Origin of the sequence: Aliivibrio sp. 1S128 (genome assembly GCF_001691065.1) — a bacterium.
Taxonomy (GTDB): domain Bacteria; phylum Pseudomonadota; class Gammaproteobacteria; order Enterobacterales; family Vibrionaceae; genus Aliivibrio.
On the sequence record NZ_MAJV01000025.1, the window covers coordinates 434,718 to 492,388 of the forward strand.

45 protein-coding genes (2 of these 45 cut by a window edge) are annotated in these 57,671 nt (G+C 38.2%); 32 read left to right on the forward strand and 13 right to left on the reverse strand.

The features are described from left to right. Nucleotides 1–3,034, reverse strand: partial view of a beta-galactosidase gene (locus A6E03_RS06200; RefSeq protein ID WP_065600414.1) — the 5' portion only. 59 nt of this gene lie to the left of the window's left edge; 3,034 of the gene's 3,093 nt are visible here — the first part of the coding sequence; the start codon lies at nucleotides 3,032–3,034; its stop codon lies off the left edge, out of view. 338 nt (nucleotides 3,035–3,372) lie between these two features. Here A6E03_RS06200 and A6E03_RS06205 point away from each other — a divergent pair, with 338 nt between their 5' ends. Together A6E03_RS06205 and melB are read left to right on the forward strand one after the other, a co-directional pair. Further along, entirely contained in the window at nucleotides 3,373–5,487 is a 2,115-nt protein-coding gene (locus tag A6E03_RS06205; protein WP_065593436.1) for an alpha-galactosidase, read from the forward strand. A gap of 272 nt (nucleotides 5,488–5,759) precedes the next feature. Further along, nucleotides 5,760–7,139 (forward strand): melibiose:sodium transporter MelB, encoded by a 1,380-nt coding sequence (gene melB, locus A6E03_RS06210; protein WP_065593437.1) that lies wholly within the window; start codon nucleotides 5,760–5,762, stop codon nucleotides 7,137–7,139. A gap of 54 nt (nucleotides 7,140–7,193) precedes the next feature. Here melB and A6E03_RS06215 read toward each other — a convergent pair whose 3' ends face one another. From A6E03_RS06215 to A6E03_RS06225, 3 genes are read right to left on the reverse strand one after another with little or no spacing between them, the layout of a single operon-like run. After that, a complete protein-coding gene (locus A6E03_RS06215; RefSeq protein ID WP_083190328.1) occupies nucleotides 7,194–7,910 on the reverse strand; it encodes a 3'-5' exonuclease in 717 nt (238 codons plus the stop codon). Further along, nucleotides 7,907–9,757, reverse strand: a complete 1,851-nt coding sequence (locus A6E03_RS06220) for a DUF294 nucleotidyltransferase-like domain-containing protein (RefSeq protein ID WP_065593438.1) — start codon at nucleotides 9,755–9,757, stop codon at nucleotides 7,907–7,909. Before A6E03_RS06220 ends, A6E03_RS06215 begins: the two co-directional genes overlap by 4 nt. A 12-nt stretch (nucleotides 9,758–9,769) precedes the next feature. Next, nucleotides 9,770–10,840 carry a LacI family DNA-binding transcriptional regulator gene (locus A6E03_RS06225; RefSeq protein ID WP_065593439.1) on the reverse strand — a complete coding sequence of 357 codons (1,071 nt, stop codon included), beginning with the start codon at nucleotides 10,838–10,840 and terminating at the stop codon, nucleotides 9,770–9,772. A gap of 247 nt (nucleotides 10,841–11,087) precedes the next feature. On the opposite strand from A6E03_RS06225, the gene A6E03_RS06230 reads away from it, so the two are divergent. From A6E03_RS06230 to A6E03_RS06260, 7 genes are all read left to right on the forward strand, one after another. Beyond that, nucleotides 11,088–13,190 carry an alpha-galactosidase gene (locus A6E03_RS06230; RefSeq protein ID WP_065600415.1) on the forward strand — a complete coding sequence of 701 codons (2,103 nt, stop codon included), beginning with the start codon at nucleotides 11,088–11,090 and terminating at the stop codon, nucleotides 13,188–13,190. A gap of 235 nt (nucleotides 13,191–13,425) precedes the next feature. Next, a complete protein-coding gene (locus A6E03_RS06235) occupies nucleotides 13,426–15,126 on the forward strand; it encodes a solute:sodium symporter family transporter (RefSeq protein ID WP_065593441.1) in 1,701 nt (566 codons plus the stop codon). Nucleotides 15,127–15,371: 245 nt separating this feature from the next. Continuing rightward, complete coding sequence (gene galE / locus A6E03_RS06240; protein ID WP_065600416.1) at nucleotides 15,372–16,382, forward strand: UDP-glucose 4-epimerase GalE; 1,011 nt, start codon at nucleotides 15,372–15,374, stop codon at nucleotides 16,380–16,382. A 101-nt stretch (nucleotides 16,383–16,483) separates the two neighbouring features. Next, nucleotides 16,484–17,536, forward strand: coding sequence for a UDP-glucose--hexose-1-phosphate uridylyltransferase (locus A6E03_RS06245; RefSeq protein WP_065600417.1), 1,053 nt, complete (start codon nucleotides 16,484–16,486; stop codon nucleotides 17,534–17,536). Between the two features lie 178 nt (nucleotides 17,537–17,714). After that, nucleotides 17,715–18,875, forward strand: a complete 1,161-nt coding sequence (galK, locus tag A6E03_RS06250; RefSeq protein ID WP_065600418.1) for a galactokinase — start codon at nucleotides 17,715–17,717, stop codon at nucleotides 18,873–18,875. A gap of 9 nt (nucleotides 18,876–18,884) precedes the next feature. Further along, a complete protein-coding gene (gene galM, locus A6E03_RS06255) occupies nucleotides 18,885–19,946 on the forward strand; it encodes a galactose-1-epimerase (RefSeq protein ID WP_065600419.1) in 1,062 nt (353 codons plus the stop codon). A 167-nt stretch (nucleotides 19,947–20,113) separates the two neighbouring features. Then, nucleotides 20,114–22,705 carry an ATP-binding protein gene (locus A6E03_RS06260; protein ID WP_141677229.1) on the forward strand — a complete coding sequence of 864 codons (2,592 nt, stop codon included), beginning with the start codon at nucleotides 20,114–20,116 and terminating at the stop codon, nucleotides 22,703–22,705. Nucleotides 22,706–22,757: 52 nt separating this feature from the next. Here the strand turns inward: A6E03_RS06260 and A6E03_RS06265 are convergent, their stop codons facing one another. Beyond that, nucleotides 22,758–23,762: a substrate-binding domain-containing protein gene (locus A6E03_RS06265; RefSeq protein WP_065593446.1), complete on the reverse strand. Its 1,005-nt coding sequence runs from the start codon at nucleotides 23,760–23,762 to the stop codon at nucleotides 22,758–22,760. A gap of 130 nt (nucleotides 23,763–23,892) precedes the next feature. Between A6E03_RS06265 and A6E03_RS06270 the strand changes: the two genes are divergently transcribed. The 4 genes from A6E03_RS06270 (at nucleotide 23,893) to A6E03_RS06285 (ending at nucleotide 28,489) form a co-directional block, all read left to right on the forward strand. Further along, nucleotides 23,893–24,225, forward strand: a complete 333-nt coding sequence (locus A6E03_RS06270) for a tRNA-binding protein (RefSeq protein WP_065593447.1) — start codon at nucleotides 23,893–23,895, stop codon at nucleotides 24,223–24,225. A 297-nt stretch (nucleotides 24,226–24,522) separates the two neighbouring features. Continuing rightward, complete coding sequence (locus A6E03_RS06275) at nucleotides 24,523–26,031, forward strand: sodium:alanine symporter family protein (RefSeq protein ID WP_065600420.1); 1,509 nt, start codon at nucleotides 24,523–24,525, stop codon at nucleotides 26,029–26,031. A gap of 401 nt (nucleotides 26,032–26,432) precedes the next feature. Further along, nucleotides 26,433–27,926, forward strand: a complete 1,494-nt coding sequence (locus tag A6E03_RS06280; RefSeq protein ID WP_083201843.1) for a serine hydrolase — start codon at nucleotides 26,433–26,435, stop codon at nucleotides 27,924–27,926. A gap of 59 nt (nucleotides 27,927–27,985) precedes the next feature. After that, on the forward strand, nucleotides 27,986–28,489 hold the full coding sequence (locus A6E03_RS06285) for a hypothetical protein (RefSeq protein WP_141676961.1): 504 nt from the start codon (nucleotides 27,986–27,988) through the stop codon (nucleotides 28,487–28,489). A 43-nt stretch (nucleotides 28,490–28,532) separates the two neighbouring features. Here the strand turns inward: A6E03_RS06285 and A6E03_RS06290 are convergent, their stop codons facing one another. Beyond that, the gene (locus A6E03_RS06290; protein WP_065600422.1) at nucleotides 28,533–28,982 is read right to left on the reverse strand and encodes a hypothetical protein; all 450 of its coding nucleotides are present in this window, start codon (nucleotides 28,980–28,982) and stop codon (nucleotides 28,533–28,535) included. A 12-nt stretch (nucleotides 28,983–28,994) separates the two neighbouring features. Beyond that, nucleotides 28,995–31,106 carry an LruC domain-containing protein gene (locus A6E03_RS06295; RefSeq protein ID WP_065593452.1) on the reverse strand — a complete coding sequence of 704 codons (2,112 nt, stop codon included), beginning with the start codon at nucleotides 31,104–31,106 and terminating at the stop codon, nucleotides 28,995–28,997. Between the two features lie 518 nt (nucleotides 31,107–31,624). On the opposite strand from A6E03_RS06295, the gene A6E03_RS06300 reads away from it, so the two are divergent. From A6E03_RS06300 to A6E03_RS06310, 3 genes are all read left to right on the forward strand, one after another. Next, entirely contained in the window at nucleotides 31,625–31,972 is a 348-nt protein-coding gene (locus A6E03_RS06300) for a RidA family protein (protein WP_065593453.1), read from the forward strand. Between the two features lie 411 nt (nucleotides 31,973–32,383). Further along, nucleotides 32,384–33,700, forward strand: coding sequence for a branched-chain amino acid transport system II carrier protein (brnQ, locus tag A6E03_RS06305; protein WP_083201844.1), 1,317 nt, complete (start codon nucleotides 32,384–32,386; stop codon nucleotides 33,698–33,700). Nucleotides 33,701–33,793: 93 nt separating this feature from the next. Continuing rightward, nucleotides 33,794–34,696, forward strand: a complete 903-nt coding sequence (locus tag A6E03_RS06310) for a histone deacetylase (RefSeq protein ID WP_065600424.1) — start codon at nucleotides 33,794–33,796, stop codon at nucleotides 34,694–34,696. A gap of 94 nt (nucleotides 34,697–34,790) precedes the next feature. Here the strand turns inward: A6E03_RS06310 and A6E03_RS06315 are convergent, their stop codons facing one another. Next, nucleotides 34,791–35,750, reverse strand: a complete 960-nt coding sequence (locus tag A6E03_RS06315) for a LysR family transcriptional regulator (RefSeq protein ID WP_065593456.1) — start codon at nucleotides 35,748–35,750, stop codon at nucleotides 34,791–34,793. Nucleotides 35,751–35,896: 146 nt separating this feature from the next. On the opposite strand from A6E03_RS06315, the gene A6E03_RS06320 reads away from it, so the two are divergent. Then, nucleotides 35,897–36,679, forward strand: coding sequence for a hypothetical protein (locus tag A6E03_RS06320; protein ID WP_065593457.1), 783 nt, complete (start codon nucleotides 35,897–35,899; stop codon nucleotides 36,677–36,679). Nucleotides 36,680–36,747: 68 nt separating this feature from the next. On the opposite strand, the gene A6E03_RS06325 is transcribed toward A6E03_RS06320, so the two are convergent. From A6E03_RS06325 to A6E03_RS06340, 4 genes are all read right to left on the reverse strand, one after another. After that, complete coding sequence (locus A6E03_RS06325) at nucleotides 36,748–37,914, reverse strand: OmpP1/FadL family transporter (RefSeq protein ID WP_065593458.1); 1,167 nt, start codon at nucleotides 37,912–37,914, stop codon at nucleotides 36,748–36,750. 186 nt (nucleotides 37,915–38,100) lie between these two features. Next, nucleotides 38,101–39,324: an HlyD family secretion protein gene (locus tag A6E03_RS06330; protein ID WP_065600425.1), complete on the reverse strand. Its 1,224-nt coding sequence runs from the start codon at nucleotides 39,322–39,324 to the stop codon at nucleotides 38,101–38,103. Between the two features lie 2 nt (nucleotides 39,325–39,326). After that, on the reverse strand, nucleotides 39,327–39,650 hold the full coding sequence (locus tag A6E03_RS06335) for an MFS transporter (protein WP_065593460.1): 324 nt from the start codon (nucleotides 39,648–39,650) through the stop codon (nucleotides 39,327–39,329). A 244-nt stretch (nucleotides 39,651–39,894) separates the two neighbouring features. Beyond that, nucleotides 39,895–40,671: a response regulator transcription factor gene (locus A6E03_RS06340; RefSeq protein WP_065600426.1), complete on the reverse strand. Its 777-nt coding sequence runs from the start codon at nucleotides 40,669–40,671 to the stop codon at nucleotides 39,895–39,897. 296 nt (nucleotides 40,672–40,967) lie between these two features. Between A6E03_RS06340 and A6E03_RS06345 the strand changes: the two genes are divergently transcribed. The 6 genes from A6E03_RS06345 to A6E03_RS06370 all read left to right on the forward strand — a co-directional run bounded on the left by A6E03_RS06345 (nucleotide 40,968) and on the right by A6E03_RS06370 (nucleotide 48,237). After that, nucleotides 40,968–42,485, forward strand: a complete 1,518-nt coding sequence (locus A6E03_RS06345) for an arylsulfatase (protein WP_255310604.1) — start codon at nucleotides 40,968–40,970, stop codon at nucleotides 42,483–42,485. Between the two features lie 335 nt (nucleotides 42,486–42,820). Further along, a complete protein-coding gene (locus A6E03_RS06350) occupies nucleotides 42,821–44,068 on the forward strand; it encodes an anaerobic sulfatase maturase (RefSeq protein WP_369688355.1) in 1,248 nt (415 codons plus the stop codon). Nucleotides 44,069–44,079: 11 nt separating this feature from the next. Continuing rightward, nucleotides 44,080–44,613: a hypothetical protein gene (locus A6E03_RS06355; protein ID WP_065593464.1), complete on the forward strand. Its 534-nt coding sequence runs from the start codon at nucleotides 44,080–44,082 to the stop codon at nucleotides 44,611–44,613. Nucleotides 44,614–44,627: 14 nt separating this feature from the next. Further along, complete coding sequence (locus A6E03_RS06360; RefSeq protein ID WP_065600429.1) at nucleotides 44,628–45,614, forward strand: HEAT repeat domain-containing protein; 987 nt, start codon at nucleotides 44,628–44,630, stop codon at nucleotides 45,612–45,614. Between the two features lie 764 nt (nucleotides 45,615–46,378). Then, complete coding sequence (locus A6E03_RS06365; RefSeq protein WP_065593466.1) at nucleotides 46,379–46,810, forward strand: PTS sugar transporter subunit IIA; 432 nt, start codon at nucleotides 46,379–46,381, stop codon at nucleotides 46,808–46,810. Nucleotides 46,811–46,833: 23 nt separating this feature from the next. Then, nucleotides 46,834–48,237 carry a fructose-specific PTS transporter subunit EIIC gene (locus tag A6E03_RS06370; RefSeq protein ID WP_065600430.1) on the forward strand — a complete coding sequence of 468 codons (1,404 nt, stop codon included), beginning with the start codon at nucleotides 46,834–46,836 and terminating at the stop codon, nucleotides 48,235–48,237. 178 nt (nucleotides 48,238–48,415) lie between these two features. Here A6E03_RS06370 and A6E03_RS06375 read toward each other — a convergent pair whose 3' ends face one another. Continuing rightward, nucleotides 48,416–48,982 (reverse strand): HdeD family acid-resistance protein, encoded by a 567-nt coding sequence (locus A6E03_RS06375; protein ID WP_065600431.1) that lies wholly within the window; start codon nucleotides 48,980–48,982, stop codon nucleotides 48,416–48,418. 316 nt (nucleotides 48,983–49,298) lie between these two features. Between A6E03_RS06375 and A6E03_RS06380 the strand changes: the two genes are divergently transcribed. The 9 genes from A6E03_RS06380 to A6E03_RS06420 form a co-directional block, all read left to right on the forward strand. After that, nucleotides 49,299–50,555: a mechanosensitive ion channel family protein gene (locus tag A6E03_RS06380; protein ID WP_065593472.1), complete on the forward strand. Its 1,257-nt coding sequence runs from the start codon at nucleotides 49,299–49,301 to the stop codon at nucleotides 50,553–50,555. A gap of 210 nt (nucleotides 50,556–50,765) precedes the next feature. After that, nucleotides 50,766–52,802: an EAL domain-containing protein gene (locus tag A6E03_RS06385; RefSeq protein ID WP_369688354.1), complete on the forward strand. Its 2,037-nt coding sequence runs from the start codon at nucleotides 50,766–50,768 to the stop codon at nucleotides 52,800–52,802. Nucleotides 52,803–52,977: 175 nt separating this feature from the next. Continuing rightward, entirely contained in the window at nucleotides 52,978–53,586 is a 609-nt protein-coding gene (locus A6E03_RS06390; RefSeq protein ID WP_065593473.1) for a sigma-70 family RNA polymerase sigma factor, read from the forward strand. Next, nucleotides 53,579–54,238 (forward strand): ChrR family anti-sigma-E factor, encoded by a 660-nt coding sequence (locus tag A6E03_RS06395; RefSeq protein WP_065593474.1) that lies wholly within the window; start codon nucleotides 53,579–53,581, stop codon nucleotides 54,236–54,238. The genes A6E03_RS06390 and A6E03_RS06395 overlap by 8 nt, the downstream gene beginning before the upstream one ends. Before the next feature lie 140 nt (nucleotides 54,239–54,378). Continuing rightward, a complete protein-coding gene (locus A6E03_RS06400; RefSeq protein ID WP_065593475.1) occupies nucleotides 54,379–54,807 on the forward strand; it encodes a nuclear transport factor 2 family protein in 429 nt (142 codons plus the stop codon). After that, nucleotides 54,804–55,541 carry an SDR family NAD(P)-dependent oxidoreductase gene (locus tag A6E03_RS06405; protein WP_065593476.1) on the forward strand — a complete coding sequence of 246 codons (738 nt, stop codon included), beginning with the start codon at nucleotides 54,804–54,806 and terminating at the stop codon, nucleotides 55,539–55,541. Before A6E03_RS06400 ends, A6E03_RS06405 begins: the two co-directional genes overlap by 4 nt. Further along, complete coding sequence (locus A6E03_RS06410) at nucleotides 55,541–56,818, forward strand: NAD(P)/FAD-dependent oxidoreductase (RefSeq protein WP_065593477.1); 1,278 nt, start codon at nucleotides 55,541–55,543, stop codon at nucleotides 56,816–56,818. The genes A6E03_RS06405 and A6E03_RS06410 overlap by 1 nt, the downstream gene beginning before the upstream one ends. Then, entirely contained in the window at nucleotides 56,815–57,546 is a 732-nt protein-coding gene (locus A6E03_RS06415) for a DUF1365 domain-containing protein (RefSeq protein ID WP_065600432.1), read from the forward strand. Before A6E03_RS06410 ends, A6E03_RS06415 begins: the two co-directional genes overlap by 4 nt. A gap of 10 nt (nucleotides 57,547–57,556) precedes the next feature. Further along, nucleotides 57,557–57,671: the 5' portion of a cyclopropane-fatty-acyl-phospholipid synthase family protein gene (locus A6E03_RS06420; RefSeq protein WP_065600433.1), read on the forward strand. Its footprint extends 1,160 nt past the window's final position; the window shows 115 of its 1,275 coding nt (coding positions 1–115); the start codon lies at nucleotides 57,557–57,559; its stop codon lies beyond the right edge, outside the window.

The window sequence follows — 57,671 nt, forward strand, 5'->3', positions numbered from 1 at the left end:
ATTCCTTATGAACGCTTGGACTCCATGAGTCATCACCACCAACGCCCATGTGTTTATGATCGATTCGTAAATAGAGCGTATCTTCTTCATGCAAATCATTGGTGTGTTTGGCATTTGTTAATTGTTCTAAGCTGTATCGGCTGACATTAAATTGATAGTCGCCCATGATTTCAATATCACCAGCTTGCAGCCACTTAGTATGGCAACGCAACCCACTGTCTGTCGGGAAAATATACGGTGTATGCATATTTTCTAGCGATTGAGTGTAGTGGCCAAAACGTGCGGCAGCTAAACGGTCAGGATAGTTCTCAAATGGCCCTAATCCTTTCCAAGATATATTCATATTTTCTTGTTTTAATGGCAGTTCAAGCTCTAAGCCAATACGTGGCATGGGTGGTAAGTGATCTGCTAATGTCACTGAGATATCAAGCGACATTTCACCATCATCACAGAACGTATAATTCCAAACAGAGAGTGCTTGAACTTCATTATTGTGTTGGTACGCAAACGTCGAGCTGACCACGATAGAATCAGACGTGGTATTAGCATGACATTTTATGCACTCTTGCTTCCAGTGACCTATACCGGCTTCTTCCCAACGACATACCCACGCATTTGGGTCGACGAAATCGACTTCACTCACACCAATGTCATTATCTAATGGCGCACGGAAGAAGTTATCTTTTGGTGATGCTAAAAACTGAGGCTCACCGTTGACTTGCCAATCACTCAAAAGACCCGTCGTACGATTCAATTGCCATTGATGCACTTCATTATGACTGGTAATAAATACGTGGTTCTCATCTTCTGTTAATAAAGGAGCAACTAGGGTGTTGGTTGCAGGGAGCATTAATCCATTTGAATTGGTGAGTGCAAATTGCTCTGTTGTCACTACATGGCCCGCTGACGCCCAAAGAGTATCATTAAGTAAAGCCACATCAATGGATAAGTGGTACTGCGCTTGTGGTTTTGTGGTGAATGTGAGGTCTAGATTCACGGTTTCTTTATCGTTCGCCTCTGTATTTAATACGTGTTCACCGGTTAACATTGCAACGCCATTTTCTAATAAACTCCATTGCAATACTTCATTATCAGTCGTGCGGAAAAGATGTTCATTATGAATACGTAAAGTACATTGATTTGATGTTTGTTTTATCAATTCAATACTGATCATTCGTTGGCTATATTTTGCTTCTTCTAGCGTAGGGTGTGGCGTTCGATCAGGGAACATCAATCCATTAATACAGAATTGACGATCATTAATGACATCACCAAAATCACCGCCGTAAGCCCAGAAGTGTTGTCCATTTTCATCGTGTTGACTGATCCCTTGATCAACCCAATCCCAAATGAAACCACCTTGAAGGCGAGGATATTCACGGAAGGCTTGCCAATAATCATCAAAACTACCTAGGCTATTGCCCATGGCATGTGCGTATTCACATAAGATTAATGGGCGTTGTTCGTTTGGTAATGAAACCCATTTTTTAATTGGCCATTTCGGAACGGCGTCATCTTCAATGGTGGTATCTACACGAGCGTACATTGGACAAATAATGTCAGTTGCCGTGCTATTTGCACCACCACCTTCATATTGAACAGGACGAGAAGGATCAAATTGTTTTGACCAAGCGTACATTGCATTATGAGTGCTGCCATGGCCTGATTCATTACCTAGCGACCACAAAATAATAGAGGCGTGGTTTTTATCACGTAACACCATTTGTGTGTAACGACTCATGTAGGCGTGCGTCCACTGAGGATCGGTTGATAAGCGGTTCATTGGGATCATGCCATGCGTTTCAATATTGGCTTCATCACACACATACAAACCGTATTGGTCACACAGTTCATACCAACGAGGGTGGTTAGGGTAGTGCGCAGTACGTACGGCATTGAAGTTATATTGTTTCATCAGACAGATATCGCGGATCATATCTTCTTCTGTCATCACATGCCCAAGTTCTGGGTGATGTTCATGGCGGTTAACACCACGGATCAACAAAGGCTGACCATTAAGTTTTAGCTGACTATCGCTGATTTCAATTTTACGAAAACCAACGTGATAGGCTTCACTTTCAATATGTTGTCCGTCGTCGTCTAATAATGAAACAACAAGGCGGTATAGATTTGGTGTTTCAGCGGTCCATTTTTTTGGATCACGAACTGACAGAGTTTGGAAAATAACATTATCGTACGAGCCACGCTCATCAATGCGTTTGTTATGTGGTGAAGCAATGATAGCGTCAGTAACGGCACCGTTTTCATCAAAAAGCTGAGCTTGAACTTGAGAAGTTACTGGTGCATTAATGGTCGTGACAATCGATAAGCTGCCATCACGATAACAGGCATCTAAATCAGGAGTAACAAACACATCTTCAATGCACTGTTTTGGTTTTGATAATAAAGTGACATCGCGGAATATTCCACTTAGCCACCACATGTCTTGATCTTCTAAATAGCTGCCATCACTCCAACGGATCACCATTACCGATAAGGTATTGCTACCAACATGAAGGTGCTCTGTTAGATCAAACTCAGTAGGTAAACGGCTGTCTTGGCTGTAACCAATCCACATACCGTTACACCACAAATGAAAAGCGGAATTAACGCCATCAAAAATAATACGCTGTGTTTCTTTAAGGTTTTCTTCTGTTAATGACAGCGTTGTGCGGTAGCAACCTGTTGGGTTCTCTTTTGGAACATAAGGAGGATTGACGTCAAATGGGTATTTTACGTTGGCATAAATAGGTTTGTCATAACCTTGAAGTTGCCAATTTGAGGGCACTGTGATGTCATTCCATGCGGAGTCATTAAATTCAGGTTTAATAAATTCACCATTGACGGCTTCTGGTGCCGAAAATAAGTGAAATTTCCATTGTCCGTTTAATGAAGTGCGTTGAGAACGCTGATTTTCTTGTGCGTCAGCAAGAGAGCGAAAGCTGGCTAATGGACTGTGTGCTTTTAAGCAATGAATATTAACCGACTGTGGGTTTTCCCAATCGCGTCGTTGCAAAATGGCTGAAAATTCCATCGTGATATTCCTACGTACTGATTTAATGAGAGTGCGAAATAGGTAAGTAAAAAGGAGGAATCGTTACCCTTCGCATTAATATGGGCCTAGTGTAAATACTTTTTGGAAACGTTTACATGACGTGAGCGGCATTTTTACTTTATCGTCCTTTTTATCCTATTAATCGTGATCTTTCTCACGTTAAGTTCTCTTTTTTATCTATTTAAAATCAGTATTTATTGATCGTTGTTGTTTTCTTTTAGTTTTTGTAAACGTTTCCATAGTTTGCGGTAATTCACAGAAATATTCCTTTTTTTCTTTATTATAGAGGGCAATTAAAACTGCTTACGGTTCATCTCATGACGCAAAAAGAAATCATTGTATTAACGGGTACAAATAGCCAGGTGATTATTGACGCTGGCGACTGTGCAGAGATCTTGCACTGGGGTAAGCCAGTAAGTGGGGATATTGCCTCTTTCTGTTCTTCTCTTTTGCGTCCAGTTCCTTATGGCCGTTTGGATAATGATGTTGCAATGACGCTCGCGCCAGAGTTAGGCCGAGGTGTATTTAGCAGTCCGTGTCTTGAAGGACATCGTAATGGTGCTGATTGGGCGCCTGTATTTACAATGACAGAGATTAAATCGAATTCACATAGCGTGACTCTGACGAGTGAAGATGCGCTTGCTGGATTGCGAATGATAACGGAGTTGAGTTTAGATAAACAAGATGTGATGAAAACTCGTCATTCTCTTATCAATATAAAATCAACACCTTACCAAATTAATCGATTAGCAAATACCTTACCGCTACCTGCTCGAGCTGCTGAGTTAATGACGTATTACGGTCGTTGGGTCCATGAATTTCAAACGGTTCGTCAGCCATTACAACAAGGTGGATATCAACAAGAAAACCGTCGTGGGCGTACGTCTCATGAGCATTACCCGGCATTAGTTGCAGGCACCCGTCACTTTGATGAAATGCAAGGCGATGTGTATGGGTTCCATTTTGCATGGAGTGGTAATCACCGTTTGCGTGTTGACGTAAAAGCCGATGGCCGTCGTTATATGCAGGCCGAAGTGATTTATCTTCCGGGTGAAATTACCTTGCAACAAGGTGAGGAATTAACAACACCGTGGCTGTATGCAAGTTACAGTGATCAAGGATTGAATGGCATGAGTCATCAATTTCACTCACACGTCAGAGAATCAATTCTTGATAAGCAAATAATAAATACTGCACGCCCAATTCACCTTAATACGTGGGAAGGGATCTATTTTGAGCATGATCCTGACTACATTATGGAAATGGCAACGCAATCGGCTCAAATGGGAGTAGAGCGTTTTATTATTGATGACGGTTGGTTCAAAGGTCGAAGCGGTGATAAAGCCGCATTGGGTGATTGGTTCTTAGATCACAACAAATATCCGAAAGGGTTAACGCCAATTATTGATCATGTTCGTGGATTAGGTATGGAGTTTGGTCTTTGGTTTGAACCTGAAATGATCAACAAGGATTCTGATTTATATCGTCAACACCCTGATTGGTTGTTGGCGGTTGAAGGTTATGATCAACCAACAGGACGTAACCAATACGTTATTGATCTGCAAAATGACGAGGCGTTTAACTACCTCTATGAACGATTAGATCATTTCTTAACCCAGTATGCGATTGATTATATTAAGTGGGACATGAATCGTGAAGTCGTACAGCCAGCTCATAATGGTCTGGCGGCAGGGCGTCAACAAGTAGCACGTTACTATCAATTGGTTGATAAGATCCGTGCTGCACACCCAACGGTTGAGATTGAATCGTGCGCAGCCGGTGGTGGACGTATTGATTTTGAAGTGTTGAAACGTACTCATCGTTTTTGGCCATCGGATAATAATGATGCGCTAGAACGACAAAGCATTCAACGAGGTATGAGTTACTTCTTTCCCCCAGAAGTGATGGGCAGTCACATTGGTTCAAGCCATTGTCATAGTACACGCCGCCGCCATAGCATTGAGTTTAGAGGGTTAACGGCGATATTCGGACACATGGGTATTGAGCTTGATCCAGTAAAAGAGTTACAAGAGGAAAAGCAAGGGTTTGAGCGCTATATCAAGTTGCATAAAACCTTACGCCCGTTACTGCATACAGGTCGAACGTGGCGGGTTCCATCGGATGACGAAGCACACCAAATTCATGCGGTAGTGGCAAATGATCAATCTGAAGCGGTCGTCATGTTGGCGCAATTAGCAATGCCAACCAATTCGTTAAGTGGGCATTTACGTATTCCTGGTTTAGATCGTACCGCTGTATACCGGGTGAGTATTCTAGATAAACCGTCTAATTATAATGAGATTGTAAATTACCAACCATTTTGGACTGAAGAGAGTTGTGATTTGTCCGGGGAATGGTGCGAAGACGTAGGATTAACGATGCCGATTTTAGATGCAGAAAGTGCGATGTTGATAAAATTAGAAAAATTGTAAACGATAACAATAAAATAGAATAATCCAGAAGCCTCCTTTTTGTATAGAATATCAATATATACAAATAATGAGGCTTTTTAATTTTTAAAAACAAAGGTTTACAATTAAATCTTGTTAAGGTCTCATTTTTGGAATATTACTGGAAACGTTTCCATAAAGTGGTTTTTGGTCACGGTATAATGGTTACGGAGTAGGTAGCATGGCATCATCAATTAAGTAGGAATGAATCTCTAGTTAAAAAGAGAACTTCCACCATCGGAAAGGAATATAAGATGTCTGAAAAAATTACTCTACAAACTAAACTTTCTTACGGTCTTGGTGCATTAGGTAAAGATTTTGCTTGTGCGCCAATTTATATATTTTTAATGTTTTATTTTACCGACGTGGCAGGTTTGTCTGCGGCGTTTGTGGGAACGATTTTTTTAGCAGCTCGTATTATCGATGCTATTACTGATCCGATGATGGGTGTTATTGTTGATAATACTCGTTCTAAATTTGGTAAATTTCGTCCTTGGATTGTGATTGGCACGCTCTTAAATGCAATCGTACTTGTCGGTCTTTTTAGTACGCACATGTTTGAAGGCACTGCGTTATACATTTATGCGGCAGCGGCTTATATCCTTTGGGGCTTAACTTACACCATTATGGATATTCCTTATTGGTCAATGATCCCTGCGCTATCAAGTTCTCGTCAAGAACGTGAAAAACTGGTTGTATGGCCTCGTTTATTTGCCAGTCTTGCATGGTTCATTACCGGTACTTATGGTCTACATATTGTGGGTGAACTAGGTAACGGCAATCAAGGTGATGGTTTCTTTAATGTTGCGATGCTAATTGCGGTTTTGTTTGTACTAAGCGCCTTCTTAATTGCTCGTAATGTAAAAGAGCCAGTAACAGAAGCAAGCGTAAAAGCAGAGAAATTCAGCTTTAAAGATGTATTGGTTATCATTGGTAAAAATGATCAATTAAAAGCGTTGATTGGTACGATATTATCATTTCAAATTGCTAACCTATTAGTGGGTGGCTTTGCTATTTACTACTTCACTTATGCGTTAGGTAACCCTGAGTTATTTCCAGTTTATATGATGGTTGCAGGTATTGCTGAAGTGGCTGGCGTCTTTTTGTTCCCGCGCTTAGCGACACTCTTTCCTCGTAAATACTTGTGGTTAATGGCGTGTGGTTTCCCTGTGGTTTCTTGTGTGCTTCTTATTCTTATGGGTGTTGTTTCTCCTGGTAATGTTCTGTTAATCGGTTGTGCTGGTGCTGCAATCAAGTTTGGTGTAGGTATTGCGAATGCATTGCAAACAGTAATGCTAGCGGATGTAGTGGATTACGGTGAATACAAAACGGGTCGTCGTAGTGAGAGTGTTATCTTCTCAGTTCAAACGATGCTTGTGAAATTTGCGGGTGCGGCAGGTGGCTTTATCGTAGGTATGGGGTTATCGATTGTTGGTTACATTCCAAATGTAGCGCAATCAGCAGAAACTATCATGGGACTTCACTTTATGATGGCAGGTGTTCCTGCAGTTCTAATGACGGTGAGTGGCTTGGTGTATCACCGTTATTACCGTTTACATGATGGTTTTAACCCTGAAGCAGTTGAGGGTGAAGAAACAGTGAAAGCGAGTACTCAAAAAGCAGTTGAAGCTTAATTATATTTAATCTAAAAAAAAGAAGGCCGCTGCTGTTAAAGGAGCGGCCTTTTTTTATTGTGAATACTGATAAATGTGATCAATGGTTTGGTTTTCTTTTTTTAATATTTTCTGTGTTTGAGCTAAAAATAATTCAGCCGTTGCTAACGAATCAATAAGGGCATTATGTGCGGCATAGCGTGGTAATTTATAGCGCTCTCTTACCCGATGCAATTGCTGGCTTTGTTGCGTCATTATTCCCAGTTTTCTGGCAATGTTGACTTCAATTGAAAGCGTATCAATCCAAACAAAAGGCAGGGGAGGCAATGAAAAATACGTTTTGGTGTTATGCGCTAAAAAAGCGTGTTCAATTGATTTGCCATGCACTATGAGACTTCGATTTTTTGCGGCTGCTAGAAACAGCGATAAGACCTCATTTAATGGGGATCCCTCAGCCAGCATGGTTGGCGTAATATGATTAATCACCGCGGTTTCTTTTTTTACGTCGTGGCCATGATTAATGTAATAATGTTGAGCGGACGACAGATCTATCTTGCCTTGGTTTATCTCTACCCAGCCGATACTTAATATTTGGTCATTTTGGGCATTCACTCCGGTTGTTTCTAAATCAAAAACAAGAAAAGACAAGTCTTTAATTAATGTTGTCCCTAGTGGTAATGAAAAATTGAGTGCAGATCTTATCTCTTCTGTTAGGGCCTCTTTAGCTAGGTATTCTCGTTTGTGTTTAATGAGCTTTTGCCATGAAGTTTGGCGTTGGAATAAAGAGATCATACCAATAATCCTAAATTTACTTTGGTGACTTTTTGCCAATCGTCAATTAAGCGAAAGGCGTCTTTAATGTGTTGTCGCTCAAAGCTCCCAAAATAATTGGGGTTGATATGATGATCCGGTTGCTGACCATGGGCAATAGCATCAGCTTGATATGAAAAGCGGAAATTACATAAAAAGTCGTACGCACTTAATATGTTTTTTAGTGACCCATCACTGATTAAGCCTTGTTGATTGGCAATCAGTAAGCGTTCACGGGTATTTGGCTCCGATGTTTTTGCGGCTAAACTATATAAGCGGGCCAAGTCGACAATAATGTTAATTCCGTGCCGTTTAATATTCAGCGTTTTTTCATTGTTGTCGTTTTTTACCAAAATTAAATTATTAAAAATGCCTAATGGCGCTCGGTGTTGTAATGAATCAGTAAATAGCGTGGTAAGCAAATAGGGATTGGAAGTTCGATCTTGTATTTCGTCTTGGATTGAACGAAGAAACGATGCATTACCTGCGATGACTCTGGTATCGAGAAATACACTAAGATTCAGTAAAAAAGCGTATTCAGGATTGACGATCCATTTTTTATAATAGGCTTTCCATATCGATAACGGTTGGCACCATTTTGGTGTTACAGCCATGAATTTTCCTGGGCATAAACTGTAGCCACTGCTGTCCATGCCTTTTGTTACTATCATTGCAAGGTGTTGAAAATACAATCTATCTTGTGATGTTGCATCATCCGATAATATCAGAGCGCTGTCTTGATCTGAGGAAATGTGTACTTCATTACGTGCATGAGAACCAGCCACAATCCATGCATATTCGCAGGGTGGTTGACCTAGGCGATCAATCGCAATATCAATCAGGCGTTGGTTATAAGTGTCCATAATAATGGTCATGATCTGGCTGATCACAGCGGCAGGAACTTTATCTTTAACTAACTGATTAAAAATGACTTGGCGTTGAGAGGCGTATTGAGAAAGTTCGTTTTCATTGTGTGCTGATTTGACTTTATCTATAAAAAATATCGCTTGTAATCGGTTGTTTTGTAGTAACAAAGGCAAGGTGACTAACGCGACGACTTTGTGACCATCCATCACTGGAAGATGCTTAATGTTGGATTGCATCATGGTAATAATGGCTTGATAAATCAAAGAAGAAGCGCAAATGGTGATGGGATTTGCTGTCATAATATGATGTATTGGCTGATGAATATCGAGCGCATCTGCTATCACTCTTTCAGTCATGTCGGCATTCGTGACAATTCCCACTAAACGGTCTTTATCCGTAACAACGACGCAAGAGACTTTACCGAGACGAATACGTTGCGCTACCTCATAAATCGATTCATTCCTATCTACTTCAAGAGTGTGTGAAGTGGAGACATCTTGAATACTATTTAAAAAATGATTGTTATCGTTATTTGACCATACGGCATTTATCGCAGAGTTAATGCGCACTTCTGTTTCTGAGTCAAACAGATGTGAGTATTCAGGGTGTGAGTGTTGTATATCATGAATGACGCTAATGGGAATTAAATAAAGTAACGAACTTTCAATCGCTTTGATCTGATAGCCATGCGTATTTTTTAATAAGCTAAAACCAAACACATCTTCTTCACCTAAACGTGAGCGTAATGAACCATCTTGATTAATTTGTTCGATAGCACCTGTGCGGATAAGATACAAATATTGTTGATGCTCTTGAGTTGATGAGTCAAGGTCATCATTTTTTGCCAAATAGATAATGCGAATTTTTGATGAGATACGCTCGACTATCGTTTTAGGCAGACGTGTAAAGGGATCAATGTGTGAAATAAAATCAATGATGTTTTGAATTAAAGGATCTTGCATTAGATGCTCACATTATGCGTCAGGTAATAAATGTTTTATGTCATTTAATAAACGAACAAGATTTTCTTTTTGATACGTTTTTTTTGTTCTTGGTGCGGTACTTTGACGTTGAACAAAGGCGACATCAAGATTACGTTGAATAAGTTCGGAACTGTCTTGTTCGTCGGAACGTAAACCAATAATTACCGCCTCTTTACCTATTTCAAGAAAGTGCTGCTTCACCGTGGTGAGTGGGGGGGTGAAATAGGCGCTGTCATTAATATCATCAAATCCGATAACCGATACTTGAGAAGGCACAGTGAGTCCGAGTTCATTTAGGGCTCTTAATACGCCTAAAGCCATTTGGTCATTCGCCACTAATACAGCGTCAAACGTAATTTGATTTGCGACCGTCTCTCGAACGGCAAGATAGCCGCTGTTTGCTTGCCAGTTACCTTCTACCGTGTTTACTGGCTGTAATTTATTTTGCTCTAGAACAGATAGCCAGGTTTGATAACGAGACATTGATGCGCTTGAGGCCTGTGGTCCTGTTATCAATAAAAACTGTTGATGTTGGGTGTCTAATAAATGCTGAGTCGCTAATTGCGCTCCTGATTGATGGTCACAACATACATAATGCACTCGGCTCTCTTCTGGTACGTCAATAAACACAAAATGTAAATGAGGGTATTGCTCAACTAACTGTTCCGCAGCGGTTGCCGTTAATGGGATATTCAAAATAATGCAGGTGGCTTGCTGTGAAATAAGCTCATGTATAGAAGCTTGAATATTTTCTAAGCAGGGAGTATCTACGACAGAAAAGACAGTGCCATACCCCATATCGTGCGCTTGTAATCGAATGCCGTTAGCGATTAAGGCTGCCCCATGGAGTGACATTTCCAGAGTGATTAGGCCGATCACATTTGATTTTGAGCGGCTTAACATTTGAGCGCTTTTGTTGGGAATATACCCAAGTTGCTTAATGGCTTTATTGACTTTTACACGAGTGTTTTCGGAAACATTTATTGACCCGTTAGTGACTCGTGATACGGTTTGAGTGGAAACTCCCGCCAATTTAGCAACATCTTTAAAGGTGACTGTCATTTATCTCTTCTTGTTTTCGTTATCATAATAGGAAGGTAACACGAGACTCTTATTAAAACTGTAGTATGGTTCAAATAATTGTCGAGATAACAAAAAATATTGTTTTCGAAAACAATAAGATCAAGCGCACATTTGGTTGGTTTTTAGTGCCTTTAAGATCACATTAATCGCAGCTGTAGCTAGAAAAAAGCCATCAAAAGAACACAATGCAACCATAGTTTGTTTACGAAAACAATTTGGAAGTAGTATGGATAAGTTGATTCATTTAAGCAGTAAAAATCACAGCATTATTATCAAAGTAGATTTGATCCCTGAGATCATTCACTGGGGCGGTAAAATTAATGAGATTGATAGCGATTTATTGTTTGCGATAGAGCGACCAATTTCACAAGCTCGTCTTGATATCGATGTGCCTTTGTCTCTTTGTCCTGAACTTGGTCGTGGTCATTTTAATGCGCCAGGTATTGAAGGGCACCGACATGGCATGGATTGGGCTCCAGTTTTCCATATTGTTGATCAACAAGTGGATGGTCAATCGGTTCAAATTACCTTGCGTGATGAGGTTGCTCTGCTTGAATTGTTGGTTGAATTGCATATAGACCACGATTCAGATGTCGTAAAAAAACGCATTACTGTTACCAACAGAGGTGAATCAGATTACTACTTAGGTAAATTGTCTTCGACGTTACCATTACCAAATCATGCTAATGAATTAATGACGTTTCACGGTCGCTGGTGTCAAGAGTTCCAGACACAACGTCAACCTCTTGAACATGGCGGATTTATGCAACAGAACCGCCGCGGCCGTACGTCGCATGAAAACTTCCCAGGCTTGTTTGTGGGAGAACATGGATTTAGTGAGCAACAGGGGCAAGTGTGGGGCTTCCATTTAGGTTGGAGTGGAAACCATGAACTGCGTGCGGATGTGCGTAGCGATGGTCGTCGTTTTGTTCAAGCAGGTGAATTACTGTTTTCAGGCGAGTGCATTTTAGGCGCAAATGAAACGTATCAATCGCCTTGGTTATATGGTTGTTATAGCAGCAATGGCTTGAACGGGATCTCTGAACGTTTCCATCAGTATGTTCGTCAAAACATTATTTCGTTCCCAGCGGATAAACCTCGTCCTGTGCATTTAAATACATGGGAAGGGATCTATTTTGATCATAAACCTGAATACATTATGCAAATGGCAACAGAAGCGGCAGAGATGGGCGTTGAGCGTTTCATTATTGATGATGGTTGGTTTGTCGGTCGTCATGATGATAAAGCTGCGTTAGGCGATTGGTATTTAGATGAAGAAAAATACCCCAATGGTCTAGAGCCTGTGATAGCTCACGTTAACGAAAAAGGCATGGAATTTGGATTATGGGTTGAACCAGAAATGGTCAGCAAAGATTCCAATTTATACCGTAATCACCCAGAGTGGATGCTTGGTTTAGAGGGATATCATCAACCTTCTGGTCGTTGGCAGCACGTATTGGATTTGCAGAATGCTGAGTGTTTCCAATACCTATTTGACCGTTTAAATGAGTTGTTAACACGCTATAACATTACGTATTTAAAATGGGACATGAACCGTGAGTTGGTTCAACCAGGTCATAATGGTCGTCCTGCCGTTCATGGTCAAACCAAGGCGCTTTATGCGTTAGTCGATCAATTATTGGCACAGCACCCAAGCGTTGAAATCGAATCGTGTTCTTCTGGTGGTGGCCGTATCGATTTTGAAATTTTGAAACGTACACACCGTTTCTGGGCATCGGATTGTAATGATGCACTAGAGCGACAAACGATCCAACGTGGTATGAGTTATTTCTTCCCACCAGAGGTAATGGGCGCACACATTGGCCCTGCTGAATGTCATTCCACCAATCGTCAGCATCATATTAATATGCGCGGTGTGACGGCATTGGGTGGGCACATGGGCGTAGAACTTGATCCAGTAAAAGAGTCAATGGAAGAGAAAGCCGCGTTCTCTCATTACATTGCACTACATAAAAAATACCGTCATTTATTGCATTCTGGTCGTAGTTTCCGCATGGATGTTGCTGACAAAAATCAATACGTTTATGGCGTTCAAGGTGAAGATGAAACCATTGTTACGGTATGCCAATTAGCGATGCCAAGTTATGCGTTACCATCGCCACTACGAATGACCTGTGTTGATGCGGATGCAAAATATGAAGTGACATTAGTTGAGATGCCTAAAGCCAGCTTCCAATTAATGAAACAAGCACCAAAATGGTTAGATCAAACATTAACGCTAACGGGTAATAACTTACAAGAAATCGGTTTGATATTACCAATCCTTGATCCTGAATCTGCGCTTATTGTTTCGTTAAAGAAAATATAAGCGAGCACCATACATAATGAGTGGCGGCATTGGCTGCCACCTATTAATACTATGAATTAATACCAATTGTAGTAAATAACTGGTCATTCTAGCTGGTTAAAATGCTCGATAACGGTGTTGAAATTTTTGATTGTAGAATAACTATTTATTTAAAAATTTCACCTTGTTCTCAAGCATTTTTCCTACGCTATTTCTGATCACTTACTTACTGTGATTGCTATAAGGAAGCAAAAAAATGTCCATCACAGTATTTCTATCATTTCTTCTCTTTACGGGTTTTGTTGGGTTTTATACCTATAACAAAGTAAAAAACACGCAAAATAAGTCACAAGACGGGTATTTCTTAGGCGGTCGAAGTCTAACGGGTGGGTTAATTGCCAGTTCGTTAATCCTAACCAATTTAAGTGCCACCAGTTTTGTAGGCATGAGTGCTCAAGCATATACGCATAACATGAGTGTTATGGGTTGGGAAGTGGCGTCAGGCGTCACGCTTGTGATTATTGCTTTGTTGTTGGTCCCGCGTTATCTAAAACAAGGGATCACCACCATTCCTGATTTCTTAGAAAGCCGCTATGACATGTCGGTAAAGAAATTCGTTACTTTATTATTCTTGTGCCAGTATGTGATTAATATTTTGCCTACAACCTTATACGCTGGCGCAGTAGTACTTGGTGAAATATTTGATGTTCAAGGATTATTGGGTGTTTCTGAATTTACTGCGATTGCGATTATTTCAGCGACAATTGGGTTATTAGGCTTCTTCTATGCGATTTATGGCGGCTTAAAAGCAGTCGTTATTGCGGATACCATTAATGGCATTGGTTTGATCATTGGTGGTTTGATGATCCCTGTCTTTGGATTGATGGTTCTTGGTGACGGCAGCTTTATGTCTGGGTTAGATACGGTATTAACCGCAGCGCCAGAGAAACTGCAATCAGTCGGTACATCAACGGATCCTCTGCCATTCTCTACGTTATTTACGGGTCTATTATTGGTTAACTTATATTACTGGGGTACAGACCAATCGATCATTCAACGTGCGTTAGGTGCTAAGAATTTAAAAGAGGGGCAAAAAGGGGTGATCATGGCGGGGGCAATTAAAGTGATTTCGCCGTTATTCCTGATTATTCCAGGCATCATTGCTTACCATATGTTTGGTGCTAACGCTGGTAACCCAGATACAATGTATACGCGTTTAGTCAATGAAGTGTTACCAAAACCGCTGGTTGGTTTTTTTGTTGCCGTGATGTTTGGTGCTATTTTAAGTACGTTTAACGGCGTGTTAAATAGCTCGACAACGTTGTTTGCACTTAATGTATACAAACCCCTATTTGGTCAAAATGCAACCGATGAGGAATTAGTAGGCAAAGGCCGTATCTTTGGTGTGTTCATTGCGATTATTTCAGTGTGTATTTCACCGTTTATTATGTTTGCACCTGAAGGTTTATTTCAATATTTACAAATGGTTGCCGGTTTCTTTAGTGTTCCAATTTTTACGATTGTATTTGTTGGCTATATTTCAAAGCGTGTACCTGCAATTGCAGCGAAAGTCGCTCTGGTTGTATTCGTTAGTTCTTATGCTGCAATGCAATTAATCTTCAAAACACCACTGCATTTCTTACATCAGTTAGCGATTTTGTTTGTGGTATGTACTGCACTGATGTTCTTGATTGGTATGTTTATGCCGCGTGATACCGATTATGTGATGCCAGTGAATGAAAGCATGGATGTAACTCCTTGGGAGTTCAGATTTGAAGCGTCAGCCATTGTACTTTATATGGTACTTGGCGCGTATGTTATGTTCTCGAACGTAGGCTTTATATCGGATGACCCTTTCTTCATGCAAGTATACGGTGTGTGTGGTTTGGTGATGTTTGTTGGTATATTTAGACGCATTTTCAAGCAACGTAAGAAAATGGCATTGCAAGCAGAGTAACGTTGTTATCACCTTACGATATTCCCCCTTAAAAATATCGTGTTCTTAAGTCAAAGAAGCCGTAAGTTATTACGGCTTCTTTTTTGTCTTTTTATTTTCCAATTAGACAGAGCGAAGCCGTGTTATTTATTAGTTTTGATGAAATGAACAATTTAGTGTAAACGTTTACATTTTTTGAAAGTGATCACGATATTCGTTTAAATTCGCTGATAGACTTGATGAAAATTCAGTAGGAAGAGTTAATCATGAAAGTATTAGTAACAGGCGGAATGGGCTATATCGGTAGCCATACATGTATTCAAATGATTGAAGCAGGCATTGAACCTATCATTTTGGATAACTTGGGAAACAGCAAAGTCGCAGTGCTTGATCGTATCGAAGCGTTAACTCAAGTTCGTCCTGTCTTTTATCAGGGGGACATTCGTGATGAAGCCTTTCTAGATAGTATTTTTGCTGAAAACACTATTTCATCGGTGATCCACTTTGCTGGTCTAAAAGCCGTGGGTGAGTCTGTTGCAAAACCTCTAGAGTATTACGACAACAACGTTAATGGTTCATTGGTGCTGGCTCGTTCAATGCGAAAAGCGAATGTAAAAAGCATCGTATTTAGTTCATCAGCAACCGTCTATGGCGATCCTGCTATTGTTCCTATTACTGAAAACTCGCCAACTGGCGCAACTACAAATCCTTATGGTCGCAGTAAATATATGGTTGAAGAGTGTTTCTCAGATCTGTTTGATGCAGAGAACGATTGGAGCATTACCTTACTTCGCTATTTCAATCCAGTAGGCGCGCATCCATCTGGCACCATGGGAGAAGATCCACAAGGCATTCCAAATAACCTAATGCCATTTATTGCTCAAGTTGCGGTTGGTCGTCGTGAATCATTGTCTGTATTTGGGAATGATTACCCAACACCAGATGGCACAGGCGTTCGTGATTATATTCATGTAATGGACTTAGCGGATGGACACATCGCCGCACTAAAAGCCGTGGGTGAAAAATCAGGCCTTCATATTTACAACTTAGGCACAGGTAAAGGTTCAAGTGTTTTAGAAATGGTTGAGGCGTTTGCAGAAGCTTCAGGTAAGCCAGTTCCTTATACTTTATGTCCTCGTCGTGCGGGTGATATTGCTGAATGTTGGGCAAGCACTGAAAAAGCAGAGAAAGAATTAGGCTGGAAAGCGACTCGCAATGTAATGGAAATGAGTGCGGATACATGGCGCTGGCAGTCGAATAATCCAAAGGGTTATTGAGAGAGCTAAGGTTTCAGGTTTAAGGCTTCAGGGAGGAAACTTATAAGAGAGTATCCCCCTTGAATTAGCTAATCATTTTTAAAGAATTGAGTATAAAAATTATGTCAAATGTTGAGTTTAACCCAGTAGATCATCCGCATCGCCGTTATAACCCATTAACGGGTCAGTGGATTTTAGTCTCGCCACATCGTGCGAAACGTCCGTGGAGTGGTCAAGATGAAAAACCATCAACGGCTGAGTTACCACAATATGACAAAGGCTGTTTCTTATGCCCAACCAATGATCGTATCTCTGGTGATACCAACCCAGATTATAAAGGCACTTACGTATTCAGTAATGACTTTGCCGCACTAATGACGGATTCACCTGAAGCGCCAAAATCAATAAATACCTTATTTAGAACCGAAGGCGTTCGTGGGTTAAGTCGTGTTATCTGCTTCTCTCCAGATCACAGTAAAACATTACCAGAGCTGCCAGTAGGTCAAATTCGTAATGTAATTGAAACGTGGAATGACCAAATTGAAGAGTTAGGTAAAGAGTACGTTTGGGTACAAGCATTTGAGAATAAAGGCGAGACAATGGGCTGCTCTCAACCGCACCCACACGGCCAAGTATGGGCAAACAGCTTTTTACCCAACGAGATTGAACGTAAAGAAAAGCACCTAAAAGAATATTACCAAGAACACGGCTCAAACCTATTGGTTGATTACGTAGAGTCAGAATTAAACGATGGCGAGCGTACGGTTGTAGAAACTGAACATTGGATTGCCGTTGTACCTTATTGGGCAGCGTGGCCATTTGAAACCATGCTATTACCAAAAACACACATTCGTCGTATGAGTGAACTGACAGATGAACAACGTGATGATTTGGCGTTAGCAATCAAAAAACTAACCAGCCGTTACGACAACTTGTTCCAGTGCTCATTCCCATACTCAATGGGTTGGCATTACGCGCCTTTCTTTGAAGAGGGCACAGACGTTGAACATTGGCAACTGCATGCACTGTTTTATCCGCCACTGCTTCGCTCTGCATCGGTTCGTAAATTCATGGTGGGCTACGAAATGTTAGCCGAAAGCCAACGAGATTTAACCGCAGAGCAAGCCGCGCAAAAACTGCGTGATGTGAGCGATGTGCATTATAAAGATCTTTAAAAGAGTAGATCGCTTCGCTTAAAGAGTTCAGAAGTGCTTGTGATGAATATAACACTCACAAAAAATGACTCTGAACTCTGCAAGGGAGCTTGCGACCGATCTGAATTCTAATCAATAAAAATATTTGAAGACATCTTTGAAATAACAAAGATAACAACTCTAAAATTTGGAAATAGCCATGACAAACTTAATTAAAAACGTAAAAGACGCATTCAATACCGTACTTTCTTATGCTCCAACGCACATTGTTCAAGCGCCGGGTCGTGTGAACTTAATTGGTGAACACACCGATTACAATGACGGTTTCGTATTGCCTTGTGCGATTAACTACCAAACGGTAGTGGCTGCAGCAAAGCGTGATGACAATATCGTTCGTGTCGTATCGGTAGATTATGGTAATGAAACTGACGAGTTTGATATCACTCAAGAGATCACATTCCAAGAAAAAAAAATGTGGGCAAACTACATTCGTGGCGTAGTGAAATGTTTAATTGGTCGTGGTTTTGAATTCAAAGGGGCAGATATTTCAGTCTCAGGTAATGTTCCTCAGGGTGCTGGTCTTAGTTCATCAGCTGCATTAGAAGTCGTTATTGGTCAAACCTTCAAAGAATTGTATAACCTAAACATCAGCCAAGCAGAAATCGCGCTAAATGGTCAGCAAGCAGAGAATGAATTTGTAGGTTGTAACTGCGGCATTATGGATCAAATGGTGTCAGCAGAAGGCAATGAAAACCACGCAATGTTATTGGATTGTCGTTCTTTAGAAACAACAGCCGTAGCAATGCCAGAAGACATGTCAGTGGTTATTATTAACTCAAACAAAAAACGTGGCTTGGTTGATTCTGAATACAACACCCGCCGTGAGCAATGTGAAGAAGCCGCACGAATCTTTGGTGTAAAAGCACTGCGTGACGTAACGATTGAAGAGTTCAACGCAAAAGCACATGAATTAGATGAAATGGTCGCAAAACGTGCGCGTCACGTGATTACAGAAAATGATCGTACCGAAGAAGCTGCAAAAGTGTTAGCGTCTGGCGATATGAAACGTATGGCTGTATTAATGGCAGAATCCCATGCCTCTATGCGTGATGATTTTGAAATCACAGTTAAAGAAGTCGATGCGCTAGTTGATATCGTTAAAAACGTGATTGGTGAGAATGGCGGCGTTCGCATGACAGGTGGTGGTTTCGGTGGCTGCATCGTTGCATTAGTTCCACCAGTATTGGTTGATGAAATAAAGGCTGCGGTTGAAGAATTGTACGAATCGGCAACTGGCTTAAAAGAATCTATTTATGTGTGCCAAGCAAAAAATGGCGCAGGTTTAGTGGAAGTGCTGTAAGGAATACACATGACAGAACAATCAACCTTGTTCGAAACCATGACAAAGGAGGCGGCCAGTGATGGTCGCCTTGCTCAGTTATTCGAACTTAAAAATGAAAACGGAATGCGCGCCGTGTTTATGGATATTGGTGCAACGTGGTTAAGCTGTAAAGTGCCAGTAAAAGGTCAACTACGCGAAGTATTACTAGGCCAGTCGACAATGGCTGACTTTGAGAAACAGCAAAGCTACATGGGCGTTACCGTTGGTCGCTATGCGAATCGAATTGCGAACGGAAAATTCAACATTGATGATACTAAATATCAGGTAGAGATAAACCAAGCTGGAAATACGTTGCATGGTGGGCCAGAAGGATTTAATAAACGTCGCTGGGCAGTGGTTAAAGAAGCAACAAATTGCGTTGAATTTAGCCTAGTTTCACCGGATGGTGATCAAGGCTTTCCAGGTGAATTAACCGTTAATGTAAAATACCAACTTAGCGACGATAATGAAGTCGTGATTAGTTATAGCGCCAATACAACGAAATCAACGCCGATTAATTTAACCAATCACGCCTATTTTAACTTGCTTGGTGCAGACAGTGGACTCCTTGGATTGGATCATATTTTAAGTATCAATTCAGAGCAGTTTGTACCGACAACTGAGTTTGGTATACCTAAAGGAGGGTGGAAAAAGGTAAAAAATACCAATTTCGACTTTACGGATCCAAAAGTTATTTCCCAAGACTTCATGCTCGATAAAGACCAAGAAAAAGCCAAGGGCTATGATCATTCGTTTGTGCTTGATAAAGCCTGTGCAAAAGGGGAGTGTGCTGCGAGTTTAACGTCTCCAGATAGTTTGGTGACTTTGCATGTTTCAACCAGTAAGCCGGCTATGCAGTTGTATACTGGTAATTGGCTTGAGAGTACGCCAAACCGAGTTGGGGGAGAATATCAAGATTATTCAGGCATTGCTTTAGAAACACAGTTTCTACCTGATGCGATCAATCATCCAGAGTGGGATCACCCTAGTTGTCTTCTAGGACCAAGTGAAATCTACCAGCATGAGACTCGTTATCAGTTTATTGTATAAGTGATTTTTTAGTCTTCATATAAAAATCCCTATGAGTGAACGCTCTTAGGGATTTTTTTATTCGCAAATTAATGAGGCTTTAATCATATTTAACCATGATTTTTTATGAAAATATGCCTATGCTGTTTATAGTTAATTATTATATCGATTAAATAAGTGTTGGGTTTATGAGTAAAGATATGTCATTGAAGAAAAAGAGCATACTAGCATTAGGTTGCTACGTTTGTTTTTTAATTACCATTATTGGAAGTATCACTTATTACGTTGTTCAATCTCCCATTCGATCAAATCTAGAAAGTAATCTTGATTTAAGAACTCAACTTCTTTCGCGTGAAATTGATGACCCATTGAGTCATTCGCTTTCAACATTACATGCTTTGGTTGGTGTTGTTGTTAGTGGGAACTCTCTAGACATTATTCAAAACATGTTGTCTTCAGTGCTTAATGAAAGTGATGAGATCATTATTAGTGGTGGTATATGGCCAGAACCAAATACTATTACCCCTTCTAAAAAGCTCGCCAGTTTATTCTTTTCTCGTAATGAAGACGGAAATATCACATTAATAAACGATTATAATGTACCTAGTACTTCACCTTACCAAAATGAATCTTGGTATCTATCTGTGGCGCATGAGAATAGTCATCAACGAATTTCATGGTCTGATGTTTATGTTGATCCTTTTACTAGACAGCAAATGATCACGGCATCTCAACCGTACTTTAGCGATGGGCAGTTTGCTGGTGTTGCGACGATTGATATTTCATTAAAAGGATTAATCAGTGTTATTGAATCTCAAGCAGAGAAGCATAAATTAGGTGTTATTATTAATAATGGTGCTAATAGCATTGCGGAATATAAGTTTAATGTACAAGAAAACATGTATGTAGTGAAACATACAATGGAAGATTTTAATTGGGAAATTAGTGTTGTTAATTCTGAACGAACGGTTTCTGATGAAATTTATGCCCAGATAATTAATATTGAGTTAGGTATTGTTCCTATTTTATTACTGTGTGTGATCATTGGTTACTACATCATTAATCGCAGTTTAATTAACCCTATTGTCTTAATATCAAATCAAATTAATGAAACAGATTCTAATGAAAAAATAGACATTAATTATACATCTAATGATGAAATTGGACATTTGATCTCATCATTTAATAAAAAGACCGAATTTCTTGAGATCGAAAAAATTAAAGCTCAGTCGTCGACAAAAGCAAAAAGCTCATTCTTAGCGAATATGTCCCATGAAATACGTACACCGCTAAATGGAATTATTGGTATGTCAGATATTTTATCGGATACTGAGCTTAATCCTATTCAAGAGGAATACTTACAAACGATTGAAACTTCTTCTCAAACACTGTTGCTATTAATTAATGATATTTTGGATCTATCAAAAATTGAATCGGGTAATTTAGTATTAGTCCCTCAACAAGCAAATATAGTTGAAGTTGCGTACGACACATTAGCAGTGGTTCTAAGTAAGGCGACAGAGAAAGGATTAACATTGCATGTTAATTTATCAGAGAAATTACCAAGTATAGTCATCATTGACGAACACCGATTCCGTCAGATTTTAATGAATTTAATGTCAAATTCAGTGAAGTTTACTGAATCTGGTTCTGTTGTACTTTCGATTGGTTATCAAGAAGAATCACTCACCACCGCTATATTGTCTTTTTCTGTGAAAGATACGGGTATTGGTATTGCGAAGGATAAACAAAAACAAATATTTGAACCATTTACGCAAGAGGATGGCTCGATTACTCGTCAGTTCGGTGGTACTGGTTTAGGGTTGGCTATTTGCCACCAATTAGTTGAATTATTTGGTGGGCATATTGAACTAGAATCAGCAAAAGGCTTTGGTAGTAATTTCCATTTCAGTATTAATGTAGGTCTTGTTGATACAGATAACTCTACCAATGTAGAGTTTAATAATGAAAAATGTTTAATTATTAGCAACCAAAAATCTTATGCAACTTTGCTTGAAGCGGAATGTATAAAACGAGGTTTAGTTCCAACATTATGTAATGCTCAAAGTAGTGACATTATACCGACATTAGACAAGTACGATATCGTGATGTATTGCCAAAAAACGTTAGCCGCAGCGATACAGGATATAGAAAAATTTAATATGTTACCTTCTTGTCCTGCATTGATTATTTGTAATAACCAACAAGATGAAAAAATAGATTTTAACCACGCGATTGATGGTTTTATTATTAGTCCATTATTTGGTAAGCGTTTTGTTAAATCAATACGTAATGCACGGAAAAATACAGAGAAACGACGTATGAATGCTAAAGCCAATGTTGACAAATTAGCCTCAAGTTCTCTTATAGATGCACCTCAAATTACAGAGGCTACGAGAATGATTCTTGTCGTTGAAGATAATTTGATTAACCAAAAAGTCGCGTCTTTGTTATTGAAAAAAGAAGGGTTTGGCGTTGTGATTGCAAATAATGGTCAAGAAGCGGTGGACATGATTAAGGCAGATACGACAGATTACGAATTAATATTGATGGATTGCATGATGCCAGTGATGGATGGGTTTGCAGCAACACGCGCTATCCGAGAGTGGGAGCAACAACAAGATAGAGCTCGGCTTCCAATCATTGCTTTAACGGCCAGTGTTTTTGTTGAAGATATTGATAAATGTTACGCTGCAGGAATGGATGATTATGTGGCTAAACCCTTCAAGAAAGAAATGATTTTAGAAAAATTAGAAGGGTTAAACACGGTCTCTTCATAAGGGATGCCGTTAACGACAAAGTAAGGGGTTACCAATAGAAGGTAACCCTTTTTTATTTCTTTGCGGTTGATGATCGTTCAATTAATTGAGGCTCAAATTTTTGGCCTTGAACACCATCACCATCACCATTTCCTTTGACTAAAGCTAATGATAATTTGATGGCATGCTCTGCCATGGTTTGAATAGGGTAGTCTATGGTACTTAACTTTGGGTAAAGGTATTTAGCAATTAAGCCGTTATCGAATCCCATTAAAGAAATATCAGCAGGTACAGATATGCCGTGTTCTTCAAGCGCTGATAATGCCCCAGCTGCCATGTAATCGTTATAACAAACGATGGCAGTGATTGGTAAATTACGCTCGAGTAATTGATTTATAGCTATTTCTCCACCTTCATCTGTTGGCTCTACTTCTATGATATAAGTACTGTTAAGTTGGATGTTGTTTTTTTCTAATGCGCTTAAATAACCCGCTTTACGGTGATGTGAATCATCAATATCGTGTTCAGAATTAATATAAGCAATGTGTGAGTGGCCTTGTGAGATTAAATGCTCAGTCGCTATTTGTGCGCCTTGTTGGTTATCTAATGAAATGCAGCGACCTGAAATTTCTGGGATATGGCGATTAATAAGCACTAAACCAGGAATTTCCTCTGCAAATTGAATCAATTCTTTATTGGGTAATCCTTTTGAGTGGATAACAAGAGATTCGCAGCGGTTGTTTATTAAAAGCTCAAGAGCTTCTCTTTCTGTTTGTTCATCGTGGTAACCATTACCAATCAATAAATGTTTTTGATGGGTTTTAGCGACATTATCGATGGCTTTTATCATCGAACCAAAAAAAGGATCCGACACATCACCGACCATTACACCAATGGTATTCGTACTTTTGCTTACTAAGGCTCGGGCATTTGCATTAGGACGATAACCTAATTTCTTCATTGCTGAGCTAACGGATTCTATTGCCGCTTTGCTTGCTTTAGGGGATTTGTTTACCACACGAGAAACCGTGGCAACAGATACACCAGCTTCCTTTGCTACATCTTTTATGGTTGCCATAATGACTGCTAAACCTTGTAATTTGATCAAGTTAAAATTTTAGTAAATTTTCAATGCTGTTTTCTTGCTCAATTGTATTTTACTGATAATGTAAACGTTAACATTAAGCGTAAGTTAAGGATAAAGTAAAATGGAAACAATTGCATACGGTGATTTTGCAAAATTAGATATTCGTGTTGGAAAAATTACAGAGGTAAAACGTCACGACAATGCAGATAAGCTTTATATAGTACAAATTGATGTGGGTGAGAAGAATCTACAAACCGTGACTAGTTTGGTGCCTTATTACACAGAAGAAGAATTAGTGGGCAAACAAGTGGTTGTGCTGTGTAATTTAGCAAAAGCGAAAATGCGCGGTGAAACATCAGAATGTATGCTGTTGTGTGCGGAGACTGAAGATGAATCAGAAAGCGTGCTATTAACGCCAGAACGTTTAATGCCTGCAGGGGTTAAAATCGTTTAATTTAATAAGCCTAGAAATGACGTTTTTCTAGGCATTTCTCCTTCAATCTTCTATTTTTAACTATTACCTCATCACTTATTGCTTAAATATTGGTCACTGCGTGCGTAAGCAGTACGAATAATCATCAATTATTATCTTGTCAGTTTTATCTCATCGTTTTTTTTAGATTACCCACTATTTAGTGCTTTAATTCACATTTTTATCTTTACGAAGTCTTTTGTTGTTAACTTATTGTTACTTAATAGGGTATGGTTTGGTTAAATTTTAAGCCGTATTAATAAATAAAAAGGATTTTATATGCAAGATATCGTTGATTTTCTCAATGGCATAATCTGGAGCCCTGTGTTGATTTATCTCTGCTTAGGGTCGGGTCTCTTTTACTCCATTCAAACTCGGTTTGTTCAAATTCGCCATTTTAAAGAGATGTGTCGTTTACTTGTATCTAACAAAGAATCAAGTAAAGGGATAAGCTCATTCCAAGCATTAGCCGTTTCATTATCTGGCCGTGTTGGTACGGGTAATATTGCGGGGGTTGCCGCTGCTATCGGTTTTGGTGGCCCTGGTGCTGTATTCTGGATGTGGGTTGTTGCTTTCTTAGGTGCTGCGACAGCGTATGCTGAATCAACCTTAGCGCAAATATATAAAGAAGAAGATGAAGGGCAGTTCCGTGGTGGTCCAGCTTACTATATTGAAAAAGCGATGGGTCAAAAATGGTATGCGTGGATATTTGCTATTGCGACGATTTTTGCGTGTGGCGTGTTACTTCCCGGTGTGCAATCAAACAGTATTGGTAATGCAGTAGAAACTGCGTTTGGTACTGGTGGCATGATTGATACTGGTATTGGGGTATTTAGTTTTGCTAAAATCTTTACTGGTGCTGTGATTTCAGTGATCCTTGGCTTTATCATCTTTGGTGGCGTTAAACGTATCGCTCATTTCACCCAAATTGTTGTGCCTTTCATGGCATTGGCATACATCATTCTTGCTTTTGTTATTATCCTATTAAACATTTCTGAAGTACCAACAATCTTTGGGATGATCATCGGTGATGCCTTCACTCCAATGGCCGGTTTTGGTGCCGCAATTGGTTGGGGTGTTAAACGTGGGGTTTATTCTAACGAAGCGGGTCAGGGGACGGGACCTCACGCTGCGGCTGCTGCGAGTGTTGAGCATCCTGCACAGCAAGGTTTGGTTCAATCGTTTTCTATTTACATCGATACTTTGTTAGTTTGTTCCGCTACCGCATTCATGATCTTAATTACAGGTACTTATAATGTTCACGGCAGTGGTGAAGAGGTATTTTTAGTACAAAATCTAGCAGCGAATGTTGGTGCAAATGGCCCGATGTTTACTCAAATGGCGATTGAGAGCACGCTACCTGGTATTGGTAAAATCTTTATTGCTTTTGCTCTATTCTTCTTTGCTTTTACTACTATTCTTGCTTACTACTATATTGCAGAAACAAACATTGCTTACATTCGTCGTACGTTTAAAGTCGATGGCATGATGTTTATACTTAAAATCGTAATTATGTCTGCGGTATTCTACGGAACCATTAAAACGGCAAATCTTGCATGGGCGATGGGTGATGTGGGGGTTGGTTTAATGGCATGGCTGAATATTGTGGGTATTTTAATTATCTTCTTTATGTCTAAGCCTGCACTTAAAGCGCTGAAAGATTATGAAGAACAGCAAAAAAGAGGTGTGACAACCTATACTTTTGACCCCGTGAAATTAGGTATTAAAGGTGCAACATATTGGGAAGGAAAGTTAGAGAGAAATAAGAACAAATCTAGAGAGAAGTAACTATCTAGTTTAATAAATTAATTTAATAACGCCATCAATTATGATGGCGTTTTTTGTAGGGATGGATCCGTACAACTGATATAAATTTCTGGTTTAACGAACTTGATCTACTATGGAAATGTTAAAAAATATGAATGATTAGATGTGAAAATTAAGGCTTTAAATCAACACTCACTCACAAAAATAGCTTTCACATTCAATAATCTATTTATATAAAGTTTTACTCTTATATTAAATTACTTATTATATGAATACTTTAGTTCAACGAGTTATTAAGCATCTTAAATAAATTATTTAACTTAAGGTTGATATGCATCATGAAAAACTAGTGCATATATATAAATAATCGTAAGGTTAAATGTTTACAGATATAAATACGTAATTTGATATAAGGATATATTATGAAAATTACAGGTGTTAGTTTGATATCCGTCCTCAAATGGAGATTACTATCGTTCAGATATAGTTCATTTTTATTTGGTTTTTTAAAGCTTAGAGTCTATTTTTTGTTTGTTATCTTATGCTCATTATCTACTGCTTCTCTTTCATCAGAGATAGATCCTTATAGTGGTATTTATAGAGGAGATTCAGCTTATATTATTATTAAAAATCATAATAATCGCTATTTTGGTAGCGCATCTTCTGGTTCAGTTGAGTTATTTATTTATGATGACGGTAAATTTAGAGCGAAAGATATCACCATTGATATCACTGGATATTTTGAAGATAAAATAGAAGGAAGGTATCAGAAAAAAATGGTTAGTTTATTTGGTGTTCATTCTGTATATGAAAGAGTAGATCTCCCACAGGACGAATTCATACCTGTTTTATATGGCTCAGATAAACAAATGACAAACTTTAGTAGTTCAGATATAGATGTCTGTGACGATAGCTATCCTGCCTCGTCATTAAATAATACGACTGATAAATATGAAAATATTGATGCGCTTATTTCTAAAGTTGAAAAAGGAAGGAATGTTTACAAAAATATTGATAGTTTATTAATTTTGAAAGATGGTCAATTAGTTGTGGAACGTTACTTTAATGGATGGAATGCTGACGAGCCACATATGATTCAATCAGTAAGTAAAAGTCTAACTTCATTATTAGTTGGTTCAGCGATTAAAGAGAATAAAATAGTGGATGTAAAGCAAACACTTCCACTGTTATTACCTGATTATAAAAAATACCTTCATGATGGGAAAGAAAAAATAACATTACAGAATCTTCTTACTATGTCGGCCGGGCTTTATTGGAATGAATGGGATACTTCTTACTCTAATCCTGAAAATATTCGTCATAAAGAAATATTCAGCGAAGACTCTGTCGCATTTACTCTTAAACAACCTCTTGTTGAAAATCCCGGTGATAGATTTAATTATAGTGGTGGTTTTGTTTCTGTTGTTGGTGAAGTTATTAGTCAAGCAACAAATCAATCACCGATGAGTGAGTATACTAAGGAAGGTCCACTTTCAGCGCTTTGTTTTAAGAATGCTTACTGGCTTAAGCAAAATGATAATCGTACCAATGTAGCTGGTGGTGCTTTTTTAAGGCCAAGAGATATGTTGAAAATAGGACAACTTGTGCTTAACGATGGTAATTGGAATGGTAAACAACTTGTAGATAAACATTATCTCATTGAATCAATCGAGCCACTTATTGATACAAATTTAACAGGGAAAAAATATGGCTATTTTTGGTGGAATACAACATTTTATGTAAATGGCAAAAAATATTCTGCGATTTTAGCACAAGGTTATGGTGGGCAAGATATTGTTGTTATTAAAGAATTAAATTTAGTTGTCGTAAAAACAGCGTCTAATTTTAATTTCCCTTCTCTTATTGGAAAAATTATGAGTGTGCATGTTATTCCTGAATTTGAGGATTATAAATAATAAATGTGTCGCACTTTAATTTTTTATTTGTTCATAATTATCATGTGGTTATTAGTTTAATGATAGAGTATTCAGATAATCTATCTGGAATAACTATTTTGAAAAGATATCCATATAAAATAAATACAGTGTTAAGAAAGACATATTCGTCAGTTTTAATGATAATAGCTTTGCTATTGTTTAGCTTATTTTCGTCATCTGGAGATATGTTGGGTATATGCATAGGTTTACTTGTATTGATTATTATTGGTGGCTTTGGGTATACCTCTTATAAAGAATATGAAGTAGAACAAAGGATCTTGGATAAAGAACATTTTATTGTAGTTTTTGAGGATGGAATCCTCTTTCACATTGAAGATCCAACAAACCACCACTACTTTGATAATGCTAGATATACATGGGATCAAGTATTGGCAATAGATATAAGTAATTATCGTTCTGGAACGAACTTGGTTTTTAAACTTAAAGAAGGTATGATTTTTATTTGCTTCACTAATTTATTGAATGCTAATCAACTATTTAAAGATGTAGAAGATAGACTCGGTAATGTAGAACATAAATAAGGAAAACGGCCCAAATATTAAGGCCGTTTTTTTATTTTTAGCTTTACAGAACCGCACTTACATTATTATCAACTATATCTACCGAGCTACTAATTTCACTCCCTATTGCTGAAGGATACCAAACTTCAATCCACACTTTATCAACGTGATTTGGGAGCGTTATAATACTCTCAAAGACGGTTTGGTCATTCATAGGGGTTACTATTATTTGAGAGGTATAATCAACAACACCTTCGTTGAACTCTGTATATATTGACATAAACCCTCGTTCACTTTGAGAGTTTGCAACAGAGAGATTAAAGGTGACTTCTCGTTCTGTTGAAAATGCAAACCCTTCAGGCGCAGATAGCTCACTTGTACGGATCCCATTAGCGACTGAAACCGAGCTTGGTACTGAACTATCATTGTTGCTACTGCCGCCGCTATCGCTGCCACCACAAGCCGAAAGAAGAGATATGCCTGCAATGCTTAGTAATAAATTAATCTTTTTCATAAATACTCCTGATTAGTCTTCTGTTGACCAAGTTTTGCTGGCTTCTGGATTAAGGTACCACGTTGGGTTAGATGTTCCTCCTGATGTAACCCATGCTGCGAAATCGGGATAGGCATGGCTAATATCAATATACTCTGATGGATGATTCCAAGGTGATGAAATTAATATTCCCCATGGAATATTTTCAGTAGTACGGTAATATTTATTATTTGTAGGGTCTGAATCATCTTGAGCTATTCCATAGAAGTCATCAACTAACGAGCCTCTACTTGTCGGTGGGAACCCTGCCGTATGTATTTCTAATTCATTACCTGGAGCGACAGAGAAACTATCCCCATGGTATGAGCCGTGTCCCGGAGCAAAAATGAATGGGTCAAAGCCGTTTAAAGGTAATAATGAACTCACACTTGGTTCATCTCCTTCATTGAAGGGAAGAGAGATACTAAATGTCATTTGTTCTGATTCTAACGATGCACTGCAATTCGGATTAGTTCGGTGGAACTGACACTCTGCGTTGATTGGTATGTCGTTAAGCAAGTTTAAAGATGCGATAACAATCAGATCACCACCTGGAGAAAGTACGGATTTATCTTCACCTGTGAATGGTGAGATATTTGGGCGAGTTGAACCATTTTTTTCTACTCGAGATAATGGAAGATTAATATCTGATTCTTCAAATCCACTCAATTTCCAAGCTAAACCGTTACCATAAGATGCGCCATATGCGGTAATACTACCGGTAAGGTCAAATCGAATTACTTTGTCGTCTTTACTTATAATCGTTGTACGGTAGTAGGTGACTACGTCATTAAGATCGAAATCCCCTGTTTCTGGCCAATTATCTTCGAAAGCCGCGGTATAGTATCCAGAGTGTTGCACCGTCGTTCCTGATTCAGTTACAGTAAACACGTAGTCTTCGACTTCACCGTCACCAACATATCCACCGCTTGGGATGTCTGGACTGCTAGATAAACGGAATCGAGTTTGGACTGATCCAATAACCGCATTATCACCAACTCGTATAGGTATGATTTGTTGGCCGTTAGTGACCGAATAGTTTGTGATGATCTGTTCACCGTCATCAAAAGTACCATTCATGTCCCAATCGGCCCAACCTTGTAAATAACCATTCCCAACAACGTTAACTCTAATTAAAGAATCTAAACCTACTTCTAAGTTTGTTAATACCGTAATACCATCGTCATCGTTACCGCCAATATCTAAGTCATCTCCGTTTGAAGCGATACTTGGTTGGCCGTCGGTATCTGCATCGATACTTGCCCCTAGATATAGGGTTGATGAGATTGCATGTTCAGCCCCGTTACTTGCTTGCAATGTACTGTAGCTATTAGGAGCGTCACCGAAATCTGATTCGTCAGAACTTTGAACCGGGGAAGTAAAACCATTTAAGTCCCAGTTACCGTCAAAAGCAGAGAAAATTCGGTTTGGAAAAGAGCTGCTGCTGCTGGTAACTGTTTCAAATTGAAGCGTAACAATAGATGTGTTTTTGAAGGTAAATTTTACGGCCCCAGAGGTGTCGGTTTCGCTGTAATTGGTTCCCGGACCACTGAACAATACGGATTGTCCATCAGGACTTTCTTCTACGGTTAAGCTCGCTTCAGCTGAGCCGGTCTGATAACTGTAAAACCCTTCATTCTTGAAGACTCTGACTTGCTCTGATTGGACTGGCTCGCCATCAATATCATAACCAATCATATCAAATTCAGGAACAGAGTAAGGTACTGAGAACGTACCAGATAGCCCACCGGTGCCGTCGTAAAATTCAAACGTATAAACAAGACCCGCAGGCCCTGCTGAGTTAGTTTGATATAGAAAACCGATATCGCCTTCGGGTTGGCTAACCCCATTTTTATAATTTGGAGTGTGGTATAAGAAAGTCGCATCTCCGAATATTTCACTGCTTACTTTAGCGTCAATGGTTTTTCCATTGTGAATACCGACATTAAGAAAATGCATTACAGGCCCATCATAAGAAGGACCAAAGCTATTATTTAAATTAGTAGCCTCTACATGATTTGAAAAATCCAAATCTACAGAAGTTGCACAAACAGGGATAGTCGCAGCAGTGAGTGCAATAAAGGAAAAAAGTTGTTTATATTTCATAATAAGCCTCTACTTCTATTTAATAGGGATGTCCTAGCACAATGAATAGATACATGAACTTGAAATTACGTAGTAAATAAAGACAACTCGGTTTTTTTAAATGCGAATTGGGATACAGTATGGAAATTACCAATATACAAGCAAGGTCAGTTAGTGCATTTAAATACCTTTTTATTCACGTATTTATAACAAGCAATGGCTGTACCAGATTTAGTTATGTTGTTGGTTTTTTTATTTGTAAGGTTCTTAGTTATTGTTATATAAATGTTTTTTTTATTCTGTTGTTCGTCTATTTCTGTTTTTTTTTATAGGTTTTAAATAAATAATCTCCATTTTTTCAAAATAAGAATCAATTTGATAATCGATAAGTCCATTTAGGAAGCATCAGTTATGGTAAGTAATGAATAATTTTGGTGATTTGATATGACATTTGTAGATTGTTGAATATATTCGATGAATATTTAGAATCTTCTGGTAAAATTTGCGTCTATTTACCTTACTATTTTAAAAAGTGAAAAATGGATATTCAACGTATTAATCCAAGCGAAAAATGGTCTGATGTTACTGTCTTTAACAAGATGGCGCATTTTGTTGAAGTTGCTTGTGACGAAAGTGCAGATATGCGAGGTCAAACTGAGCAAGTTTTTGCACAAGCTGAAGAGATGTTAGCAAGCGTAAACAGTGATAAATCACGATTGGTATCAGTGACTATTTATGTGACTGATTTTTCTAATTTAGCCATATTTAATGACGCGTGGATAAAATGGTTGCCTGAAGGTTGTGCGCCAAGCCGTGCATGTTTAAAGGTTGAGTTAGCTGATCCTGATTATTTAGTTGAAATTGCGTTTGTGGCAGCAGTTAAATAAGTTTATTTAGTATTATTCAAACACCCGTGTATTTTTTCGGGTGTTTGAATATCTTTATTAATCAATTATATATGACATGTTTATCAATAATACATTATCTGTTATTTTGTACATAAATAGAATAATAGATATTCATTAGATAATTAGTCTTTACAATCTGTTGGCTTTCCTTTAGTTTAAGGACAATTATTTTTTATAGAGTGTGTAAGTTATGTCTACAGACATCAAGCAACATCAAGCAGGTTTACTCACTGCTGCTAAGCATAATGCTTATGCACTCGTCTCTGTCGTCGTTGTCATTTACTGATACTGACGATTTTTTATTCGTCAGTTAGGCTGGCGGATAAGAACCTTTCTTTATAATCTTCTAGCCAAATTGACACCACGTTTCATTTTATAAAGGTATGTCGTTTGAACAGAAGAGATCTCGCCGCTATCGGCTTTATGACATTTGCACTCTTTCTCGGTGCAGGTAACTTAATCTATCCTCCATTAATGGCACAACAAGCTGGCGACAATTGGCTTATTGCTATTGGCGGTTTCTTACTGACTGCTGTCGGACTTCCTGCTATCACTTTGGTCGTATTAGGCCGTTTATCTTCTGCGGATAAGCTGACATCATTATTACCTAAGTGGATGGATCGCTCATTTTGGTTCTTGGTTCTTACCACGTTAGGCCCTGCATTTGTATTACCGCGAGCAGTAACTGTTGCTTATGAAATGGGTATTAAGCCATTTTATTCGGGTAATGGATTAATGGTGTTTTCTGCTTTGTTTTGTGCATTAACCTTATGGTTAGCATTAAAACCAGGTAAATTAGTCGATTACATCGGTAAAGTAATGACACCTGCACTTATTGCGATGCTTACGATATTAGTTGTTGCTGCGTTGCTAAATCCATTGGGTTCTCCAAGCCTGGCCATTGAGATTTATGAACAAGCCCCAGCGGTTAATGGTTTAATCCAAGGTTATATGACACTGGATGCGATTGCCGCAGTAGCATTTGGGTGGGTAATTATCCAAACCATTCGCAGTAAAGGTGTTGAGAGTAAAAAAGCCATTTCTTACTACACATTACGCATCGCGGTTATTTATTCGGTATTAATGTCATTATGTTATTTAGCGATGGGCTATTTAGGGTCGACATCATCTGGCATTGCACCGAGTGCAACTAACGGTGGTGAGATACTAACCAGTTATGCGGCAGGAGAGTTTGGTGTATTAGGTCAATTACTATTAGCTGCCATTACGTTAATGGCGTGTTTAACGACAACAATTGGCTTAACTAATGCAAACTCTGAGTATTATAAAAATACTTACGGTGTCACATTTAAAGTAAGTGCAACGGTAATTATGGTGCTTACGGCTATCATTTCAAACGTAGGGTTAGAAACGATTATCGAAGTGAGTTTACCCGCAATTCTTATTTTATGTCCAATAGCTATTGCGTTGATCATTGCGATGATTTTACTGCCAGAAAAAACAGAGTCAGAGAAATCGATGATTTCGATGAGCCATACAACTATTGTATGTATTGCAGCATTGTTCGGAACTATTGATGCATTGCATATTTTAGGTACCTTACCGGAAGGTATGACTGCCTTTTGTGAGCAATGGTTACCGTTATTCTCTTCTCATACTTCTTGGTTTCTGCCTGTACTTATTACTATTTTAACGAATAAAGTGTTCAGTAAAGTTCAAGCAACGAATGCTGCCGTAAGTAATTAAGTTAGACGTATAAGGCGACTCCCCCCTTGTTCATTGGAAAAGAGCAGCCATAATAGCTGCTCTTTTTTTGTTTCTGAATGGGGCTATTTGATCATGTTGCCGTTAATTTATCATCCAATTTACTCGCAATTAGATCTTCCTAAAGATCATCGATATCCTATTCAAAAATACCAACGTTTATATCAAGCGATTCAATCCCATTATTCAAATGCTCCTCTCTGTTATTTTGAGCCAATTGCGCTTGCGGTCGATGTCATTAAACAAGTACATGATGAAAACTATGTTGATGCTTTAGTTTCTGGAACGCTCCCGGCAGCTAAAATGCGACGTATTGGATTTCCGTGGAGCGAGTCGTTAATTCAAAGAACCTTAACCTCTACTTCTGGAACTTGTTTAACTGTAGATAAAGCATTAGAGCATGGTGCAGCCATTCATCTAAGTGGTGGATATCATCATGCGCATTACGATTTTGGTAGCGGATTTTGCTTGGTGAATGATTTAGTGATAGCGGCGAATCATGCATTACAGCAAGACAACATTGATAAAGTATTAATTATTGATAGTGATGTGCATCACGGTGATGGAACTGCAACGCTGTGTGCGGATCGCGACGACATTATTACACTCTCTTTTCATTGCGATAAAAACTTTCCTGCTCGTAAACCCATCTCTGATTACGATGTGCCGTTATCAATAGGGACACAAGACAGTGAGTTCTTAGAGGCGTTTAAGCAAGTGGTTGAATTAGCGGTGAATCATCATCAACCTGATCTGATTATTTATGATGCAGGGGTAGATATTCACATTGATGATGAGCTAGGTTATTTGGATGTATCAACTGAAGGCTTATATCAACGAGATCTTTGGATGAGATCGTTTACCAAACAAAAAGGCATTCCTATTGCCAGCGTGATTGGTGGAGGATATCGAAGTAACCATCAAGATTTGGTTGAGCCTCATTTGCAGCTAATTCGAGCTTTTTTGAGCGGCGTGTAGCGTTAACAATTACGGTGAGTTTTTATCAAATTTATGTTTGATTAATAAATAAGAGCACCACCAGGAAAATTAATTATTAGTTACCTGATTTTCATTATTGTTTTGAGGAAAGGGATGTTAGGGCAATGCCAGACAGTTTCTCGGTAATGACTTTTTTTACAACCTCACAAATATGGTGATATAACGGAAGTTGATGATTTCGTTCTAAATAATAGATGGCATGTTGAATTCGGGTTGGCATTAAATCTTCAAGCCAGTCTGCGCGTATTGTCGTTATTTTATCGTTACACATTGATGCAGATAAAGCCTCTGTTATTGCTATCATATCTGAGCTTTCAGCAAGGCAAGTTAAGACCGACATACTTGCTGAGCGATATTTAAAATCAAAAGAATCTGTGTTGTGTTTTTCTAAAATCGCAAGATGTTCATTCAGTCCCGGGAGTAACATTCCTCCAATGGTATAATCACGGATCTTATCTTTAGCCATCCCGTTTTTCAGCCACGGATGTTCATTACGAGCGATAAGTACTGGGTAAGTGGTGGTTAATGGGATTGCACGAATAGATTTAGGTACATCAATAGGGTCAAAATTTAAGCCAACGTGCACAGTGCCATTCTGTAGCTCTTCAATGGTTTTATCTGTCCATGTTGTAATGTTAAGTTTGGCGTTAGGAAATGAATCAAAAATTACGCTGCTGGCTAATTCGGTCGCTAATGCTTCTAAAAACAGACTTGAGACCGCGACAGTAAGTTCACCATCAAAAGCTTCTGGTTCAAAAAAAGAATGATCGACAAGGCTTCTGTCCAGTAGCGAAATGTGATCATTCAGTCCATGTCCAATTTTATCAGCACGAGCGGTGGCTTGTAGTTCTGAGCCGACGGAATAAAATAATCTATCCCCTGTAAAATCTCTCATTTTAGTTAACGTTTGGCTTACTGCTGATTGTGATATTTCGAGGGTTTTAGCCGCTTTTTTGGTGCTTTTTGTCATATAAATAGCATTGAATATACGCAGATAATTCAGGTTTAATTGTTGATTGTATTTTTTATACATGAGATCTCCTCGTTAAATGTCATTGTGTCTAAGGTGTATTAGTAATGCTTATTATTGCTATAAGTGGCTTGAAATCTTATCTGTGATTAAAGTGATACCACAATAACTATTCGGCGACTAGCCATAATAATAAGAGTGATGAAATTATGAATAAAACAATAATCGGCGCAGTGATTACCAGTTTATTAATGTCAGCCACAGTAAGTGCTAACGAGGGTAAAACAGAGGGATATCATGATGCGGATCCTCGTAATAGTAGTGCTCGTGCTGCTGTATTTGCTGATGAAGATGGTGAATTAAAATTACTGGCGGGTGGGGGTGCAAGTGGGTTAACCAGTGATATTTCACAAACGGTAGGGTTTGCTGAATATTACACTCAGTCCCATAATGCTCGTTTACGTGCCGCGCATTTTGACAGTTTTGGTGGTGTATATGTTGATGTTTACCATTTAGATGAAGCGGCTGGTATGTATACTGCGGGTTACATGTTGCCACTATCGAGCGACGAAGGTACTCTGTTTTTTCCATCATTAAATTACACCTATGTTGATTTTAAAACAAACGACATTGCAGAATTAGCAACAGGAATGGCCGGCTCTCCGATCCCTAAAATCACCTCAAGCCAAGTGTCAGCAGCATTAGGTGGTGAAGAAGCACATTTGGGCTCAGTGAACTTATATGCCTTACATCCTTGGAACGATACGCACTTCTCGGTATTTAATGTGAATCTTGGTTCATCTTATGGCGGTGTTGATATGCAAGTGGCGAATATTATGTGGGTACAAGGGATAAAAGCCAAAGTTGCAGACAAAAATATCAACATTATGTTTGAGCTTAAATACGATATGATTCAGTTGAATGATACCTCTAGAGGTGAAATATCATCAAATGAAACAACAGCCTCTCTTGGTGTTGATTATCGCTTTTAATTACTCTTGTTTACGCCTGATTTATGCTAGAAATGAAGCACTTACAACAGTGCTTCACTTTTAACTCACTAGAATGTTACGTTCATACCGACAAAGTGGATATGTCCTTCGAATGTACCGTCAAGATCAGGAAGAGGAGCGTTAGGGCCACGAACTGGACCAATTTCACGATCCATTGCCATTGTGCCGAAATCAGCGTATTCATAAAAGAAATCGATTCGGTTAGTGTTCCAGTAGGTACTTGCTCCCATTGAGTAACGGTATTGTTCTCCGACAGGAAGGTCTACCCACTGCATTGATGGGTCATCTTGTGGAGAGGTCTCATAAGAGAAGCCCGCTTTTAATGCCCATTTTTCATTGAGTTGGTAGTCAGCACCAATGGCGAATTTCCAAACATCTTCCCAATTACGGTCGATTGATTTTGGAGAAAGCGAATCAGTATAAATTGGTGTGTTAGCGAAATCACTCCAACCGTGGTATTGAACTGAAGCCAATAATACCAATTGAGGAGTTAAGTTATAGTTACCGCTTAGATCTATGATGGTTGGGATAAGCAATTCAGTGCCAAGTGGAATAGTTCTATTTATGGTATTAGCTTCAACATCAAACTCATGTGTAACTTTTGAGCGATAACTTAAACCTATAGCCCATTTGTCTGCTTGGTACATGGTTCCGGCATTAAATCCATAAGCCCAATCGGTATCTAAATTGGTTTGAAGAGAAGAGGTAGATACTTCTAATAGACCGTAGCTAAATTGAGCGCCAACAGCAACAGAGAGGTTGTCATTAATTTTATAACTTAGGCTTGGGTTGATCTGCATTCCTGACATGAATGCTTTATCTAAATATGCGGCACCAGCCCAATCATCCCCATACTCAATGGATGATCCGCCAACGATACCAAAGTTTATGCCAAGATGAACGGTCTCGCTTAATTGGCGAACATGAAAAATGCCGGCAGAGGGCATAACAGTATGAGCCTCACCGTTGTTGTTCTGTAGATTGTCGTCATAGTCCATGCTGAGATCCAATACCATCAAATTAACGGTGGTTTTGCTTTCTCCCATGTAAGACATGGTTGCAGGGTTAGTCCAGTTTGCGGTGGCTGTTTCTGTATAAACGCCATCACCCGCGCCAGCAGTACCGGCATTGGCGGTGACAGCCTCTTGCAAGAGTAAGCCGCTTGCCTGTGAGTAAGAAGAGCAAAGAAGTAATGCAAGTAGTGTCTTTTTCATAATGATCCCAAAAAAGAATAAGCTGAGTATGAACCAAAAAATAAATAAGGAACATAACTCAGCTAAATAGTGGTTTTATCGGTAGTTAATTAGTACACAAAATAGATAAACAATATTCATTGGCTTCTCTTTCTGTGAATTTTATTAATATAATCATGAGATTGATGGAACTATTTCAAGGTTTATCTACATACTGTATATGTAATAAATCTGTGCTTTCATACGGATGATGATGCCGCGTATAACATTTAAGAAATTTAAAAACGGAACGGGTTTTTCTGCGTTCACCCAAGCTAAACCAACAGCGCCTACAGGTATATCGTAGCCTTCAGGTTCGTTTATTTTTAAGCGGACAAAGTGATGTTTGTTTTTTACATTTTTGCCTGTTGTTGCACGAACGTTTGTTTCGCGGGCTATTAGAGAACCTTGAGATTCGCCTGTTGCTTCAACAATGCCTTCTACTTGGGCAGAAAAGACTTTTCCAGGGTAGATAGCGGTTGAAAATTCAGCGTCTTGCCCAACATGGATATTACGGAATGCTTGATGATTAATACGCATAAGAACGAATTTTTCATTGCTGTACATTTTAAGACGAGGAGCGGCCCCAATAAATTGCCCCTCACGAGCCATAAAGTTAGTTACGTAACCATCAGCAGGTGCATAAATTTTGGTTTGAGATAAATCCCATTCCGCTTGTTTTAACGATGCCTGTTTATTTGAGTAATCCGCTTTTTTACTCATTACGGTGATGTGTGATTTCTGAAGTAGATTTTGGTTCTTTTTCGATGTAATTAGAGATTTGTCGTATTGTGAGTTAAGAATGGCTAACTGGCTTTTTGCTATTTCAACGATTGTTTTTTGTTGGTCAATCACGCTTTCAGTAATGGTGTTTTTTACTTTACTGTTTTGATCCATATAACGTTTTAAGGTACGCTTTTTAAGTTTTAAATCGTGTTGCGATGCCATTATTTGGTTTTTGATTATTTCGATGTCTTCCAGTGCGGCTTGGTAATTTGTTTCTGAAATTTCAATGTCTTGTTCAGACGACTTATACGCCATATCCGCAATGGACAATTGTGCTTTAGCTTTATCAAGCGCAGTAATAAATGAGTCGTCATCGATCTCATAGATTAATTGACCTTTAGTGAGTTCTTGGTTTGGGGAAATATAAAGGCTTTCAATGTTGCCAGTGATGCGAGTTGAACCCGGACGAAGTTGAATGTGTGGAGATTGCACAACAGAGCCACCAGAAAGATCCATTGGTGCCCAAGTAATTAATCCTACCCATACGAATAATAGCCAAGCGGAGCCACCACCATAAGCAAATATTTTAAAGGGTTTTCCCCACGGAATACCAACCAGACGGAGTATATAAATAAAGAGCGCCCAAACAGCTAAGCCTTCTAACATAACTATTCTCCTCGGTTTGGTTGGTGTTGTGGTGTACTGTCGTTCCAGATAGTTCTGATACGTCGAATGGTTTCTTCTGAATCAATAAATGCAATTATGACTGCTAGTACCCATACCCAATGCCAGATAAATCCTATCCAGGTAAGAGTGGTGACAAGGGCCATTTGACCATGCTTCTTTTTATCTGCATGATGAATTGGCAGTTCGTGAAATTTCCAAAAGCCATACAGTGCACCAAAAACAGTACCAATAAGTACAATGGTAGCAACAACATGGAGACCAGTATCAAAGCCAGTATCAACGAATGGCATGGAGATCAAACTCATATCGTTTCCCAAAAGGTGTAATACCCATTTAAATCAGCATTTGATTAATCAACTATTTAAATAGGTATAAATTAAAAGAGAGCTTTATCTTTGGAGATAAAGAAATTAGGAGGGATGTTACGTATTAAATTGATGGGATTAATCAGTAAATTTACTGTTTTTTGCTAAAAAAGATAAAAAAGGAGAGGGTTGTATCGCTTTATTAAAAATAGAACCAAAACTAAAAATAAAGCGATAAGCGTAGCTAGTCTTTAATTCCGAATCCATTTCGCAGGGCAAATTGGATAAGTTCGTTGTGATTATCTAAGTTGAGAATATCGAGCATGCGATATTTATGAGACTCAATAGTTCGAGAACTTAAAAATAATTTATCTGCGCATTGTTTTGCGGTTAGCCCCTGAGCTAATAACGTTAAAACGGAACATTGCTTTTTACTTAAAAGCAGTAATTTCTCACCTTCATTGTCTGTTTGCTGAGAATCAGTTTGAAGACTACGAGAAATTGTTGTGTGCTGCCAATAGCATAACCATGTGTCAGATAACAATTTAAGCCGAGTCATATCTTGGTGAGAAAGTTGAACATGTTTGTCATCAAAACGAGAAAAAGTTAAAGCCCCCCAAGTTTGACCAAACAGCTGTAAACTAACAACACCATGCCACCTAACGCCTTCCACATAAAGTTCTTTTATGACATCAAGTTTATGCGTTTTTAATGTTTCGCCATCAAATGTTTGCCAAGGTTGTTTGGATTTTAATAGATTGAGGTAATCTTTATAGTTTCCTTTTAAAAAACGGTTTTTGACTAAATCTGGGATCTCATTACGAGCAACTGAAATGGTTTTTCCATCGTTGAGTAAGATCATCGAATTTGGGAATAAGCTCAATCTATCAAGGTTAAACCATTCAAGAGCTTGAGTTGCGACAATCTTAAATGTCTTATTAAACTCATGGGGTTTGCTGGCAGTTAAAATGTTTGACTGTTCAATAAGTAATGATTCAAAGCTTTTAAAATTATCAGACACTTGAATATAAACCCTTTGTTTTTATAATAATTTCATTATTTAGTTTTGTTGGTCTGTTGTCAATTTTTCTCAATGAAAGTGTTGCATTTGTTGGGGTTGGTTGTGGATGTCTAATTGATCTTCAAAATAAAAATAAAAAATGGTAAGCAGTAAATATACTGATTACCTAAAACCACAAAGATCGAATAATAAAAAGGTATCCACATTTTATTTTTAATTATTATAGGTCTGAACTTATGTTTAATAAAAAAACCTTTTTACAAGTAGCAATCGGTGCGGTATTAGCGTCTACAGCTATGTCTAGTTACGCAACAACTGATAAGAGTCGTCCAAATATTCTTGCAATATGGGGTGATGATATCGGTATGGATAATTTAAGTGCCTACACCAAGGGCCAAGCGGGTCATTGGACGCCAAATATCGATCGTATCGCTAATGAAGGTGTGTTATTTACTGATTTTTATGGTGAAAACTCGTGTACCGCTGGCCGCTCTGCATTCATTACGGGTCAACACCCAATGCGAACTGGTCTAACCAAAGTAGGTATGCCGGGGGCAACTCAAGGCATGAGAAAAGAAGATCCAACCATTGCTACCATGTTAAAACATAAGGGGTATATGACAGGACAATTTGGTAAAAACCATTTAGGTGACTTAGATTCACATTTACCAACAAAGCACGGTTTTGATGAGTTCTTCGGTAATTTATACCACTTAAATGCAGAAGAAGAGCCTGAACATCCTGATTACCCAAAAAGCCCTGAGTTTAAAAAGCAATTTGGACCGCGCGGTGTCATTCACTCATACGCCGATGGAAAAATTGAAGATACAGGTCCATTAACGCGCAAACGTATGGAAACAGTGGATGAAGAGTTCTTATCAGCAGCCCTGGGTTTTATTGATAAAGCTCATAAAGAGAAAAAACCTTTCTTTGTATGGTTTAACTCAACACGTATGCATGTGTGGACGCACTTAAAAGAAGAATCTAAAGGGATATCTCAACGTGGTGGTATTTACGGCGATGGGTTAGTGGAACACGACAATATGGTGGGTGAGCTGCTAGATAAACTGGATGAGTTAAAAATCGCAGACAATACCATTGTTTCATACACCACAGATAATGGTGCAGAGAAATTATCTTGGCCTGATGGTGGTACAGTACGTTTCCGTGGTGAGAAAAACTCATCGTGGGAAGGTGGACACCGTGTTCCTGCAATGATGCGTTGGCCTGGTAAGATCCCTGCTGGATCATTTGCAAATGAGATGGCAGCACATAACGATTGGGCTCCAATGTTCTTAGCAGCAGCAGGCGAGAAAAATATTGTTGCGGAATTAAAAGAAGGTAAAACACTAAATGGCACTAAATACAAAGTGCATTTAGATGGCTATAACTTGCTGCCTGCGTTAGAAACGGGTAAAGCAAACACTCAGCATAACTTAGCATCATGGCCTCGTAAAACTTACATCTATGCAACGGATGTTGGTGATATTTCTGCGGTTCGTGTTGGTGATTACAAAATAATGTTCAGCGTAAATAATTGCCATGGTTTAGAAACATGGAACTGTTCATTTAATGAGCTTCGCGCTCCGAAAATGTACAACTTACGCCAAGACCCTTATGAGAATGCAGACCGTGAAGGTCAATACACTAAGTGGTATGTTGAACATCTACCATACATGTACTTAGGTGCAGCTTCGACTGCTCAGTTCTTACAAACATTCCAAGAGTTCCCACCACGTCAAGTTCCTGGTTCATTCTCTATCGATCAGATGGTTGAGAAAATGAATATTTGGCAGCGTGCGCAATATCAATAAATAAACATATATTTTTGGTGAAAAATCTAAGCCCAGCACTTGTGTTGGGTTTAGTTCGTTAGGAAAGAACAGAAATCACACTTCATGGTATTAAATGGCGGCTATTGAAGCGATTCGGATGTCCTGTCCCTACCTAAAATCAGTATATTTACTGGTTATCTTTATGAATAAATTCTCGATAATAGCACTTCAAACATCATCATCTATTTTGATTTGGACGTTATTAGCACAAGGCGTGTGCATTTATATCGAGGTTTACTATGTTCACAACAGCTCAATCTACACAAGCCCAAGATTTAAATTGCCTATCTACTAGTAGCAAACCAATCCAAAGAATGAACATCATGACAAAGCCGATTGGCTCTGCGTGTAATATTGACTGCACTTATTGTTATTACTTAAGCAAAGAAGAGTTGTTGGGGCATGAAAAAGGCTGTGGTACTCAAATGTCTGAAGAGATGCTAGAGACCTATATCAAAACCTATATTGAGCAACAAAACTTCCCTGACATAGTCTTTCACTGGCAAGGTGGAGAACCCACATTATTAGGTGTTAATTTTTTCAGAGATGTCGTGAAACTGCAAAAAAAATATTGTCCAAAAGGTGTCACCATTGAGAATAACTTACAAACAAATGGTACTTTATTAACGGATGAGTGGGGCAAATTTTTAAGCAAAAATAATTTTCTAGTTGGTTTAAGTATTGATGGCCCTGAGATGATCCACAATGCGTATCGTACCAATCGCTCAGGTCGTGGTACGTTTAAGCAAACCATGAAAGGCGTAGATATTCTTCATAAATATAAGGTTAGATTTGCAACATTAACCTGTGTTAATAATCTTACTGGCTCAAATCCATTAGAAGTTTATCGTTTTTTAAGAGACGAAATTCGCTCACCTCAACTGCAATTTATTCCCATTGTTGAGCTAACATCATTCCGTGATACGGCACCTCAAAAATGGACAGATGATGAAATTCTATTTCAAGGCATGCCAGAATTAGAACCAAGCCATCCTAACTCCGTGGTGGAGTCTTGGTGCGTCTCTCCATCACAATGGGGTTCTTTTTTGTGTACGATTTTTGATGAATGGTTAGCAAACGATATTGGGCAAGTGAATGTTCCTTATTTTGAGGCCTGTATCGAAACATGGATGGGGCGTGTGAACCCATTATGTACACTTGCGCCTATGTGCGGAAAAGGCTTAGCTATTGAGCATAACGGAGATGTTTTTGCTTGCGACCATTATGTTTATCCAGATTACAAACTAGGAAATATTAATGATGAAAACCTAGAGGATATGCAGTTTTCATCAGGACAAGAAGCCTTTGGTAAAGCCAAAGAAGGTGATTTACCAAATCAATGTCGACAATGCACCTATCAATTTGCTTGTTATGGCGAGTGTCCTAAGAATCGTTTTACTAAAACGCTTGAGGGGGATACGGGGCTAAATTACTTATGTGCAGGTTGGAAGCAATTCTTTAGTCATATTGACCCTTATATTTCAATGATTGTTGCAACCATGGGGTATCCCGTACATAAGAAAATTAACGCTGACGCAATGAAAATTAAGTTCATTAAATAAGGAAAGTGATTATGAGATTACCGAAAAAAACCGTATTACTCGCCGTGTGTTTATTTGGTTTATCAAGCTATGCACAGTCATCAGAAAAAAAGGAATACGAGTTTGATAGTGTGCAAGTAGACAAAATAATGTCAGTGGCTTATGAAAATAAAAAAGCGCGATATACCGAGTTTGCACAGTTATTTAATTTCTGTCAGCAAAAGCCAAACCATCAAGATTGTCAGCAAAAATATGAGAAAGCAACATCAAATTATGAGTCAGTGAAAGCAAATTACAGTGTAATTAACATGGTGAACACGCCAGAATTACAAACACTTTTAATGCCAGAAATTACCTACCCAGAGTTAGTTGATAGTTTAAAAGGTTTGGGTTATTTAAAAAACGGTATGACTAGCGATATAAATTATGAAGATACGCTTTCAGCGTTGAATGAATGGTTAGAAATACATGAGATGGAAAAGACGTCAACAATATACTTATTGCACGCTTTAATGGTACAAACTGAAGAGCTGTCTCAAATTATTTTGGATGAAAAACTCAGCTAATGAAAATACTCTCAATGTTGAAAATATTTATCCCTATATTATATTTGATATTTTATGCTGAATTTTCTCGTGCAGATGACGCAGCACTGACTCATGGTAGTTGGCGAGATATTTCTATTGAGGAGCAAGAACAATATTTATCTGAATCCTCTCAAAATACAAGTTTACCAATATCACAGCGTGTTTCTGCAACCATTGAGCTTGGTCGCTTTTCAGGGGCTAATGCGATTATAGCGGTTGGTAGAGCCTCTCGTTCGGCGGATCCTGAGCTTCGTATTGCGTCAGTTCAAGCGGCAGAGCAATGGCAAGGAAGAGCAAAATGGGATGTGGTGTCACCTTTACTTGACGACGACTCAGAGTTAGTAAGATCAGCAGCGGTAAGGGCGTTAATTCCTATTTGGCCAATATTACCTGAATCTTATCAAAACTATCTGGGGCAAAATATAGATATTTATTTACGAGGCTTACCTGAAACACTAGAAGCGGATCTCGAGCGTGCGTGGTTTTACTCGATTCAGAATGACTTATTAAAATCAAAAGACAACTATCAGCGACTTAATCGAAAATATTCTGATGCTCGCATCAGTGTAGCCTATGTTCAAGTCTTGAATAATAATCAGGAGCATGATGAAGCAAAACGCATTTTATTAGAGCAGCTTACCGTATACCCAAAAGATGCAAACTTACATTACCGTCTAGGATTAACAAACCATCAATTAGGGTTGGTGGAACAGTTCAAATCTCACCTCTCGATTGCTTATGAGTATGGGAAAGATAATGCAAAGATTGGTTACACTTATGCACTTTCAATTAGAAGTACACAGCCTAATAAAGCGATTGATACGTTAACCCAAGCGTATGCAATTGATCCCAATCCAAGTTACTTATATGCAAAATGCGACACGCTTCTTATGGTAAATAAAGAGGCGAATCGTTGTCTTTCCCAATTAGAAACGGTAGCGCCGGAACACATAGTGACAGAGCTAAAGTCACATTACTGATTACTTCGTAGGGGGGGAGTTTAGATTTTAACGTTACCTCTATTTAACTTTGAAGTAAAAAGTGTGCCTTCCTTAAACGTTGACTTGATATTTAAGCAGATAACTTGAGTGTTTATAACGAGGTGATATTAATGCGTCATTCTTAGTCGTAATATTGCAAATCGTTGTCGTTTTCAGGACGTGAATTACTTTTATCAATGATTTAAAAATAAACCACTTATACACCATTAGATTATCGAATCATGGTGAAATAATTCTTCATTAATACTAATTGAACAATGTAAAATATAAGTGGAATTTATTTTCATATCACTTTTCTAGTGACTCTTTATGTTCTTTCTCTCTGTATTAGTTATTCATTAATACTGGAAGGGAAATAGAAAGTAAATTCATCTAGTTTTCGCATTTAATACCAGTCTAAATCACTACTCCTCTATTAATTGTTACAATGTTGTCTAGTTCAAAATTCTGTATTCTCTGTTGAACTGTCTGTTATTTTATCCGTTTTTGTATATTTAATATCTCATTTTTTAATTTATCATACTGATTGTTATGTGTTTTAAATGGCTATTTTAGTGCGTCAATGGTTTTTGCTTGGTCATCATCGTAGATTTGTTACTGCCATCACACTTTGATTTCTCGGGTACAAAAGTCCAGTAAATGCTTTAAATGTCAACTTACCAAGAAGCCGTTTAATTCATATTATTCCCTTATCAACTTAATGCAGTTTGAATTAAGTAAAAACATTATTTAAGGGCAATACCATGATCACGACACTAGTAAATACTAATCTAATTAAATTGAATCTAGAGGCTACAACGAAAGAGGGCGTATTTTCTGAACTTGCTGAAATGTTATTAAAAAATAACAGAATTGATAATAAAGAAAACTTTTTAGCGGGTATTCTAGCTCGTGAAGCTCAATGTGTAACTTCTGATATGGGAATTGCTTACCCTCATACTAAAAACGCCGCTGTTATTGAACCAGCCATTGCTATCGGCGTATCAAAAACAGCAATTGAATACGATGCAGAAGACGACCAACCTACGGTATTTTTCATGATTGCGTCACCTGAAAGTGGTGATCATCATATTTACGCTCTACAAGCTTTATTTGAAAAATTTGGCGATGACCTAATTGCCGACATGCACAAGGCGACAACAGAACAAGAAATTTTAGACCTACTGACTAATTAATCACACTTTTAGGAATACTTTTTATGTCAACGATGACTGCAACGCAAAGTCCAAGTGATTGGAAAAAAACATTGTCCACCCTTAAAGGACACTTACTTTTTGGTACGTCTCACATGCTTCCATTCGTGGTTGCTGGTGGGGTTTTATTAGCACTGGCTGTAATGGCTACAGGTAAAGGCGCGGTTCCTGATACAGGCATTCTGGCTGACATTTCTACTATCGCTATTAAAGGTTTAGTTCTTTTTCCAATTATCCTTGGTGGTTTTATTGGTTACTCAATTGCTGATAAACCTGCATTAGCTCCTGCTTTTATTGCATCAGGCATCATGGCTGATTTGGGTGGTGGTTTCCTTGGTTGTATCGTTGCTGGTTTCATCGCTGGTGGTGTAGTTCTTCAACTTAAGAAGCTTCCTATTCCTGCACATCTAAGTGCATTAGGGGTTTACTTTATCTACCCTCTAGTTGGTACATTAGTATCTGCGGGTATCGTAATGTGGGGCCTAGGCGCAGCTATCTCTTCATTCATGATCGCAATGAACGAATTCTTAGCATCAATGGCGGGTTCTTCTAAAGCGGTTCTAGGTGCAATTCTTGGTGGTATGACTGCATTTGATATGGGTGGCCCAATCAATAAAGTGGCAACTTTGTTTGCTCAAACGCAAGTAAACACACAACCATGGTTGATGGGTGGCGTTGGTATCGCGATTTGTACTCCGCCGCTAGGTATGGCTCTTGCTACTTTCATGTTTAAGAAAAAATTCTCTAAAGAAGAGCAAGAAGCAGGTAAAGCAGCAGCAATCATGGGTTCAATTGGTATCTCTGAAGGTGCTATCCCATTCGCAGCAAATGACCCAATGCGTGTTCTTCCGTCTATCGTTGCTGGTGGTATGGTTGGTTGTGTGTTCGGCTTCATGACTGATGTTTTACTTCACGCACCTTGGGGTGGATTAATTACTGCTCCTGTCTCTAGCAACATCCCAATGTACGTGGTTGGTATTGCTTTAGGTTCATTAACAACAGCGATGATTGTTGGCTTCTGGAAGCCGGTTTATGTAGAAGAAAATGAGGTCGTTGCAGCAGCGCCAGTACAAACACAAACAGCGGCACCAGTTGCTGGTGAAGGCGAGTACGATGTTCTTGCAGTTACTTGTTGTCCTTCAGGTGTGGCTCACACATTCATGGCAGCAAAAGCGCTAGAAAAAGCGGGTGCAGCAGCAGGTATCAAGATTAAAGTTGAGACTCAAGGTTCTAATGGTTTAATGAATAAACTGACGGAAAAAGATGTTGCGAACGCGAAGTTCATCATCCTTGCTCACGATATTCCAGTAAAAGAAGGCGAGCGTTTTACGAATATTCGCCAAGTTGAATGTTCAACTAAAGGTGCGATGAAAACAGCATTATCATTGATTCAAGATAATTTAAAATAAATAATTTACATTAATCAATAAAAAGCCTCTTAATTTCCTTAAGAGGCTTTTTATTTTTAGCATTATATTTTTTACAATTAGATAGCCTGATGAGAATGGCGATTTAAGTAAAAATCCCATAATACTCATTATAAGAAAGAAGCACCATGGGTTAAGAATGTGATTGAGCGAGTGTTTTTTAATCGTTAGTGTTAATTAGCTTTTTCATATTAAATCCAAGGAAGATAAAGCTGATCCCTTCGATTAATAATGAAACACCAACAAATGTGCCTAATAGTGATAATGAAAACTCAGGGTTATTTAACAGGGAGAAGAAATATCCACCAATAACAACAGAAAGCAAGCCGCTTAGAACCACCATATTACTGCCTGGGAGTTTTTTGTTTGTGAAGCCAAAAATCATACGAGTTAAACCATTAAAGATCATTACCACGACCATGATGGTTGTTATTGTCATCAAACCTTCTAGCGGTTTAAAAAGAATAGATAAGCCACCAATAATATAAAGCAGGGCACTAACAACGTACCATAGCTTTTCTTTCCACGAATGAATGCGGAACGTATGGTAAGCCTGAACCAAACCAGTAATGAGCAATACGACCCCAATAATCGTTGAAATCGTCACTCCAGCCATTACCGGTAGGCTTGTTGCGCCTAATCCTGCTACTGCTGCAATGACACCAACAGTAATAAAGTATTTCCAACTTTTTGAAATTAATGCCTGACTTGGCGTTTGAGTTTCCATTTTAACCTCTGAGTTAAATGTAAGGGACCTAGGTAGTGTAGTGTATAAAATGCTGATTAACTGATAAGCAAACTAAGTTTCCATATTTTGTGATTTCGCTCACATTTTATTCTTATCGTTCAAGAAAGGGGCTTGTTGGTAATAATTACGTCTATTTTAATGGCGCTCTTTTGGTTTGTGAGAGCTACACTTTAAATAGCGCTTGTAGCTAACAATTCAAGAGCTTATGATTATTATCATTTCAAAGCGGTATGCGCATACGGTATTCTTCATTATCTTTATGGTATAAGAGTAATAAAATAATAAGGACAGTAACTTGCTAGATCATCATGTTCGTAACTATATTTCAGGCAAATTAAGCACCCTTGGTATAAATAGTGACCCCTATGGTTTAGAGCTTACGGGCGTGTTTGTTCTTTCTGTCATTGGCGTTTCAATTATTGGCTACTTGATTACTCGTCATATCATTGTGAGAACAATTAAAAATATTCTGCACCGTGCTGATGAACCGCTAGCTGAGGGGTTTTCAAGTTACAAAGTGTTTGAAAAACTAACGCTTCTTGTACCTATTATTATTTTAGACGTATTGCTTCCTCTTGCTCTTGGTCATTACACATTACTTTCTACGATAGCAGACAAGCTTTTGAGTATTTCGATTCTTATTGTCTTTTTATCTATGTTGTTTGCTTTGCTTGATGCCCTTAATGATATGGCTATTGCCAAGGGCATTACGCGCCGTATGCCGATTAAAAGCTTTGTTCAACTTATTAAATTGTTTGCATTTTTTGTTGGCATCGTCGTATCAATGTCTGTTCTTGCTAACGAATCGGTGGTTATTTTCCTTAGTGGCTTAGGAGTTGCGACGGGTTTTGTTATGCTGGTATTTAAAGACACTATTTTAGGGTTTGTTGCGGGCATACAACTTTCAGCTAATCGGATGATTAGTCTAAATGATTGGATCGAAATGGACTCCTACAAGGCTAATGGCACGGTTGAAGAAATTTCATTAACTACGGTTAAGGTTAGAAATTTTGATAATACAATAAGCATGCTACCGGCTTACGCACTTGTTCAAAATGCGTTTGTGAACTGGCAAGGAATGTCAGATTCTGGTGGCCGACGTATTAAGCGCGCGGTTAATATTGATGTTAATTCGATCCGTTTTATGACAGATGAAGAGATTGAATCACTGAAAGACATTCGAATTCTTAGAGAGTATCTATTTGAAAAAACAAAAGAGATAAAAGCATTTAATGAAGAGTTAGAGGATATTCCTCATCTGGGTAATACCCGTCAAATGACTAACATGGGGATATTTCGCGCCTATTTAGCCGCTTATTTACGTACGCATAAAGACATTCACCCATACATGATGTTTATGGTTCGCCAACTGGAACCTACGGCTGAGGGTCTGCCATTACAAATCTATGCGTTTACGAATAATACTGACTGGGTCTTCTATGAAGGGGTACAGGCAGATATATTTGATCATATTTACTCGATCATGCCATTGTTTGATTTACGTCCTTATCAAGCATTAAGCGGGCATGATGTATTGAAATATAGCAAATAGAACGCTCGACACGGTAGGGATAACAATCTGACTTATAACGCATTTATATACTTTGATTCAGTCAATATTATGGTTTTGAAAATGAGATGCAGTTAATATATTTGTAATCGTTTTGATGATAGAGTTAATTTTAAATACAAATAAAGTGTTACTTCTTAATTTATAGTATATCATGCATTAAGTTTGATTGGTTAACTGCAGGGAGTCGCAGTGTTTACTTACTTAATGAAGAATTTGCCTGCGAATAAATATCTTGCGGGTATAAGTAACGTATTTATTATGTTGCTTCCCGTCTCTTTAATTTCATCGTTTTCTTTATTGGCCTCAAATGGAGCTACATTATTTGAATGGAATTACATTAGTGATGAATTGAAAACAATTAGTGTGCTTATCGCACAGTTATTCCCTGTTTTACTTGTTGTTTTTTTCGCTCAATACCTTGCTTCCCTTTATAAACAGCCAGTCATTGCTGTTATTACTTCCTCTGTTTTATTGTATTTTATTATTTGTTTACAATGGGAACTGCTGCATAAAGGCAGTATTATTCCTATTAACTTTCCATTTGCTATCATTATCCCTATTGTTGTTAGTTTTATTTATCAATACCTTAAGTTATGGTCAGTATTTAAAGATTCACATTTACCTAATGTAGTAGAACGCTCTATCAATCTGGTTTTTTCAGTTTCTATTGTTAGTTCCATTTGTCTTTTTATTAGTTATTGTTTGGAATATCTCATTTTAGAGGTATTACATTTACAGTTAACAATGCCTAAATTAAATCCAGAATCGTTGGTTGATGGTGTAATTTATGAATTCATAAGAGGAATACTGTGGTCTATCGGCATAAATGGACACATCATATTAGCGTCTTATAAAATAGAATTATTTAGAATAACATCAGAAAGTCTTGCTCTGATTGAATTAGGGATGGGAACCATGCCTATTTTAACCAGTAATTTCTATGATTTTTATACAGGCATGGGCGGTTCAGGTAATACGTTAAGTTTGGTGATTTGTGTTTTGCTGTTCGCTAAAAATAAGGGGTATAGAACCTTAGCAAAGGCCGCATTATTATTAAGTATTTTTAATATTAATGAACCTATCCTGTATGGATTGCCAATCATGTTTAACCCAATCATGATAATCCCATTTTTATTAGCCCCCATTGCAGGGCTAATTATTGCGTATTTTGCTACATTATGGGAAATTGTCCCCCCAATTATGGGAGTGATTAGCTGGATGACTCCTCCTATTATTGGGGGGTATTTAGGAACCAATGGCGCTATTTCAGGGTCTATTCTTCAAATTTTGATTTTATTGATAGGTATTGCTATTTATTACCCATTTTTCATGAGAATGGATAAATTAAGCATGGGAAGAACCGCTTTAGATTCATTAACCGAGCGATTTTTTTCATCAGAGAAAATAGATACAACAAAAGCGATTGGCAGTTACATTCCTCATCTTTCGATAAATATGGCGGCTCAGAAAACAATTGAGCACTTACATAAAACAGGTGATTTTATTCTTTATTATCAACCTCAATATGATATTGAAAAACAAAAGGTAATTTCTTTAGAGGTGCTAATTCGACATCGTTCTTACTCTGGTTTTATCTCGCCACCAAGCTTTATTGAATCGTTTTCAGAATTAGGTTTATTGCCGGAATTAGACTTTTGGGTACTTGAAAAAGCCATAGTTACTGCCAGTCTTTATGCTGATGATCCTGAGTTTAAAATATCCGTAAACATATCGCCAGAAACAGTATTGGTTCCCACTTTCTTATCAACATTAACTCAGTTAGTAAATTCAAATGCACTCAATTTTACGCAGCTCGAATTGGAAATCACAGAAGAACTCTTAATTAAAGATGAAAAAGAAACAAAGAAAACACTCAATAAATTAAGATCATTAGGAATAACCATAGCACTGGACGATTTTGGTTCTGGGTATTCTTCTATTGCGTATTTATCTCGTTTTGACTTTGATAAAGTAAAAATCGATCGTTCTTTATTACTTAACATAGAGACAGAGCGAGGGAAAAAATTATTTAGACTTGCCGTTGAACTTGGTCAAATTACGGGGGCTAATATTGTAGTTGAAGGGGCAGAAAGTAAAAGTGAGGTCGATTTTATACAATCTTTAGGTATTTCCTGTATTCAAGGTTTTTTCTTTTATAAACCAATGCCATTGGAAGAAATTATTAAGCTGGGTTTAGTAAAAAGTATTGACGATAGAGTGACGTAAATAGATTTCTATTCGTTGTCTCTTCTAGAATTACCTAAGTCAATTTTATTTCTAATAGTGTGATAAATATACTTAAGCTGATAATGTTAAAAATAAATGTAATGTTATAGTGCTAGTTGTGATCCAATTTTTTTGCATCGTCGTATAACAAGGTATCGAAACTTTGGAGATGATTATGCAAACTCACTATGTAGAGGTTAGCAATCAGGTGAACCCAATACAATCTCAATCAGAAAAAGATGACAAAGCACGTCTTGATTCTTTGTTACAAGACGTTGCTTTATCTCAGGATAAGCGGGCTTTCTCCGAGCTATTTTCTTGGTTTTCTCCCAAAATTCGAGCGTATGGACTAAAAAAATTTAATGATCCAACGTTAGCGATGGATCTCGTGCAAGAAACAATGACACTTGTATGGCGAAAAGCCGCATTATTTAATTCAGAGAAAGGCAACGCATCCGGTTGGATATTTACGGTAATGCGAAATCACAGCTTTGATATGTTGCGAAAAATGCAATCAAATAAAGAGGATACAGTCAGTGATGAATTGTGGCCATTATTTGATAAGCAAACAGAAACTGTTGAACTAGATTGGTTAGAAATTAAAAAACTGAAAAATGCGGTTAATGTGTTACCTCATAATCAACGAGTTGTAGTTGAAGGGATTTATGAACAAGGTCTTACACAACAAGAACTCTCACATCAATTGAGTGAACCCATAGGAACGATTAAGTCGCGATTACGTTTAGCATTAACTAAATTAAGACAGGAGTATGAGCATGAATAAAATTACCCACCATCCTAGTGATGCATTATTGTATTCTCATATTGACGGTGATTTACCTGAATCTCTGTCTGTTGCAATGACTTTGCATTGTGATATGTGTGAACATTGCAAACAGAAAGCACAACGGTTAACGAATCAATTTGCAGATAAAGCATGGGAAGATTCTAATGTTAATGAGGCAGAGGCGGTCGATTTCACTCAAATGCTAGATGATATTTTAAATAGTGACGTTGATGTTAGTTATTTAAAAACGCCTTCAGTTGAGCATATCTTTATCGATTCTTTTCATTATGAACTACCTCATGTACTAACCCGTTATGCAGATATGAAATGGAATCAATTAGGGGCAGTCAGTCGAGCTAGTTTAATCGAAGAAGGAGCAACTCGCTCTAATCTATTACGCATAAATGCTGGTGGCGTTATCCCTAGTCATACGCACAAAGGTTTCGAGTTAACTCTTTTATTAGATGGTAGTTTTGAAGATGAATCAGGGCATTATCATGCAGGTGACTTTATTTGGTTAGATGCCACGAATGCACATAGCCCAAAAACCGATGATGGTTGTTTGTGTTATACCGTTCAAAACGCACCATTACATTTTACTCAAGGATTAAGTAAATTATTTAACCCTATTGGTCGATTATTGTATTAGTGTTAATTGTACTCTGTCTAATTTCTGCCTATATTTAATATAGTTAAATAACTAGAGCATCCTATTAAAAGATCACAGGAAGTGATCTTTTTTGAATACTATCGCGTAGTAATTCATAACCTCAATAAGGATATATCATCATGAAGCATTCAACTTTCATTAGTACATTCATTTCTCTTTATGGTGATTTAAATCGCTCCAACCTTCATCGACTCCCTGAAATTTATTCAAATGACATACAGTTTGTAGATGCTATTCATCAGATTAATGGTTTACCTCAACTGACACGTTATTTTGAGCATCTTTACGAAAATATTCTAGATTGTAAATTTAATATCCATAATGTGATTGAATCTGATAATGAAGCTAGCCTTTTTTGGACGATGGAGTATAGCCATCCTAAAATAGGTAAAGGAAAAGTAATTTCGGTGGATGGAACTTCTCATATTAAGTTTAATGAAACGGTTTATTACCATCGAGATTATTTAGACATGGGGCAAATGTTGTATGAACATTTACCGGTTCTTGGTTCAGCAGTAAGGCTGATTAAAAAGAGAATGCAGTCATGAAAACAATATTAATTACAGGAGCAACATCTGGAATAGGCTTGTCGTTAACTCAAAAATATCTTAAGCAAGGATATCTAGTCTATGCCTGTGGGCGCAACTTTACGTCGTATTCGGATATTGAGATATTAAAATCGTCAAAGATATCAGGAAGCTTAATTGAAGTTGTTTTTGATCTTGATGATAGCGATGCCATCGTTGCTGCTCTTTCAAGCGTTGATATGTTAGACATTGTTATTCTAAATGCAGGGACGTGTGAATATATAGATGATGCCCTAAATTTCGATGCTGCATTATTTGAGCGAGTGATCACAACGAATGTAATTTCAATTGGTTATTGTTTACAAGTATTAATACCTAAAATGAAAAGAGGAGGGCATTTAGCATTAATGGGATCGAGTGCTTCCTATGTCCCTTTTCAACGAGCGGAGGCTTATGGCTCTAGTAAAGCCGCGATTCATTATTTAGCTAAATCGCTTCAGTTAGATATATCACCAGATAAGTTCACGATCAGTGTTATAGCACCAGGCTTTGTGAAGACGCCATTAACGAATAAAAATGACTTTCCAATGCCGATGCTAATTGAAGTAGATAAAGCTGCTCAACATATTATGCTTGGTATAGAAAAGAATAAAAAACACATTTATTTTCCATTTCCATTTACGAGTTTTTTAATTTTGATGGGAAGTCTCCCTGACCGTATTTGGCATTGGCTCGCTTTAAGGATGAAACGATAATGAAAAAAATTGCAGTGGTTGGTTCTGGAGTTTCAGGGTTAGTTTGTGCGCATTTATTATCACGAGAGCATGACGTGACAGTATTTGAAGCCAATGATTATATTGGTGGGCACACCGCAACAAAACAAGTGAAGGCAGAAGGAAAAGAGTGGGATATTGATACGGGTTTTATTGTTTTCAATGACAGAACGTACCCAAATTTTATTGAACTATTGACTCAATTAGGGTTAGCAGGGCAAGAGACAGAAATGAGTTTTAGTGTTAAGAATGTAATTTCTGGTCTTGAATACAACGGGCATAATTTGAATACACTCTTCGCTCAACGATCTAATTTATTTAATACTAAATTTTTATCACTGATCAGTGAAATCCTACGTTTTAATAAACAATGTAAAGAATTGTGGAGTGAAGAACAAAGTGATGATCATATCGAACTCGATATTGATGGTACGTTAGGTGATTTCTTGTATCGTAATGATTACAGCAGTTACTTTTCGGAGCATTATATATTACCTATGGGGGCTGCAATTTGGTCTTCTAGCCTGCAAGACATGAAAGCTTTTCCATTGCATTTTTTCATTCGTTTTTTTCATAATCATGGTTTATTGGATATTGCGAATAGACCGCAGTGGTACGTTATTCCTCAAGGTTCTCATTCATACATTCAACCGTTGATTGCCTCGTTTAAAGATAAAATTCATTTAAACAGCCCTGTAACAAGTGTGACTCGACGTCCACAAGGTGTGACATTAGAGATAAACCATCAAGATAAATATGAATTTGATGACGTGATTTTGGCTTGTCATAGTGACCAATCTCTTGCGATGTTGAGTGACATCACAACGGCTGAAAAAACAGTATTAAGTAAGCTAACTTATCAAGAAAATGAAGTTGTTTTACATACAGACGAGAGCCTATTACCAATACAAAAACGCGCATGGGCTGCTTGGAATTACCACCTTGATACCGGCAATAAAAATAACCCATCAAGCGTTACTTATAATATGAACATACTGCAAGGGCTAGAGACAGAAGAGACGACATTTTGTGTGACCCTTAACAATTCTCCTTTGATCCATAAAGATAAAATACTAGGGACTTATAAGTATGATCATCCTGTTTTTAATACTGACACGATAGAAGCTCAAGCACGCAGAGAAGAGATTTGCGGCCGACATCATACCCATTTTGCAGGGGCGTATTGGTATAATGGTTTTCATGAAGATGGCGTAAAAAGTGCGCTTGATGTATGTCAGCGTTTTGGTATTAGCCTATGATACATTCTTGTCTCTATCAAGGCGACGTAAGACATCGACGATTTCAAACAAGGCCACATAGCTTTAGTTATCGTATGTTTTTTGTTGCCTTAGACTTGGATGAGTTAGATAAAACAGAAAAAATAGGATGGTTTAAAAAGGGGGATTTTGCGCCCTTGAGTTTCCGTCGCTCTGATTATATAGGTTCTAAAGATGAATCATTAAAAAAATCGGTATGGAATAAAGTAGCGGAGTTGGGAGGGAAAGGAGAGAAAGGAAGAGTGCTTTTTGTCGGACAGGTTCGTTGCTTTGGGATCTACTTTAGTCCAATCAATTTTTATTATTGTTATAACTCTCAAGGTCAACTCACCGATTTGCTTGCAGAGGTGAGTAATACACCTTGGAATCAAACCCACTATTACTTAATAAAAATTGGATCTGAGCAAATCATAGATAAAACCTTTCATGTTTCTCCATTTCTGGATTTAAACATGAAATATCATTGGTTTATTAAAGAACCGAGTAAGCGATTATCCTTACATTTAGAAAACCGTAGCTTAGGTGACCAACAAGAAAAAATTTTTGATGCAACGATAGCGATGACGCGTAAAGAATTTAATTCAAAAAATATACGTCAACAAGTGATCTCTATTCCGATGATGACCGTAAAAATAGTATGGGGCATTTATTGGCAAGCATTGAAATTATTCATAAAAAAAATTCCATTTGTGCCACACCCTAAGCAATAAGGAGAGAGCAATGGCTAACAATCAAATAGACGGACCAGCATTGAAGAATTCAACATTAATCGATGTTAAAAACAATAAATCAATGCGTTGGATTGATAGTATGGCACGTAAAGTGTTATTGGATT

What these genes read in the sequence shown, in the direction of transcription:
- A6E03_RS06205 (WP_065593436.1), top strand. Translation starts at nt 3,373, where the DNA reads ATGACGCAAAAAGAAATCATTGTATTAACGGGTACAAATAGCCAGGTG.
- melB (WP_065593437.1), top strand. Translation starts at nt 5,760, where the DNA reads ATGTCTGAAAAAATTACTCTACAAACTAAACTTTCTTACGGTCTTGGT.
- A6E03_RS06215 (WP_083190328.1), bottom strand. Translation starts at nt 7,910, where the DNA reads ATGATCTCTTTATTCCAACGCCAAACTTCATGGCAAAAGCTCATTAAA.
- A6E03_RS06220 (WP_065593438.1), bottom strand. Translation starts at nt 9,757, where the DNA reads ATGCAAGATCCTTTAATTCAAAACATCATTGATTTTATTTCACACATT.
- A6E03_RS06225 (WP_065593439.1), bottom strand. Translation starts at nt 10,840, where the DNA reads ATGACAGTCACCTTTAAAGATGTTGCTAAATTGGCGGGAGTTTCCACT.
- A6E03_RS06230 (WP_065600415.1), top strand. Translation starts at nt 11,088, where the DNA reads ATGGATAAGTTGATTCATTTAAGCAGTAAAAATCACAGCATTATTATC.
- A6E03_RS06235 (WP_065593441.1), top strand. Translation starts at nt 13,426, where the DNA reads ATGTCCATCACAGTATTTCTATCATTTCTTCTCTTTACGGGTTTTGTT.
- galE (WP_065600416.1), top strand. Translation starts at nt 15,372, where the DNA reads ATGAAAGTATTAGTAACAGGCGGAATGGGCTATATCGGTAGCCATACA.
- A6E03_RS06245 (WP_065600417.1), top strand. Translation starts at nt 16,484, where the DNA reads ATGTCAAATGTTGAGTTTAACCCAGTAGATCATCCGCATCGCCGTTAT.
- galK (WP_065600418.1), top strand. Translation starts at nt 17,715, where the DNA reads ATGACAAACTTAATTAAAAACGTAAAAGACGCATTCAATACCGTACTT.
- galM (WP_065600419.1), top strand. Translation starts at nt 18,885, where the DNA reads ATGACAGAACAATCAACCTTGTTCGAAACCATGACAAAGGAGGCGGCC.
- A6E03_RS06260 (WP_141677229.1), top strand. Translation starts at nt 20,114, where the DNA reads ATGAGTAAAGATATGTCATTGAAGAAAAAGAGCATACTAGCATTAGGT.
- A6E03_RS06265 (WP_065593446.1), bottom strand. Translation starts at nt 23,762, where the DNA reads ATGGCAACCATAAAAGATGTAGCAAAGGAAGCTGGTGTATCTGTTGCC.
- A6E03_RS06270 (WP_065593447.1), top strand. Translation starts at nt 23,893, where the DNA reads ATGGAAACAATTGCATACGGTGATTTTGCAAAATTAGATATTCGTGTT.
- A6E03_RS06275 (WP_065600420.1), top strand. Translation starts at nt 24,523, where the DNA reads ATGCAAGATATCGTTGATTTTCTCAATGGCATAATCTGGAGCCCTGTG.
- A6E03_RS06280 (WP_083201843.1), top strand. Translation starts at nt 26,433, where the DNA reads ATGAAAATTACAGGTGTTAGTTTGATATCCGTCCTCAAATGGAGATTA.
- A6E03_RS06285 (WP_141676961.1), top strand. Translation starts at nt 27,986, where the DNA reads ATGATAGAGTATTCAGATAATCTATCTGGAATAACTATTTTGAAAAGA.
- A6E03_RS06290 (WP_065600422.1), bottom strand. Translation starts at nt 28,982, where the DNA reads ATGAAAAAGATTAATTTATTACTAAGCATTGCAGGCATATCTCTTCTT.
- A6E03_RS06295 (WP_065593452.1), bottom strand. Translation starts at nt 31,106, where the DNA reads ATGAAATATAAACAACTTTTTTCCTTTATTGCACTCACTGCTGCGACT.
- A6E03_RS06300 (WP_065593453.1), top strand. Translation starts at nt 31,625, where the DNA reads ATGGATATTCAACGTATTAATCCAAGCGAAAAATGGTCTGATGTTACT.
- A6E03_RS06310 (WP_065600424.1), top strand. Translation starts at nt 33,794, where the DNA reads ATGTTGCCGTTAATTTATCATCCAATTTACTCGCAATTAGATCTTCCT.
- A6E03_RS06315 (WP_065593456.1), bottom strand. Translation starts at nt 35,750, where the DNA reads ATGTATAAAAAATACAATCAACAATTAAACCTGAATTATCTGCGTATA.
- A6E03_RS06320 (WP_065593457.1), top strand. Translation starts at nt 35,897, where the DNA reads ATGAATAAAACAATAATCGGCGCAGTGATTACCAGTTTATTAATGTCA.
- A6E03_RS06325 (WP_065593458.1), bottom strand. Translation starts at nt 37,914, where the DNA reads ATGAAAAAGACACTACTTGCATTACTTCTTTGCTCTTCTTACTCACAG.
- A6E03_RS06330 (WP_065600425.1), bottom strand. Translation starts at nt 39,324, where the DNA reads ATGTTAGAAGGCTTAGCTGTTTGGGCGCTCTTTATTTATATACTCCGT.
- A6E03_RS06335 (WP_065593460.1), bottom strand. Translation starts at nt 39,650, where the DNA reads ATGAGTTTGATCTCCATGCCATTCGTTGATACTGGCTTTGATACTGGT.
- A6E03_RS06345 (WP_255310604.1), top strand. Translation starts at nt 40,968, where the DNA reads ATGTCTAGTTACGCAACAACTGATAAGAGTCGTCCAAATATTCTTGCA.
- A6E03_RS06350 (WP_369688355.1), top strand. Translation starts at nt 42,821, where the DNA reads ATGAACATCATGACAAAGCCGATTGGCTCTGCGTGTAATATTGACTGC.
- A6E03_RS06355 (WP_065593464.1), top strand. Translation starts at nt 44,080, where the DNA reads ATGAGATTACCGAAAAAAACCGTATTACTCGCCGTGTGTTTATTTGGT.
- A6E03_RS06360 (WP_065600429.1), top strand. Translation starts at nt 44,628, where the DNA reads ATGTTGAAAATATTTATCCCTATATTATATTTGATATTTTATGCTGAA.
- A6E03_RS06365 (WP_065593466.1), top strand. Translation starts at nt 46,379, where the DNA reads ATGATCACGACACTAGTAAATACTAATCTAATTAAATTGAATCTAGAG.
- A6E03_RS06370 (WP_065600430.1), top strand. Translation starts at nt 46,834, where the DNA reads ATGTCAACGATGACTGCAACGCAAAGTCCAAGTGATTGGAAAAAAACA.
- A6E03_RS06375 (WP_065600431.1), bottom strand. Translation starts at nt 48,982, where the DNA reads ATGGAAACTCAAACGCCAAGTCAGGCATTAATTTCAAAAAGTTGGAAA.
- A6E03_RS06390 (WP_065593473.1), top strand. Translation starts at nt 52,978, where the DNA reads ATGCAAACTCACTATGTAGAGGTTAGCAATCAGGTGAACCCAATACAA.
- A6E03_RS06395 (WP_065593474.1), top strand. Translation starts at nt 53,579, where the DNA reads ATGAATAAAATTACCCACCATCCTAGTGATGCATTATTGTATTCTCAT.
- A6E03_RS06400 (WP_065593475.1), top strand. Translation starts at nt 54,379, where the DNA reads ATGAAGCATTCAACTTTCATTAGTACATTCATTTCTCTTTATGGTGAT.
- A6E03_RS06405 (WP_065593476.1), top strand. Translation starts at nt 54,804, where the DNA reads ATGAAAACAATATTAATTACAGGAGCAACATCTGGAATAGGCTTGTCG.
- A6E03_RS06410 (WP_065593477.1), top strand. Translation starts at nt 55,541, where the DNA reads ATGAAAAAAATTGCAGTGGTTGGTTCTGGAGTTTCAGGGTTAGTTTGT.
- A6E03_RS06415 (WP_065600432.1), top strand. Translation starts at nt 56,815, where the DNA reads ATGATACATTCTTGTCTCTATCAAGGCGACGTAAGACATCGACGATTT.